This is a genomic window from Ancylomarina subtilis, from assembly GCF_004217115.1.
GTDB lineage: Bacteria > Bacteroidota > Bacteroidia > Bacteroidales > Marinifilaceae > Ancylomarina > Ancylomarina subtilis.
In genome coordinates, this window is record NZ_SHKN01000001.1 from 1768554 (window position 1) to 1826224 (window position 57671).

Genomic DNA, 57671 nt, shown 5'->3' on the forward strand with positions numbered 1-57671 from the left:
AGCTTTCTCTGTTAGAGCTTTACCAATGATCAAAGGAATACGACCACCAGCACGGTACTCGTCAGACAAAGTATCAGGAGCCAATGAGTAAGTACAAATGACTTCACCATCGCGAGTAATTTCACCTTTAACATTGTTGATGATAATCTCATCACCTGTGTTTAGTTTAGAAACATCAGTTGTGATTGGTAATCCACCTGAATCCTGAGTTGTATTATAGAAAATTGGAGCAATAGCACCACCAATTACTACACCAGCAGTACGCTTGTTAGGTACAGCAGGAATATCTTCACCAATGTGCCATAACAATGAGTTAGCAGCTGATTTACGAGAAGAACCCGTACCTACAACATCACCTACAAAAGCAACCTTGTGACCTTCTTTTCTCCATCCAGCAATCGTTTCGATACCATCTTCGAAACGGCCAGCACCCATAGCTAAAGCGTGCAATGGAATATCAGGACGAGTAAACGCCTGAGATGCAGGAGAAAAATCATCCGTATTGATTTCACCTTCTACCTTATAAACTTTAAGCTTGATTTCTTCTGGCAATTCAGCACGCTTAGTAAACCACTCTGCGTTTGCCCAAGATTCAAGTACACTTTTAGCAGCAGCATTGTTTTTTGAAAGTTCTGCAACTGTTTCAAAAGCATCATAAACAAGGATAATGCCTTTAAGAGCTTCTGCAGCCTCATCAGCTAAAGCTTCGTCTTTTAAAGCCTCAACCAATACGGTTACATTGTAGCCTCCCATCATAGTTCCCAAAATCTTAATAGCTTCAGATTTTGTAATGATTGGAGAACTCACTTCACCTCTTAAAAGCTGTCCTAAAAAGTCAGCTTTTACTTTTGTTGAATCATCAACTCCAGGAGCGATTCTTTCTTTGAATAAATGCAATAGAAAATCCTCTTTCCCTTCGATAGGATTTTGCAATAACTCGCAAAGTTCTGCAGTTTGTTCTGCATTCAATGGCAAAGCCGGGATACCTTTGGTAGCACGGGCTGCTTCGTGTTTTAAATATGCGTCAATCATGAGTTTGTTGATACGATTATGTTCTTTAAGTAACTTACGTATTTAGAATAAAGAAATATCCCTTTATTCGAAACAAACATAGAGCTTTTATCATTTACACGATTCAGAAAATTATGTGTTTTATATCATATTTTACACATGGAAAAACGAGGATAAATCCTACCCTAAATCAAAGAGAATACTATATTTAGGCCCTCTCAAAAAAAACACAATTTAGTAGTCTGTCTGTTAAAAAATGGAATCCGTAAAAGGCTAATAAAACAATAAAAAGACCCAACAATACAAAGCATTCTTATTAATTGAGACATATTCAAAATGTCATTGGGATTTTAAACCAGACCTAATCCGTTTAAAAAGACAATCGCTATTGCACCAGGAGCAATAAATTTAACAATGAATAGAAAAACGGTAATCAATCCCCGACTAAGTTTCGATCCTTTTGCCAATTCTTCTTCAATCTTTTTACGTCCCCAATACCAACCAATAAATAGGGAAATAAATAAACCTCCCAATGGCAATAACATATTAGCAGAAATCCAGTCAAGCAAATCAAATAAGTTCAAACCAAACAACGTCTCTGCTTTAAATAAGCCCATAGATAGAGAACAAAAAACACCCACAATTGAAATTAATAACGTCGCCAAAAGTGTAGCCAACTTCCTTTTAATCTTCAGCTCTTCCCTAAAATACGCAACCACCACTTCGAGTATCGAAATGGACGAGGTAAGGGCTGCAACAGTTAATAAAAGGAAAAATAAGATTGAAAAAAAGATACCGCCAGGCATTTGCTGAAACACATTGGGTAGTGTTATAAAAACAAGTCCCGGTCCACTACTGGGTTCAATTCCAAAAGCAAATACAGCCGGAAAAATAGCAACTCCCGCTAAAATAGCAATCAGCGTATCGGCAATGGTTACTTGCAAAGCCGTTTTTGCCAAATTATTCTCATCGCCAATATAAGAACCATAAGTAATCAGAGTTCCCATTCCCAAACTCAATGAAAAAAAAGCATGTCCTAATGCACTCAATATACCATCTGAACTCAGTTTGGAGAAATCAGGATGAAACAAAAATGACAAACCTTCCTTGGCTCCTTCAAGAGTAACAGCCCTGATATCTAACACAATGATAATAACGACCAGTAAAGGCATTAGAATTTTTGCGTACTTCTCAATCCCATCTTTAACGCCAATAATAACAATGGCCATGGTCATCAGCATAAATAACAACTGATAAAAAATAGGTAATATGGGAGCTTCAATAAATTGAGTAAACATACTTCCCAGTTCATCGGGACTTTTGTCAGCAAAACTATTTGTAATCGATTTCACAATATAATCGATACTCCAACCAGCAACTACACCGTAAAACGAAAGAATCATTATCGCAGCTACGACACCTAGTAAACCCGCATATTTCCATCCCGATTTCGGAGCCAGGTTTTTAAAAGCCCCAAAGACATTTGATCGGGACTTTCGACCAATCATAAATTCAGATAACATAATTGGCAGACCAATGAGTGCAATAAAACCCAAATAGACAAAAAGAAAAGCCGCCCCTCCATAAACACCGGTGATATAGGGAAACTTCCATATATTCCCAAGCCCAACAGCCGAACCAGCGGCAGCCGCTATTACACCTATTTTACTTGAAAATACATCTCTCACTTGGGGAATTTTATCTGGCTTCATAGGGGATTTTTGGGTTTTATTAATTGGGGATTAACAAATCGGTTAGTAAATAATAATCAGTCTATAAAGAAACTAAATTCACAAAAACTCACAAGTTATTTAATCATGATTATTATCAGGGAACAAAAAAACCCAGACAAAGTCTGGGTTTTTAAAATCTATATCGTGACAATTATTAGTTACGGCCAACAGCATTAAGATCGTTGAAAGCAACAACTAAACGGTCTTTCATCGAAATCTCGCCTTCACGTAACCATTTACGTGGATCGTAATATTTCTTGTTTGGTTTTTCTTCACCATCAGGGTTTCCAATCTGTCCTTGCAAGTAGTCACGATTAGCCGCTTCGTACTTACGAACGCCATCCCAACATGCCCACTGCGTATCTGTATCGATATTCATTTTAACAACACCATAAGAGATTGCTTCACGAATTTCCTCCAAAGAAGAACCTGATCCACCATGGAATACAAAATCAACCGTGTTTTCTGCAACACCATATTTTTCAGAAATAAATGACTGAGAATTAAGAAGAATCTTAGGTGTTAAAACAACATTACCTGGCTTATAAACACCGTGAACGTTACCAAAAGACGCTGCAATAGTGAAACGAGGCGATACTTTCAATAAAGTTTCATAAGCTAAAGCAACATCAGCAGGTTGAGTATACAATAAAGAGTTATCCATATCTGTATTATCTACACCATCTTCTTCTCCACCTGTACAACCAAGCTCAATTTCTATAGTCATATCAATTTTACTCATACGCTCTAGATATTTAGCACAAGTACCAATATTTTCTTCCAGAGGCTCCTCTGACAAGTCTAACATATGAGAACTGAATAATGGCTTTCCAGTTTGTGCATAGAATTCCTCACCAGCATCTAAAAGACCGTCAATCCAAGGTAACAATTTCTTAGCCGCATGATCAGTATGTAGAATTACAGGAATACCATAATGCTCAGCTACAGCATGAACATATTTAGCTCCGGCAACTGCCCCAATAATAGCAGCATCCTGTCCATTAGCTCCGATTCCTTTTCCTGAGAAAAATGAAGCGCCACCATTTGAGAATTGAATAATAATAGGAGAGTTAGCTTCGCGAGCAGCTTCTAAAGCAGCATTAATCGAATTTGTATTTACAACATTAACTGCAGGCAATGCGAATCCTTCTTGTTTGGCAACCTGAAATACCTTTTGTACATCATCACCTGTGATTACACCTGGCTTAACTACTTCTAATACTTTTTTCATATGTGATAGTTTTTGATAAGATTAACTCAATAAATATTGAATAGAATTTACTCAAATTTCAGTATTGAAACAAGAATATATTCTTGTAATCTAATTTTATTAAAATGGTTCGGATTACATAAAATCAGGTGATATCAATTAGAGATATACCCAATTTGAGTACGAAGTTAAAAAGAAATAATAGAACTTACCTCCTTTTTTTTCTAAGAAAATTCCGCAAACGAATGCAATTTAAAATGGATAGCCAATACCGATATTATAGGTTAGCTGAGAGAAGTTAAACGATCGATTTCCGATGATCCAACGTTGATCAGCAGGCAATGACGGATCTCTTAATTTTAGACCTAAATCTAATCTAAAAAGAATAAAATTCAGATCAACACGAGCTCCAACTCCTGTTCCAACAGCTATTTCTTTATAAAAACGATTCATTTCAAATTCAGCACCTTCACGACCATCTTTTGATGATACGGCCCAGATATTACCCGCATCTAAAAACAAAGCCCCTTCCAAAGCCCAAATCAATTTAAAACGGTATTCCAGATTTCCTTCCAATTTTAGGTCGGCCGTATTATTGGGATATGCAGCCTGATCATTTGAAAAAGATCCCGGTCCCAATGACCTAACTTGCCAAGCTCGGATACCATTAGCTCCACCTGAAAAATAACTCTTTTCGAAAGGCAATACTTCAAGATTTCCATAAGCATATCCCAGGCCTAAAAACAAACGTCCTACAATTGTATTCACCTTATTTAAATGCCAATTGTATCGGTAATCAACATCCATCTTTATGTATTGAGCATAACGAATCCCTAATAAATCGTAGTAGGTTCCTTCCAACTCTCCGGCATCATTATAATCCTCATTCTTTTTTGAACCGAAAAGCTGATCGAGTGTTTTAAGCGTATTACCAGCTGTCTCAAAACTAAAGCGCAAGTAATTATAATTACTCGGTTTATTCAGATTCTGATTGTTATAAGTCAATGTGTAACGCGTAGTTGAGATAACGTGTTCAGTAAACGAATTGGCGATGTACAGATTATTGATATTTTTCAGAAAGTCATCACTTAAGTTTTTAACATCAACAAAACTTAATTCAAGCAAACTAAGACTATGAGACAAATAACGAGATGATTTCCAATTATAACCAAAACTTACATCAGCCTGTGTTCTTGTATAATCAGGACGTTTTTGATAATCGTAAGCCATTGACAATCTCGTTTTAGGATTGTATCTTCTTTTAAATCGATTAGCATTCAGAAAAGGCAACAGAAATTTTGGTGTACTCAAACTGACCTCTCCACCATATTCTCTGGAAAAGAAATTCCCACTATTGTTTGATTTCACCGTTTCAGTCGCATTCGACAAACTAATATCCAGAATCTCAGCACCACGCAATAAATTTCTATGTTGATAATGCAACTTCGCTGCAAATCCGATATTACCCGAAGTATTGGTTCCTTCAACTTCAACGGTATAAGCTTGTTTTTTGTGCGGAGTCAATTGAATAATACAATTCAAACTGCCTTCAGTTTGGTTTTCTGCTTCAGCATCAACCTCAAATCGAATATTAACAAACTTGTATTGACTTAAAGCCTGTAACTTCGTATATGATTCTTCAACATTGGATAAATTATAAAGACTTCCTGGTTGAAAGCTTAAAGAATTCAAAATAACATCTGGTTTAATATTTAGTTTTTTATTGTATATAAACTGGCAATTGTCATAGGTTAAAGTATCCAATTTATTTATATACAACGAATCGTTCATCAAAACTGATTTAGGGTTGTAATCTGTGTTAACCACAATCGTTCTGATGCGATATTTGCGTTCAACATTTAAAGACAGAGGTTTCTTTATTCCCACAAAAACGTCCATGTGGTGGTCTTTACCCACACTATCCATCATAAAATGGACATATTCCTTAGAGAAATTATAATAACCCTTATTCTTAATCACTTTTGATATCCGATCACGCTCTTTTCCCAAATTATCCGAATCAACATTTTGTCCGGGTTTTATATTCCTGTTTACAGAATCAGCAACTAAATATCTTCTAATTAAGGATGTATCACTAATTTCTTTACGCTTTTGATATGGAGACAAAAAATTTCGAGGCAAATCAGCTTCCTCATCATAAACATTGCTGTACTTATACGGTGTACCCGCTATGATATTAAACTTAAGCTTGGCTTTTTTTCTGCGAAAAATAACCGTATCCTCAATTATCGCATTGTAATAACCTTTCTTTTTCAAGTAAATTTCTAACTGAGTTTTTCCTCTCTGAGTTTGATAATCTTCATAAATAACAGGCTCTTCCCCAATGCGGCGTAACCATTTGTTAATGCCTTTCTTTGTATTTTTTCCTGAAAGGTTATACAGTCCCAAATGAAACTTCCAAACACCCAGAATCTTAATATTGGGCTTTTGCTTAATATTCTGATTGAGTTCAGTTGAGGAAATATTTTTATCATCTACTTTAACACTTACTTTACTTAAGAGATATTCCTTATCTCCCACATACTTAGTGGTTGAACAAGAAACCGCTCCCAGAAGTATAACCAGAGTAAAGATTAAGGATAGAAAAAAATAACTATTTTTGTATTTCAGATTAGGTTTCAAGTAGTGTATTGTGTTATGAGTTATGAATTTTACAAAGATACTTATCTTCAAGAACTTTTTAGCCTGATTCGTATTCTCAAAGATAAAAATTCAATTCAATTATTGTGCTTTCAAAAAACCAGATTAAACTCATTAGTAGTTTACAGAAAAAAAAATTTAGAGACCAACATCAGCTTTTTGTAGCTGAAGGGTATAAACTGATCTCTGATTTATTAGAATCAAAACTTGAGTCCCAATACATCATCCACAACAAACAAGCAGATACTGCTGGTTTTCTGAAACTCAACAAGCAAATAGAACTCATCGAGTGTGAAGCTTCAGAATTAAAAAAAATCAGCAATCTGAAAACACCTTCAGATGTGTTGGGAATTTTTAAAATTCCTGATTCCAGCTATAACAAAAAGGCAATCAATCAATCCTTGTCGATACTTCTTGACGATGTACAGGATCCTGGAAATTTAGGAACGATCGTTCGAATAGCAGATTGGTTCGGAATTAAACACATATTCTGCTCCCCAAACACCGTTGATCTTTATAACCCCAAAGTGATACAAGCAACCATGGGGGCACTTTCACGCGTTAAGGTGATTTATACCGATCTGCAACAAATGATTAATGAATATGCGGCACCTGATTTTCCAGTTTATGGTACTTTTCTTGAGGGTGAAACAATTTATAAAAGCAAACTCAGTACTCAGGGGTTTATTATTATGGGCAACGAAGGCAAAGGGATTTCTGAAGATCTAAAAGCCCTTGTGAGTCACAAATTATTCATCCCTAACTTTCCGGCAGACCAAGCAACTTCCGAATCGTTAAATGTTTCTGTGGCCTGCTCTATTGTATGTTCTGAATTCAGAAGGCATCAGTTTTAAAGCACAAAGTATAAAACAAAAAATGCAGCTTTTTCAGGGCTGCATTTTTTTATTCAATAGATTAAAAACTAATTAATCCCTCCAAAAAGATGGTGAAAATAAAATCAAAACAGTAAACAGCTCCAATCGTCCTAAAAGCATCAGGAAAGAAAGAAACCATTTGGCAAGATCAGGCATTTTCGAAAAATTCTCCATCGGTCCAATCTCAGAAAAACCAGGACCAATATTCCCAAGTGTCGTTGCTACAGCACTTAAAGCCGAAAATATATCAGAACTCCAAAATGACATCAAAACAGTTGATGCCAGGAAAATGATGATGTAGAATACAAAAAAGGCCAAAATATTTGTCACAGTACGCTGATCAACAACTCTTTGATTATAACGAATTGGGATAACAGCATTGGGGTGAATCAAACGCTTTAATTCATAAAAACTGTTTTTAAAAAGTAGCAATACCCTAACAACTTTAACACCTCCACCAGTTGAGCCCGCCGAACCACCAACAAACATCAACACAAATATTAACATGCCTAAAAAGGGCATCCATAACAAATAGTCCGCAGTCGCATATCCTGTGGTTGTGATAATAGAAACAACCGTGAAAAGTGCATCGCGAAAAGCCTGTTCAACGCCCATTGAAGAGGTTAAATAAATGCCTCCCCCAATTACAATCGTAAACAAAACAATCACAAAGGAATAAAATCGAAATTCTTCATCCTTAAAAATCTTAGACATTCTCCCTGTAAGCATACCGTAGGACAAAGTGAAATTTGTACCTGCGATAAACATGAAAGCAATGATGACATATTGTAAATAAATGGAATCGAAATAACCAATACTGGCTTGCTTGGTAGAATAACCTCCTGTTGCCATTGTTGTTAAAGAATGGTTTATCGCATCAAAAAAAGGCATCCCACCCAACATTAACAAAAGGCATTCTGCGAGAGTAAAAGAAGCATACAAGCCCCAAAGGTTACGTGCTGTTTCCTTAATTCTGGGTGTTAGTTTATCGGGGGCAGGACCTGGAACTTCGGCAATAAAAAGTTCTCTCCCACCTATCCCTAAGGTTGGAAGAATAGCCAGGAACATGACAATAATCCCCATACCTCCAAGCCATTGAGTTAACGAACGCCAGAATAAAATACCATGTGGCAATTCTTCGATATTGTTCAAAATTGATGATCCAGTCGTAGTAAATCCAGACATGGTTTCAAAAAAAGCATCCGTAACCGAAGAAATCGATCCGCTAAACAGAAAGGGCAAACAACCAAAAATTGAGAATACGATCCAAACAAGGCTAACAATAATGTAACCTTCACGTTTTCCCATCTCCTTTTTAACCCCTTTCGAAGTTAAATAACTACCCCCTCCTACTGCAAATGTAATCAGGCCTGAATATAAAAAGGCCTGCGTATCTGACTCCTTATAGAAAAGAGAAACCAATAAGGATAGAAAAAGAAAAACACTTTCTCCTACCAACAGTTTTCCAAGGATGTTGAATATTATTTTTTTTCTAATCACAGTTCAAGCTTGTATTCAATTTTAACAATCAAACTATTTAAAAATCTTTTCAACTTTTTTGATCGCTGAAGGTAAGGTAAATACAACAACTTGATCACCTTCCTGAATTTGAGTATCTCCCATTGCAATAATACCTTGATCGCCTCTGATAATACCACCAATATTAGCATCCTCAGGAAAGTCAATATCTTTCAGTTTACCCATTGTGATTTTAGAATTAGCCTGTGCAACCAATTCAATCACCTCAGCATCTGAAACAGTTAACCATTTGCAGTGCTGCACATCAGCATCCATAGTAAATCGGTAGATATAACTTGCTGCAAGTAACTTTTTATTAATCATGGCACCCACACCAATACTATCTGCTAAATCGATGTAATCGATATTTTCAACCTCAGCAATTGTACGTTTCACACCCATTTTACTTGCCAGCAAACAAGCCAGAATATTCGTCTCTGAGTTTCCTGTTACGGCAACAAAAGCATCCATTTTTTGAATTCCCTCTTCACGTAAAAGATCCAAATCGCGTCCGTCTCCATTAATCACCAGGGTTTTATCCAGTGCATCAGCAAGTTTTATACTCTTATTTTTATCAATCTCAAGTAATTTAAGATCCAGGTTTTGTTCCAATTCACTTGCCGTTTTAAAACCAATACGACTACCACCTAAAATCATGGCTTTCTTGATTTTGTATTTTTGCTTTCCGGCAAGTGTCATCACCCTATCAATACTCTCTGCTTTACTGATAACAAAAACCAAGTCGCCTCGCATAAATCGATTATGGCCTCGTGGAATAATAGTTTGGCCCTCACGTTTAATCGCAACGGCTCTAAAATCGTCATCACCTGTTATTTGAGAAACCTCGGCCATGGTTTTATCCATAATCACCGACTTGCTGCTGATTTTTATACCATAAAGTAACAGTTTACCCCCTGAAAATTCATACATCTGACGTGTTCCGGAACGTGATAAATAATTAATCACTTCTTTGGCCGCCAAACGTTCAGGATATACGAACTCATCGATTCCTAAACTCTTTAAAAAATCTTTATTTTCCGGGATAAGATACTCTTGGTTATTAATACGAGCAATAGTACGCTTCGCACCCAATTTCTTGGCAAGCAAACTCGAAGTTATATTGGTCTCTTCAGATTGAGTTACAGCTATAAACAAGTCAGCCTTCTTCACATTGGCTTCTTTCAGATCATTAATCGAAGAACTTGATCCGACAATGGTTAAAAGATCCAAATGAGAATCGATTAATTTCAATTTTTCCTCATCACTATCAATCAAAATGATTTCATGATCCTGATGACTAAGCATTTTTGCCAAGTGAGTTCCTACTGCACCTGCTCCTGCAATTACAATCTTCATAATGGTATTTAATTTGAACTTCCTAATCTATACTATTCAATAAATAGACTAACCAAAAACGAGTCGGCAAAATAAAACAATATCCTTTAAATATACTGCATATATGCTAAAAATAATACTAATCTAAATTGAGTACAGAATTCGCAATACCTATTTCAAAATCAACACCCTATAAAAACACGATTCAGAAGCCAAACCCTTTTCATGCTTATTTCTTAATCGTAACTGAATTCAGCCATATAAGCTCCCAACTTTTGGGTATCCCAAATATCAGCTTTCAAACCATTGGTGCTTACTCTATAATTGGATCCATCACGAATAATCACACCACTCACAGGGGCTAGTAAGTGCTCCTCTCTTTTATAGGCATTATTGCGTAGAATAATATAATCAAGGGGTAAATCAGAAACAGACGCACCTAAAGCAGACGTTCCAAGCACTGCAATAAACTGATCATCAATCACACGCCAATCATTTTCTTTTAATGTATCGTATTGATAATGCTTCACACCTCTAGCCATAGCATATGGATAGATCAAACGCGTCTTCATTTTTTCGTTAAGAATTGTATCACTCAGAACAAAAAGCTGCTGTCGATCTCTAAGACAAACAACAGTATGCTTATGGGCATTAAATACAACCATTTCTGTTGAGGGGTTTAGAAATAGAGCTGATAATGATGTTAGTTTTAAAGCGATCAGGCAAACCAGACTAAAATGAACAACTCTTCTTCTGTTCCACCAAATACAAACAGTCAGTCCAATAATAAAGGCATATATAAGGATGACTTGAAAAGGTGAAAATGTAATTTTCTCAAGGAGAGAACCAGGCAAAGCCTGAATCTGATAAATCAACCAATGAATCCACTCAACAAAATGCTGCAAAAGAAAGGATAATGCTTTAGATAAAACATTGACCTCTGAAAATATCAATAAGAAAACGGAGCCATAAATTAAAAGTCCGGCAAAAGGAATGATTACAAAATTGGACAGAAAAAAATAAGTAGGAAACTGATGAAAGTAGAAAACCGCTAAAGGGAAAGTGCCAATCTGCGCTGCCACTGACACGGTAAACAATTTCCACGACCAACGTGGAATAAAAGAGTGAAACTGAAATAAATCCTCAAATTTCGGCTGAAAGAAAACGATACTTACAACTGCCAAATAAGAAAACTGGAACCCCACCTGAAACAAAACATAGGGGTCTATGATCAGTAAAAGAAAAGCAGATACGGATAATGAATTGTAAATGGTTCCCTTTCGATTGATGGCTAATCCCAGGGCAAGTATAGAGAACATACAAGCAGCACGCATTACCGAAGGCGACAAACCTGTCAGTAAAGCATACAACCACAAACTCATAATCAATATGACAGCCCGTAGAATACGCCCTATTTTTGAGCCCTTCATAAAACTAAAGAGAAATTGCATAATGCCAAAGATGATCCCTACATGCAAGCCCGAAACTGCCAGGACATGCGTAGCGCCGGCTGAAGTCCAAACCTGTTTCACATCATCTGAAACTTCCTCTCTGGCCCCCAAAGTTAGTGCGGCTAAAATTTCATAGGCCTCATCCTTTAAACCTGTTCTTTTATAAATGCGCAATAACTTTTCTCTCCAGCCCAAGGCCAGACCTTTCAAACTGACACCTTCATCTCTTTCTGTTATACACCACTGATTACCCGACGCATAAGACGAATACAAAATAGACTGGTGTTTTAAATAAGTAGCATAATCAAACTCGTTAGGATTACCACTATTTCTCACACGATTAAGTTTGGACGAAACCAAAATTTGATCACCAAACTTCAACGATCTTGACAAAGAATCTTTAGCCAAATACAGGAGTACCAGAACTCTTTCCCTTTCCCAAACACCCCTTTTATTTACAGCATCCAATTCAATAACACAGGCCAATGAATTTGCTTTTTCATCGGGGCTACGCTTCAATTTTCCTTTAAAAGATGAGATGGAGTCAGTGTTATATAATTGCATTGCAGAGTTGATCTGGTTAACTCGAAACTGACCAAAACTAAAAATCAGTAAAAAGATAAAAAGACCAAAGACATAGAAATAAGCATAAGATTTACGAAAAACGGGTATCAATTGGAATAAACACAAACCAACAAAAGCAAAGGCTATAAAAATGAATATTAGATAATCTGGCAGTAAAAAAAACTCTGCCAAAACAGTGCCCAAGGTAAGTGGTAGCAATAAGCGCAAAAAAGGCACCTGATGTAGAAACTCCCTGAAAGACATAAGATACTTTTAGGTTTGTAACATTACAAATTACTGAAACATTCTGTATGAATCAAAAAAAAATCCTATGACTCAAATGAGTCATAGGATTTTACAATCAGTTCATCAACACCTAATGCTTAAACACTTAAGATGAAGACTTTATTTTTTATCGGCCTTATTTTGCCAAATTGAATCGATATTTTGCACTAAACTTCCCTTTTGAAATACCTGTCAGCTTCGATTTTAAAAGACGCTTACGTAAAGGAGAACAATGATCGGTAAACATGATACCATCCAGGTGATCGTACTCGTGTTGAATAACGCGAGCCGCAAAACCGGAATATTCTTCTTCGTGAAACTCCCAGTTTTCATCGTAATACTCAATCTTTATGCTTTCAGGGCGCACAACATCTTCGTTCAATCCTGGAATACTCAGACAACCTTCTGACATGCTCCACTCCTCGCCTGTGCGCTCGGTAATCTTTGCATTGATAAACATCTTTTTGAAACCTTCCAACTCTGGCTCCTCATCAGCAAAAGTTGAACAATCGATAACAAACATACGAATTGAACGCCCAACCTGAGGTGCAGCCAAACCAACACCATCTGCAAAATACATGGTTTGCCACATATCTGCCATAAATTTCTCCAAATCCGGATAATCCTTATCAATATCCTTTGCTACTTTTCTTAATACCGGATGCCCGTAAATTGTAATGGGTAAAATCATTCTTTATTGCTTAAGATTGATTGAGATCAATCAATTTGTAATTTAATTAAAACATATTCCTTCTGGCTTCCATATACGACTGAAGTATGATGGTCGCACTAATCTTATCGATAACTGCCTTATTCTGACGTTGTTTCTTGGTCATCCCTCCATCTATCATCGTCTGAAAAGCCAGCTTGGATGTAAAACGTTCATCCACCATTTCGATAGGCATATCCGGAAATCGCTTCTTCAACTGCCCCAGAAAAGGTTTCAAATATTTCATCGATTCGCTATCCTCGTTATTCAATTGTTTGGGGTGACCTACAACAATACACTCAACCTCTTCAGTTTCCATATACTTTTGAAGATAATCCAAAACATCTTTAGCATGGACTGTATCCAAACCGTTTGCAATGATTTGCATTGGATCGCTAACAGCTAACCCCACTCTTTTTCTACCGTAATCAATTGCTAAAAGTCTTGCCAAAGCTTGTTATTTTTAAATTTTAATGTGCAAAGATAGAAAAACTTAATGGAAGCATAAACTCAAAGGCTTTATAATCGCATTCTTAGGAACTATTTATTACTAAATTATCGCCCTCAATCGATGCTGAATAATGACATTTGTGAAGATTTAATTCCTAACAAAGGCTTCTAAGTAAAAATATTTGAACCTCTAAAATCACTTCCTTTAAGAAGCCATTTCAATCCCATTTCTTGCCTTCTCACTTTCTTTCTTTTTTTCACTATATTAGATAGCAGTATTTTAATAAATTTCAAAACGCTTCTTATTTAATAAGACGAGGCTTCTCGAAAAGGGCCAAATACTATCGATAGTCCTGTTCATATTTCTAAATGTATCCAAACATGAAGAACAAAATCATCCTTCTCATTCTGTTGTTTTCATCAATTGCCAGTTTAGGACAGCAACAGAAAGATTACCACATCGCAATTTTGGGCGATAAACAAATCCCGGAAACCATTCTACTACTCAAACAACTTAAAGAGGAAATCAAATCAGTTGTAGGGCAATCTGCCAATATTGTATTTAAAGATTCTTTCGTCTTGTTGAATGATTTGAACCTTGAAAAAGCAAAAAATAATTACCAAAATATGCTCGAATCTAAGGATGTGGATCTGATTCTTTCTTTTGGTTCGGTAAACAACTTTGTAATTGCAAAAAACAAGACCTTTCCCAAGCCTGTCATTTTATTTGGTGCAATTAACGATGATTTTATCACCTTCCCCGAAGGACAGGTGACTTCGAACACGCCTAACCTGACCTATATACTAACACCACAATCCTACAAAAGAGATCTCCTGCAATTCAAAGAAATATTCCCTTATCAGAAAATTGGGATTGTTCTGGATAAATACCTCACTGACATTTACCCGGTAAAAAATACACTGGATGAGGTCTTCAAGGATATTGACTCTGACTATATTTTGATTCCCATCAATCAGGTTTCCGATCTTGATGGACAATTGGAATCCCTGGATGCCATCTATTTGTCTGGTGGCATTTTCTTCACTAAGAATGAACAGATTGCTTTGGTTCAAAAATTTAATGACAAGAAGCTACCAACATTCACCTCTATAGATAAATACTTTTCTGATTGTGGCATTTTACTGACATCACAACCGGTAAACAATCTAGATCAATTTTTCAGACGTATTGCCTTGAATATTGAAGCGGCTGTGAATGGGGATAATCTGTCCCACCTGCCTATTTATTTGGATATTGACTCAAAACTATCCTTGAATATCGAAACGGCATTTCAAATCAATTTTCCACTAAAATACAGTTTTCTATTACAGACAAATATCGTGGGGAATGCCAAACGCCTTTCGTCTCAAAAGAGATACAGTCTGCCCGATGTCATGCATCAGGTATTGGAACAAAATCTCAACTTAAAAGCTGAACAGAAAAATATTGAATTGTCAGCAGAGGAAGTTAAACTTTCTAAAAGCGAATACCTCCCAAATCTCTCGGCTTCAGCTAGCGGAACACATATCGATCCCGATTTGGCAGAAGTTTCGAATGGATCGAACCCGGAATACAGCACATCCGGTAATATTAAACTCGAACAGGTTATTTTTTCAGAACAGGCAAGTGCCAATATCAAGATTCAGAAAGAGCTTGAAAAAGCAACAAAAGAATCCTATAATTCCAGCGAAAAAAATGCGATTCTGGATGCCGGGATAGCCTACTACAGCGCACTTATTGCCAAGGCAAACTTCTTAATAAACGATGAAAACTTAAGAGTAACCCGTAAGAACTATGAAATCGCTCAACAAAAATATGATGCCGGACAAACCGGGAAATCTGATGTATTAAGATGGAAAAGTGAATTGGCTCGAGCAACACAGAGTATTGTAAACGGGTACACCTCACTGAATCAGTCCTTCAATGAATTGAATCAAATCCTTAACAATCCCATTGGCTTAAAAATTGATGTGTTCAATACGGAAGAAAATGAGCTAGGTCGAACAAAAAGAGAACACTGGAAATTTTTCAACCTCTTAGACGATCCTTTCCTAAGGGAAAAATTCACTCATTTTGTGGAAGAACTCGCAATTGAGAATGCGCATGAATTAAAAGCATTGCAATACAACATTAGCGCAACAAAACGATTGGAAACCTTATATCAGCGAAGCAAATTTTTACCAACAGTGGGTTTTCAAGGGCAATACAATCACACCTTCACCCGAGATGGTAAAGGTTCGACATATCCAATTGGATTTTCAGGAGCTCCTGATGGCTATTACAATCTGGGTGTACAGGTGACTCTTCCCATCTTTCAGAAAAACCAGAGAAATATAAACCGCCAAAAATCATTTATTCAACGGGAACAATTGAATTTTCAGAAAGATGAAGCAATCGTTTCGATCAAGAAAAATGTGAACGATATGATTTTATCCATACTAAGTCAGTATTCCAGCATCGAACTTTCGCAAGTCTCAACCGAGGCCGCCAAAGAAAGTCTTGAATTGATGCAGGTTTCCTACTCCAACGGAGCCATAGGTATTACCTCTTTAATTGATTCCCAACAGGCCTATTTTCAGGCTCAGCAGCAACAAGCCAATGCGACCTATAATTTTCAGTTAAGCATTTTGCAACTTGAGAGAATCATGTCGTACTTCTTTATTCTCCATTCCGAAGAAGAAAATCAGGCTTTTATCAATCGTGTTAAAGAAAAAATTGTTCGATAAAACTTTAAACATATAAGCATATGAAACCAATATATCACATCTTAATCCTTTCAGTTTTACTATTGGAAACAGCCTGTTCCAACAAAAAAGAGCCCGTACAAAAAGAGAAATTACGCCCGGTGAAATATGCCGAGGTGAGCTATTCAGGTATCGGTCAGGTTAGATCATTTAATGGAACGGCCAGGTCTGACAAGGAAATTAACCTAAGTTTCAGAACCAGTGGTATCCTAACCACATTGAATATTGCTGCCGGACAAAAAGTTCATAAAGGCGATTTATTGGCTCAAATCGATAATTCTGAAGCTCGTTTGTCTTTAGAACAATCTCTTTCAGCCTTAAACAGTGCCAAAGCCAATCTAAACACAAGCACCTCTACTTTAGAGAGAACCAAAACTCTTTTTGAAAAGGGAAGTGCATCGCTTAGCGATTACGAGAATGCAAAATCCTCATTTGCCTCAGCCGAAGCCAACTACGAATCAGCTAAACGAACCGTTGAAATACAGAAAAAACAGGTGGGTTACGGTATCATTTACGCCCCAGCTGACGGTGTGATTGCTTCAAAGAATGTGGAGAATAACGAAAATGTCGGGGCAGGTAGCCTTATTGCAGTTTTAAACGCTGGCAGCTTCATGGAAATCAGCCTGGGTTTGCCGGAAAATGTGATCAACCGCGTGCATAAGGGTATGAAAATCACTGCTAAGTTTCCTGCGCTTCAAGGCAAAGTATTTAATGGTATTGTCAACGAAATAGCGCCTTCTATTGAGAGCGGAACCGCAACATATCCCGTACGTATCAAGCTTTCGGGGGAAACATCCGAAATAAAATCGGGAATGGCTGCTAACATCACCTTCACCTTTCCAAAGTCCGATAATCAAGAAGTTTTAATCGTGCCAATTTCTGCTGTAGGTGAAGACAGCAAAGGTAAGTTTGTATATCTCATCGAAAAAGAAAACAATGCGGTGGGTATCATTAAAAAACAACATTTTACACTTGGAGATCTGTCTCCTGCCGGCTTCGAAGTGAAAAGCGGACTCAAATCCGGACAAATTGTTGCCACTGCAGGATTGCAAACCCTGCTCGATGGACAAAAAGTTAGTCTTAAATAATATCAACACATTAAATCAGCACATATGAATCTGACAAAATTCGCCATTGAAAAAAGCCGAATTACTTTCACACTGCTTGCTGTAGTGGTGATCATGGGATTAGCTTTATACAAATCATTACCCAGAGACAGTATGCCTCCCTATACGGTTAGAGTTGCAACAATTGTCTCCTCCTTTCCTGGAGCAAGCCCCGAACGCGTCGAACTTTTAGTCACCGATAAAATCGAAAAAAAAACACAGGAGATACCTGAAGTTAAAGAGATAAACAGCACCTCAAGAACGGGACTATCCGTTGTTACAGTCACACTAAAAGACGAAGTCGGACCCGAACAGCTTCAAAACATTTGGGATAAACTCAGACGTAAACTCGATGGCATACGCGACTTGCCTAAAGGTGTTAAGCCTGATTTGAACGACGATGATATTGGTGTTGTTTATGGCATTATTGTAGGCCTGATTAGCGATGGCTATTCCTATACCGAAATGAAGGATTTTGCTGACGATCTTCGCGATGATCTGATTAAACTGGATGATGCTGCCAAAGTTGAGTTTGGTGGTGCCCAAGCAGAACGGGTGTTTATCGAATTTGATGAATCCCAACTAAAAGAATATGGTTTAACTTCAACCTCTCTTCAAAATGTGATTGCCTCCACCAATATACTTGATTCTGGTGGTGAAGTTAATCTTGAAGATGAGAAAATCATACTGGAACCAACCGGGAACTACAACTCGCTTGAGGACATCCGAAACACCCTGATTCCAGTTGGCGATGGTAAACAAGTGGTGCAGCTTCGCGATATTACGAGCATCCGAAAAGCCTATATCGAGCCTGCTAATTCCATTGTACATGTGAATGGAAAGCCTGCTATTTCATTAGCAATTTCGCTGATTGATGGTGCCAACATTATCAAACTTGGCGAAGAAGTGGACAAAGTTATAAACAAATGGAATCAGGAACTCCCTATTGGATTAAAGGTTCAGAGACTCTCTTCACTAGATACCTTTGTCAACAAGAGCATTGGGAATTTTATTGGTAATCTGATTCAATCCATTGTGATTGTTTTGGTTGTGATGCTGATATTTCTTGGATTAAGAACCGGACTGATTGTTGCCAGTTTAATTCCTCTTGTCACCATTATGACATTGATGCTAATGGGCCTTATCAACATGGGACTAAACCAGGTAACCCTTGCAGCACTGATTATGGCTCTGGGAATGATGGTAGACAATGCCATTGTGGTTTCCGAATCCATCATGGTGAAAATGGAAAAGGGAATTGCCGTTAAGGAGGCAGCCATTTCTTCCTGTTCTGAACTCCTGATCCCCCTTTTAATATCAACACTAACAACCTCGGTTGCTTTTCTATCCTTCTTCCTGGCCGACTCGGTTATGGGCGACATTATGGGACCTATTTTCGTGGTAATTACGTTGGCTTTACTTTCCTCATGGATCGTATCCCTAACTATTATTACGATGCTGTGCTACCTTTTCTTAAAGGTTAAACCCAAGGGAGAAAGAAAGCCCGGTTTAATGGATCGCATGTTTGATACCTTAAAATTGTATTACAAATCACTTATCTTGCTGGCTCTGGATTTCAAACGCAGCGTCATTATAGGCATATTTGCCCTATTTTTTCTGTCACTCTTCGGTTTTGGACTGGTTCCTTTCGACTTCTTTCCTGATAGCGATCGTAATATGATCACCATCAATATCAATTTACCTTTAGGTACAAAAATCGAAAAAACTGAAACCGTCGTTAAAAAAATAGAAAGCTTTATTGCCGATAGTCTATTGGTGAACGAATCCCGATCAGAGGGCATTGCCGATTGGTCATCCTTCATCGGTCAGGGACCTAAATCATACGATTTAGGATATTCGCAGGATGAAGCGAACTCGAGTTACGCCCATATCCTCGTCAACACCAGCACATTTCAAGTCAACAATGAGATGATTACCCGGCTGGACGACTACTGTTTTTCCCACTTTCCCAATGCCGATATTAAGGTTGGTCCATTGGCTGCAGGCGGTGGCGGAACTCCCATCGAGATTAAAATTTCAGGAAAAGATCCCGATATCCTCTCGGTATTATCGGAGCAAATCAAATCAAGACTCTCTGTCATAAAGGGAACAAAAAATGTGAAAGATGACTGGGGGCCCAAAACAAAAAAATTCATCATCGATATCAATCAAAACAATGCACAAATGGCAGGCATAACCAATCAGGATATTGCCACCTCACTTAAAACAGTATTGGATGGATTCAAAACCGGGGAATATCGCGAAAATGATAAAAACATTCCGATTCTACTGAGAGGATTTTCGAATCAGGAACAGACTTATGAGTCAATCGAAACCATGAATGTTTTCGCACAAAAATCAGGACGAAGTGTGCCACTTTCGCAGCTTGCTTCTATTGTGCCTCAATGGCAATATGCCAAAATCAAGCGCTTAAATCTGATTCGAAGCATCAACGTTTCAAGTGAGCTTAATGAATACGGGAATGCTTCAGATATAATGGCAGAGCTTAATCCATGGCTCGACGAACAAACACAAAATTGGCCGGAAGGTTATGTCTACGAATTGGGTGGTGACAGCAAGAGAACCTCTGAAAATATGGGGGCTGTGATTGATTATTTGCCACTATCCGCCTTCATTATTCTGCTTCTCTTGGTTATTCAGTTCAATTCGTTCCGAAAAACACTGATGGTTGTCAGTACCATTCCATTGGGTGTGATTGGTGTGGTTATTGGATTGATTGTGCTTCGCTCCTACTTTGGATTTATGGCCTTCCTGGGGGTGATTTCTCTGGCAGGTATTGTCATCAACAATGCCATCGTACTCATCGACAGAATTGAAATTGAGATAAATGAATTAAAACGAACGCCTCAGGATGCAGTAATAGCAGCCTGTTTGCAACGCTTTCGTCCTATTCTATTGACCACTTTCACAACTTCGCTGGGTTTAATTCCTTTGTATTTAGGCGGTGGACTCATGTGGGAACCTATGGCAGCATCAATCATGATTGGACTTCTGTTCGGAACCATCATTACCTTGGTATTTATTCCATCATTCTATAGCATCCTTTATAAGGTGAGCTATAAAGATTACGTTTTCAAAAATGATTTATTAGAGGACTAGCTTGATAAAACAGGTGTTGAAACAATTGATTTTGTCTCAACACTAATAACACATACAAATGAAAAATCTTGCATTTAAAATATAGCCTTGTTCAAACAAGCCTGCCCGCAGGTTCTGTTTCCAACACAGGTCATGATACGACTTATCAAATAAAAAAAAGAGTTGAAAGTGTTTTTTTTAGGGATTTAACAATTCATTAAGCTACTAGCTCCTCCTATGTCTTAAATTTGCATATATAAAATCTATTGCTTTTTATAAAACCATCAAATATTCATAAGTATGAAACGATTATTACATACAGGAACAAACGACAACTACTTAGACTTCTTAAGCCTTATATTGAGAGTAAGCATTGCAGCCTTCATGCTAACACATGGCTTGGGAAAGCTTAACCTCCTATTTTCGGGCAATGAGATTCAATTTGCCGACCCATTCGGATTGGGCGCCACTTTCTCTTTGGCACTTACTGTTTTTGCAGAGGTTCTATGTTCCATTCTAATTGGATTGGGTCTGTTAACGCGTTTGGCTTCTATTCCTCTCATCATTACCATGCTAGTGGCTGTTTTTATGATTCACGCTGATGATCCTTTTGCAAAAAAGGAATTTGCCCTACTTTACCTGCTTATTTACTTGGTTGTATTTGTTGTAGGTAGCCGTAAATTTTCACTTGACTATCTCCTTCAGAAGAAAAAATAAAGTCGGTCCGACCAAAAGATGATAAAGGCAGTTTACCTCTTGGGGTAAATTGCCTTTTCTGCCTTAATATTGGCGCAAGAATTTTTTAATGAGAAAACCCAAACTCGTTGAGTTTGGGTTCATTTTGTTATTTACCCATTACATCAGTTGGAGGAATTCATTCTGCAAGCGTAATATGGACATTGTACTTGGTAAAATTGATTAATCAGACGGTAGAATTCATTCTGTGAGTGTAAAATGGACTTTGCGAAGGGTAGAATGAGAATATTTATTAGTAAAATCGATTATGTAAGTGTTAAAATGCCCTCCCCCGCAATCAAAAGGGAATTTTACAAAGTAGTAACTATAAGCCCCTTTAGGGGTTTGGGGCAAATCCCTCGTGCACTTTTACCCTTCGGAGTAGGCTACACTGTTTTTTAATGAAAAAACCCAAGCTTTAAGGCTTGGGTTTCTATTTTGTTTCCATTTCTGCTTCTCAGAGTACGAGCTACATGCTCGCACTAGCGGAGTAGCTTATTTACTTCTTGACTTCTATCAAATGAATATCGAAGATTAAAACAGAGCCACCTGGAATGCCTCTTGTATCATAGGGTCCATAGCCTAAGTGAGAAGGAACCAAAAGCATTCCTTTTCCGCCTTCTTTAAAATAGGTGATACCTTCTGTCCATCCTTTTATAACTCTATTTAATGGGAAAGAGATGCCTCTTTCACTACTCTCGTCGAAAACTTCACCATCTAAATAATGCCCTCTATAGGCTACCTGAACAGTGGATGCACTTGTGGGTTGAACACCCTCGCCTGCCTCATCAATCACATAATACAAACCAGACTCACACTTTATTGCTTCCAGCTTATTGGTCTTTATATAATCGGTAATTTGTTTCTCATTTATAGTCGAGAAATCTTTCTCAGGCCCACTTGAGCAAGAAAATAAAAAGGCACATACAATGGCTAATAAACTATATTTCATTTTTATCAATTTTTAGTGAAAAACAAATATAGTAAAATGTGGGCATGTTGGCTATTACAAAAAACAAATCGCAAATTACGGAATAAAAGGCTATACACATGGTGTTTGGCGACTTCCAAAGAATCACCATACTACATCTATAGTAACTATTACTACTTTTATAGTAATAATTACTACAAACATAGTAGAGTTTAAAAAAAACGATTATATTTGTTGTATAAATTAATATTCAAAAACTCTATGAACGTAAAATCATTGACAAAAGCGGAAGAACAAATCATGCAAATAATCTGGAAATTGCGCGAAGCTATTGTTAAGGATATACTTGCAGAATTTGAAGGATCAAAACCTGCCTATACGACCATTGCAACCGTTTTAACTGTATTAGAAAAAAAAGGTTTTGTTTCGCATCGTAAAATTGGAAATTCTAAACTATTTACAGCTACAATCAGCAAATCTGAGTATACCAAATTCCAGGTCACCTCTCTATTGGGAAACTACTTTGGCGGATCGTTCCCTAAATTGGCTAGCTTTTTTGCTAAAGAAAACGATATGGACATTTCCGATTTGGAAAAAGTTCTGAAAGAAGCCGAGAAGGAAATGAAGAAAGATCAAGAAAAAAATTAAAACGATGGAAGTATTATTAGAAATATTAATTCGCGCTTCAATCGGTATAGCTCTATTCTATGCGCTTTACTGGCTACTTTTAAGACAATCTACTCATTTTAAAGCTAACCGTCTTTTTCTACTGATAAGCCTAATGGTTGCAGTCCTATTAGCATTGGTTCCCATTCAATATCAAGTATTAGTACAAACTCCTTCATCGCCTGCTTTAAGTGACTATAGCGGCGTTTTTAATCGTGATATTGCGAACACACCAAATGATGTTCAAAATTCAAATGGTATTAGCTTATTGGGTGTTTTACTTATAATATATAGCATTGGAGCTGCAATAGTATTGCTACGCTTACTGATACAATGCAGAAAACCGATGCTGATTATTACCCAATCAAAACCTAAAAAAATTTACGATTGTTTGATTTACGAAAACAAGGAATTCAATTCACCATTTTCGTTTTTCAATCGCATATTAATCAATCCTGAATATTTTAAACAGGACGAAATATATGACATCTTAACTCATGAAAAAGTGCACATTCAGGAGCGTCATTGGATCGATCTGTTCATTATAGAGCTGTTAACAGTATTTTTCTGGTTCAATCCATTTATATGGTTCTTTGAACGAGCAATTAAACAAAACCATGAATACCTGGCCGACAAAGGTGTATTATCCCTGGGCCATTCACCTGTCAGGTATCAGGCATTATTAATTAACCGGCTAATGGGGACACAAGTAATTGGTTTGGCCAATCACTTTAATTCGTCCCTCGGCCTAAACCGATTTAAGATGATGACAAAAGAAAAGACATCGAAACGTAAATTGTTTCGAATGATATGGGGAGTACCTGTATTGGCACTTCTATTAATGGCTTTTGCTCAGCCGGATTACAAAATGCAAACACAAGAAAAGACCAAAACAGTTAAAATTCCAGAAAATAAAGAATTGGAACATACGCTTCCTGATGGAACTGTAGTAACGATTATGGGTGGAACCACTTTCACCTACCCTGTTAAGTTTACTGAAGATAAAAGAGAGGTAACTCTTGATGGGGAAGCTTATTTTAATGTAAGTGATTCTAAAGTTCCTTTTGTTGTTAAAAACAAAAAAGGCGAAATAATTGGATCTAATAATTCGGGTAGCGAAATGTTAAAACCAATCAATAGCACAGATTATACCAAATCAGAAAAAAGTACGCCTATTAAAGTAAAAGGTACAGTAAAAGATGACAAAGGAAATCCTATGCCTGGTGCTTCTATTGTACTTAGAGGTACTACAACAGGAACTGTTGCTGATAAAGATGGTACTTTTAAGTTAGAAGTGCTTGAAGATAAAGAGTGGTCACTTGTTGTTTCATATGTAGGTTATAAAACTATCGAGAACCAAGTCGAATTTTTTCAAGATAAAACAGATCTTGATTTTAAGATTGTATTACAACGAGAAGTCATATCAATCGATTCAAAAGAGATGGAGAATGCCGGAGATGTTCCTCCTCCTCCACCACCAGCTCCTGAATTTGACGAAAATTCAGACAAACCCGTTTTTTTTATTGTTGAATCTATGCCAGAATATAAGCAAGGTCGTTACGGATTAGCTCAGTATGTAAAAAAGCAGAAACGTAAACTTAAGGCTAAATTTGGCAAAAAGTTAGAAGGAAAAGCAACTGTTGGTTTTACTGTTGATACCAAAGGAAATGTTACAAACATTCAGCTATTGGATAAAACATCAGAAACGACTGCAAGAGCTGCGAAAATTATAGCTAAGGAAATGGAACAATGGAAACCAGGCTCGCAAAGAGGGAAAAAGGTTTCGGTTGATTTTGCAATAAAATTAGAGTTCTAAGAAGATTTTGATACAAGATTAACAAATAAGTGCTGTTACAACTTTTAAAAAGATGTAACAGCACTTTTTTATTTAAGATAAGGTCAGAACTTTTATTAAATTAGCCTTCAAGTCAAACCATTATACACGACTAAAAGCTATTACTGACATGAAAAAGACCCTACTGATATTAAGCTTGCTGGCAATCTTTAATTCCACGTTCGCACAAAGCAATTTGGAGACTTTCCCTGTACTAAAAGGATCCTATATGGGACAAAAACTGCCTGGACTAAGCCCTGAACTTTTTGCGCCTAATATTATATCCAATGGCCTGGCCAACCGAGATGTCGCCATATCCCCCGATGGAAAGGAGATGTATTTCACTATGCACACAGCCAGGTTTCAGTATGCCATAATCGTTTGTTCCAAATTGGTAAATGGCAGTTGGACAAAACCTGAAATTGTACCCTTCGCAACCGATTCACGTTATAAATATTTGGAACCCGCATTGAGCTACGATGGTCAGAAATTGTTTTTCGTATCGGACCGACCAAAGGATGGAAGCAAAGAACCAGTTGCTGAAGATATCTGGGTCGTTGACAGAAAAAACGACACATGGGGAGAACCTTATAATCTGGGCGCACCTGTCAATTTCGAAGGCGGGGATTTTTTCCCATCACTCACAAAAGATGGGACGCTTTATTTCACCAGAAACGAACTGGAAGGCCGAATCAGCAATATATACCGATAACACCTTGTGGATGGCAAATACAGCACTCCTGAGAAATTACCTCAGCAAATTAATTGCGGCACGAATCGTTTTAATGCCTATGTGTCACCCGACGAAAGCTTTGTGGTTGTGCCTGCTGTGGGTGTTGAAAAAGATTACAGAGGTGTACACTACTATATTGTTTTTAGAAACGAAGATGATACCTGGCAAGAACCTCTTGCATTGAGCTCTGAGATTAATACGCCAAAGGGAACCGGCTGGTCTTTCTATATCTCTCCTGACAAAAAGTATATCTTCTATATGGCAACAAAACCATTAGCTAAGCAAAACCATCCAAAATCTTTAAGCGTGGAGTTTCTAAATAAATTCTCCGAAATGCCTCAGAATGGCAATTCAGACATTTATTGGGTGGATGCTAAAATTCTTGAAAATTTAAGGCCAAAAACTAAAAAATAGTCAACTCAAATCTATCTTCAGATAAACATCTTAATCAGTTGAATAACAAAAACATCTCTTGTACAAACACAAAAGGTGTTTTTTTATGAATAAGATAGAAGACACTTTTTTTTGAAAAAAAGGAAATAAATAATGTAACTATCTTTATTCTCCCTTACTAAATAGATGAGAACAAAAACTTATACATTGAAAAAAGAAGAGCATTTTAATCAGATACTATCGGAAAATAGTGAGCGGATACAAAGGATCTGCCGCTACTACAATTCGAATACCGAGGATCAGAAAGATATGTACCAGGAGGTGTTGGTGAATATTTGGAAGAGTCTGGATAATTTCCGGGGCGATTCGGCTATCAGTACCTGGGTTTACCGGGTTGCCGTAAATACCTCGCTAAGTTTTACAGGCAAAAGCTACAAGCAAATGAAGCTGATTGTCAATACCGATACACAAAACCTCTCCTCCATTATCGACGATGAGGGTCTGGCTGAAAAACAAAAGGAGGAAAGCCAATTCAATCTGCTACAAAGCGAACTGAATATGCTCTCGGTCATCGATAAGGCTTTAATATCGCTTATGCTAGAAGGCCTCAGCATGAAAGAAATTGCCGATGTGATTGGTATTAGTGAACCCAACGTAAAAGTTAAAATCCACAGAATTAAAGCACAACTCAAAACCAAACTGACAGGAGGTAATCATGAACTTTAGAAGAAATAAAAACGTCAATCTCGATCAGTTAGTGGGCAAACTCCAAAAAGAAGATGCCAAATATGCAAGACTGAGCAGAGGTCTTCAAATTGTGTATTGGATTTTCATTCCACTCTACACCTTTTTAGCTATCAATCATTACAGGGAATCTGGCGAAATTAATGACCTAATTGGTGGACTATGTTATGTGATCTCATTTTTCATATTCGCTATCTTTTTCGGGATATACCATAAGGAATACAAGTATGCCGATTATTCACTCCCTACCCTTAAGATGCTGAAAAATGCAGCTTACAGATATCAACCTGTTCAGGTAAAAAGCATTTGGCCCTTTATTGCTGTTTTGTTTATGGATGCAGGCTTGTGCTTAAATAAATCCATTGGCTTCTCCTTTATAAAAGTTCAAATCTATTTTCTGGGTGCCATGTTTATTGCTGTTATGATTGGCTTAACTATTTGGTATTTTAAATATAAACCACTTCGGGATAACGCTCTAAGCCTGATTGCTGAAATTGAAGGGGAATAAAAACAGTCTAGATCATCTTACCACAAAAAGAATAGCTCAGTATATCAAACAAATGAATTTCGTATTATGAAATTGAGAAAAAAAGATAAAAGGATGAAGAATGGATTACGCATCGCTTTGTTGTCATGCATATTCATTGGAAACTTCATCCTGTCGATGAGTCGGATTTTCGATGACAAATTAACGGATTTTCAACTGGGCTTCTGCGAAGGCTTATCGGTCAGTCTGGTTGTGATCGGAACTCTATTTATAGTCTGGTGCACCATCAAAAAGCATAATCCCTTTAAGCCCATTAAGCTAACTAATTAATAATAACACTTACAATCATACCACCATGAATACAAAAATCATCATTGGACTTTTATGCCTGAGTCTAGGTCTCACTTTAAAGCAATTCATATCAATTCCTGATTTTATTCAAGGCTTTCTCTTTGGACTATCAATTGCTTTAATGTTACTAGGCTTAATGTCCGATTCAAAGTGTAAAAAGTTGAAAGCATGGAAAACTTACAACCCCAAACACCAATGAGTCGTAGCAACATTACCTCTGTATAAATAAGACTTAGCCGTAAGATTTGTTTTCTCAGGATTTGTTTTCTTTAGTGATGAGGCTTGCTTCTCGTAGCAATTGTTCGCTTACCTCAGCAATATTATAAAGCAATACAAGTTTTTGTCGCTCAACCCCTTTTTCACAGGACGTGAGTAGAATCGACAATTCATTCAGGAAGTCATGCAAGCCAATTGAAGGGTCGCAAGGTTCGTTTTCCTTTAATGCTCTGACAGCTCGATCCAATACGCTCTCAATTCTCAAATACATTTCCCTTTGCTCTTTGCTAATATAATCAGTCGTATTCTTATGAGCCCCCAAAGCCGAAAGATATGATAAGAGGGCATGGTTGAGATAGGTTAAGGAAAAAGCATGTTTCTGGAATTTCTGTTGTTTTTTAGGTTCCAGTTTCATACTCTTCCAGGCCAAAACCAGAGCATTGTCAGCCTGATGAGCCCGATGTCTTGCAATTCGGTAATTCAAATCGTCGACTTGATGCTCCCGATGTTCCTTCAGAATGGAACTGAAATAAACCTTGTTTTTTTCCAGAGCTTTTGTCAACAAGTTTGGTAGATGTTTGTGTTGCCAATCGGGCCATAAAACACGAACAACGGCTATTGCCAGAACAGAACCAATAATGGTATCCATAATTCGAGGCCCCATAACAATAAGCCCTTTACCCGCTATCAGATTAAATGCTGCGATAACGAATATGGTAACAAAGACAACCGAAACTGCATAGTTCTTGCGAAGCCAAACAAAAAAAGCATAGGCAGCCGTTAGCATAAGTAGGGTTTGTCCCGCCTTTGTTGGCAAAATCTGAACAATTAATACACCAGCCACCACGCCACTGAGAGTCCCAAGTATTCTTTGAAATAAACGTCTGCGGGTTTCACTGTAACTGGGTTGGCACACAAATAAACTGGTCAGCAATATCCAATCCCCTTTCTCAATATTTAACCATCTCAAAAGAATATAACCTATCAGGAAGCAGGTGCTTAATCGAATGGCATAACGCAAACGAGGATGCTCCCAATTGAGTTGCTCTGTAAAGCGCTCCCATAGCGAACGGGAATCACGGTCAACACGGGGAAGCAAACCCGTTTCGACATTATAATTCAGATTCTGTAAAGAAATATGCGACTGCGTTAGATTTTTCAGTAAGAGAGACAAATTATTGGTCTCATGATTCGATAATTGTTTTTTAATTTGATCATCTAGGGCTGCTATCGTCCATTTTAATGAAACCGGATGCTGATAAGCCGTTCCTGTTAGTAAGCTTTTCGAGAGCTGATGGCAAGCCTGCGACAATTGTAACAGAAGTTGCCCCAATCCCTCAATCATCTCATGATTATCAGAGTCCTTACTCAATAAATCGTATCGTTCGTGACTCGAAGCTGCTCTTTCGTGAAGGCTTTGCAACAACAAAAATTGATGTAAATACGGACGAAGGGCATTGGGATATTGCAAAGCGTCAGCATAAGAATTCAACACATTTTTGCAGCTCTCCAAAGAATTAATCACCTGTATGTTTTGCATGGACAAGCGATTGATCAGCTTCTCCTGAACTTTGGCTTCACTAGGGAAAAGTCTTGACTTTTCTTTCATATAAAGCGATAGGTTTTCAAATCCCAGCGCCAATTGTTCTTCCAATAATCGCCAAGGGTTGGAAACCAGCAGCAATAAAGAAAGAATCCCGTAACAAAGAGCACCCGCAGGTAACAAAAGAGGTTGCCAATACCATTGAGGACTGATATCAGATCCCAGCATGGTGTATATAGCGACCAATAAAGCCCCGAAAGTAACGCCCCGGTAGCGTTCGCCCAAACCTCCAAGAATGATAAAGGTCAATGTTGAGCCCACCAATCCCACCCCAAACAGAATAGGATAAGGACGTAATAACTCTACGGATGCACTTGATATAGCAAAACTAATCAGACATAATATTAAAGCTTTTATTCTCCCCTTAGGATGATCATCGGTTTCAGAAAGAGCTCCGGCTAATGCTCCCAAGCCAAGAGTTACACCAATAAACGAAAGATTTAAAGCGACAAAGGGAATAACCAAAACAGCCATGGCAATAGCTGCCTTTAGGGCAAACAAACGATTAGGATAACGCCAAAAAGTTGTTACCCAAAACTCCTGCCATCTTTTGACTTTCAACCTCCCTATTTTGTCTGTACGCATCTTCTATTTATTAAGTCTTGATTAATCAACAAAGATAGTAGAACTATTTAAATGCACAGAAAGCCTCAGACGTAAAATATAAACACTTGGATCCGAAAATTTAAAGTTCTCAGAGGAAAATGAAACTAAAATCAAAGCCATTTAATAGATAATATAAATCCAATCTCCCTTTTCCCTAAATCAAAACCTCTTTTTTAAAATCGTAAATTAATACAACTCAATGTCAAACTCTTAGAGTAAATTGATTAATTTTAATTGAATAGAAATTCATCAAAGCGACCTTTAAAATTTGTTCTTAATTGAAAAAAGATGATAAAAGATATAGAGAATATCGAATTGCAATTTTTAACCCTAAATGATTATCAGGAATTGAAGCGCGCTATGATTGAGGCATATCCAAACATGCCAAATTCATATTGGTCCGAAAATCATATCAAGTCTTTAATAAAAAAATTTCCGGAAGGACAGGTTGTTATAAAAGTCAATAATCAATTAGCAGGTTGTGCATTATCGATAATTGTGGACTACGCCAAATATGATGAAGACCATACTTACAGCAAAATAACAGGGAATTACACCTTTAACACGCACACTTCAGAAGGGGATGTTTTGTATGGGATTGAAATCTTTATAAAGTCAGAATATCGTGGCCTAAGACTTGGCAGAAGACTCTACGATTACAGAAAGGAATTGTGCGAACGTCTCAACTTGAGGGGTATTGCTTTTGGAGGCAGAATACCAAACTATCACAAGTATTCGGATAAGATTTCTCCCAAAGAATATATTGAACAGGTGAAACGAAAGGAAATAAACGACCCTGTTCTGAACTTTCAGATTTCAAACGATTTTCATCCCTCAAAAGTTTTGAAAAGTTATCTCGAAGGGGATGAAGCATCGAATGAGTTTGCTGTCCTTCTTGAATGGGATAATATTTATTACCAAAAGCATTCAAAAAAGGCTGCCACTTTGAAAAAAAACATCCGTTTGGGATTAATTCAGTGGCAGATGCGTCCGTACAACAATTTTGAAGAGTTAATGCAACAGGCCGAATATTTTGTAGATGCAGTTTCGGGCTACCGTGCTGACTTTGCACTTTTCCCTGAATTTTTCAATGCCCCCTTGATGGCAGAAAACAATCATCTTCCTGAATCGGAAGCAATCAGAGAACTAGCAAAGCATACGGCAGATATCGTTCAGAAATTCTCAGAATTAGCTATTACATACAATATCAATATCATAACGGGAAGTATGCCGGAGATGAAAGATGGTTTTCTATATAACTGTGGCTATTTATGCAAAAGAGATGGCACGACTGAAAGTTATGAAAAGCTACACGTCACACCAGACGAAGCAAAAATATGGGGCATGCAAGGCGGTAATCAGTTAAAAACATTCGATACGGATTGCGGAAAAATCGGGATTCTGATATGTTATGATGTTGAATTCCCCGAATTAAGCAGACTTTTAGCTGATGATGGCATGGATATTCTATTTGTCCCTTTTCTGTCAGACACACAAAATGGCTATTCCAGAGTTCGACATTGTGCACAATCAAGAGCCATTGAAAATGAATGCTATGTTGCCATAGCAGGCAGCGTAGGGAATTTGCCTAACGTTCATAATATGGATATTCAATTTGCCCAATCGATGGTTTTTACACCTTGTGACTTTTCTTTCCCTGCCAATGGCATTAAAGCTGAAGCTGTTACCAATACCGAAATGATTTTGATTGCTGATGTTGATATCGACTTATTAAGGGAACTCAATCAATTTGGTAGCGTTAATAATCTAAGAGATAGACGAAAAGACATTTTCAACTTAAAAAAAATGCCCAAATCATAATGATCTGGGCATTTCTCATTGCTCGCTTGAGCGTGTTCTGGTGGAGCTGCAGGGGATCGAACCCTGGTCCAAACATGCGATCAATAAGCTTTCTACATGCTTATTCCGTTCTTAATTTTCGAATCTAGTTTGGGAAAGGACACCCGAGACTAAACCTTATCTTTTAAATTTCACCAACTCCCCAAAGCTTGAAGCCAGCTAACCCTGAATTGATAGCATCCCATATACTTACCGGAACAAGGTGTAACCATAAGCGGGATGTCTCGTCTTCGCTCCTAGAGCGATGATGAAGCTTAACCTACTGTAATTCGGTTAGGCAGCAAGAGCGTAGTTATTTTCGCCAATTAAAAAGTGTGAGACCTGATATTAACGAGCCAGATACACAATGCTCGACATGCTTACATACCAATTCTTCATGCTGTCAAAAGCCACGTCAGCCCCAGAATTTGTACAAAGCTAGAAAATTCAACTGGATTAAGCTTATTTTTTCTTCGAAAACTTATCAATTATCACTAAATTGGTGATCCTGAATGAAAATCATCCCCAAAATTTGATTTTCTAACCTAAAAATTAAGCCATATACACAACACATGATTAGACCCACACGCATTGGGGTACTTCGGGAAACCAAGACCCCACCAGACAGACGAGTTGCTATTACGCCTCAGCAAGGCCTGAACATTTTAAAATCACATCCCAACATAAGCATCTTTATTCAACCCAGTGATATCCGCTGCTATACCGATGCAGAATACCGAAAAGCCGGTTTCTTTTTAACAGAAGACTTACGCGAATGTGATATCCTTATTGGGGTTAAAGAAGTCAGTATTCCGACCCTTATCCCCAACAAAAGATACCTCTTCTTCTCTCATACCGCCAAAGAACAAGCTCATAACAGGAAACTCCTTCAGGAGATTTTAAAACGCAATATCACGCTCATCGATTACGAATATCTTTGCGACCCCAATGGCAAGCGAGTTGTCGCCTTTGGTTACTGGGCTGGTGTAGTCGGTGCTTACAAAGCATTACGTGCACGAGGTATGCGGACCGATTCCTTTGACTTACCTCCTGCCCGAACGTGCGAAAATATGGATGAGATGTATGCTCACCTGAGAAAAGTACAATTGCGCCCCATTAAAATATTGGTTACTGGTGGAGGACGTGTGGCCAAAGGAGCTATGCAAACAATACAGGTATTGAATATTCGTGAAGTTACCCCACATGAATTTCTTAATCAGGATTTTAATGAACCTGTGGTTTGCCGTTTGGATCCGGAACACTACGTTGAGAGAATAGACGGGGAAGCGTTTGATTTAAAGCACTTTTACGCGCACCCTCAAATGTATAAATCCAGTTTTAAACCATTTACTAAGGTAACAGACCTGCTTATAACCTGCCATTATTGGGATCCGGAATCGCCAAAGTTTATGACTCCTGAAGATTATAAAGAGGAGGATTTCCGAATTTCTGTAATCGCCGATGTCAGTTGTGATTTAAACGGACCTATTCCCTCTACGATAAGGACTTCAACCATTGCCAATTCATTTTATGGCTACGATCGGTTTACAGGAGAAGAGGCAATCCCATTTGTCGACAAAAGAAATGTAACGGTGATGGCTGTGGATAATCTGCCAGGAGAATTGCCTCGGGAATCATCGGATGATTTTTGTCAGGCTCTTTCCGAACACGTCTTTCCTGCTCTTTTAGGAGACACCGACGATGACATCATCGAAAAAGCCTGTATTACAAAGGATGGACAGCTCACGCCAACCTTTAGCTACTTGCAAGATTACGTTTACAAATCAGAATAAAAAAGAGAACGCCCGATCCTATCCAGATCGGGCGTTCTTTTATTTTTTGTTTCAAATACAACCTATAATTGCTTTAAATCAGCAATTGTTTGTGTTGGATTCTCCGAATTGAAAACAAAACTACCAGCAACCAAAGCATCAGCTCCGGCTTCAACCAATTTTTTACCCGTCTCCAGATTCACACCGCCATCAATTTCAATGATAAGCTCTGTCTTTTTTTCAGCGACTAAGGCTTTCAGTTTCTCAATTTTTGAATAGGTATTCTCAATAAAACTTTGTCCTCCAAAACCAGGATTCACACTCATCAAAAGAACCAAATCGATATCCTGAATGATATCTTCAAGAACAGAAACAGGCGTGTGCGGATTAAGAGAAACCCCTGCTTTCATACCGTGAGAATGAATATTCTGAACCGTGCGGTGTAAGTGGGTGCAAGCTTCGTAATGAACCGTTAAAAGATCAGAACCAGCCTTTTTGAAAGCCTCGATATAACGATCTGGATCAACAATCATCAAATGAACATCAAGAGGTTTGGTTGCAATCTTGCTGATTTGCTCAACCACTGGAAGTCCATAGGAAATATTTGGAACGAAAACGCCGTCCATAATATCAAGATGAAACCAATCGGCTTCACTCTTGTTTACCATTTCAACATCGGCTTTCAAATTCATGAAATCGGCCGCTAATAATGAGGGAGATATTAATGTTTGCATCTGTTTAAGGGGCTTTTAATTGTTTTGCTGCAAAGATATAAGAAATCGCTCAACTTATCTTTCTAAATTACTTTTTGCCTGAAAATTTGATCAACAAAAAAAGCGTACATGCATTGTTGAAAACAGTACGCTTCGTAAAAATCTTTATTTAACTTCTAACTAATCTAACCCAGATAGGTTTTGAGAATCTTCGATCGGAAAGTCGATTTCATTTTCCTAATGGCCTTTTCTTTGATCTGACGTACACGTTCGCGAGTCAGATCAAACTCCTTACCAATTTCTTCAAGCGAGCAAGGAGGATTCCCCTTTAAACCAAAATACATCCGGATAATTGTGGCTTCTCTATTGGATAAAGTTGACAAAGAACGTTCAATCTCAATAATCAGGGAATCTCTCAATAAAGTCTTATCAGGTCCCACTTCATCGGTACTTAAAAGAATATCATACAAGGTATTATCTTCTTCCGAATTGATTGGTGCATCCATCGAAATCTGGCGCCCCGAAGCCTTAATCGCTTCCTTCACATCTTTGGGACTCATATCCAAAACATTAGCAATCTCATCAGGAGAAGGTTCTCGCTGATATTCCTGCTCAAGCTGAGCCAGAGTTTTGCTAATTTTATTTATCGAACCAATCTTATTGAGGGGTAATCGAACAATACGAGACTGTTCTGCCAGTGCTTGCAATAAGGATTGACGAATCCACCATACGGCATAAGAAATAAACTTAAATCCACGGGTTTCATCAAATCTCTGGGCTGCCTTTATTAAACCTAAATTGCCTTCATTAATTAAATCAGACAAACTCAGCCCCTGATTTTGATATTGCTTCGAAACAGAAACTACAAACCTCAAATTCGCTTTAATTAATCGATTGAGAGCAGTTTTACTTCCTTTTTTAATTTGTCTAGCAAGGGCGACTTCCTCTTCTGCAGTAACAAGATCAACTTTGCCAATTTCTTGCAAGTATCTGTCTAAAGATGGTGTTTCTCTATTTGTAACTTGCTTCGTGATTTTTAACTGTCTCATATTCGGTTAGGGGATTTAGGGCTTCGGTTAAAAACTATCTCATAATTTCAACTAGCTATCTTAAAGAAATAGATTTTATTGTGAAAATCAAAATCACAAACCTATAATTTTCACCTTATTAGCTAATTTAGAATAAAAAAAAGATAACGACTTCAACAAATATCCACAAACCCTTATCCATAGCACAAACAACTATAAATCACTTGCTTAAAAAAGAAACAACTGAGTAAGAAAAAAAGCAAACTTGACGAATTAAGTAATGCTTTATAAATTAATACGATGCACAAAAGTCAATAATCAGATTATGGCACACTTTTTTTTGTGTTTTAACAAGTTATTGTGTAATATTGCAAATGAATTCCAGTAGGTCTCCTCATTCTGAGATCGAAAAATCAAATTCCCAAGAAGATAATATTTCTATCAAATAATAAAATCCAAAATATTTAATAATATTATTTATGTACGACATTCTTGAATTAAACAAGAAGCTTGTGCCTGAATTGAAAGAGATTGCAAAAGAGCTTAATATTAAAAAAATTGAGTCCTTTAAAAAGCAAGATTTAATCTATAAGATTCTTGATCAACAAGCCATTGTAGCTTCAGAAATGAAAAGTTCTGATAAAAAAGCTATACGTAAACGCAACCCCAAAAAAGACGACGACCAGGTTATAAAAGAAGAGCCTAGAAAGTCAATATTGCGTAAAAAAAGAAAACCAACTGAGGATATTGTTGCTGAAAAAGTAGCTGAAACATCTGCCCCAGTTGAGGCATCTGCACCAATTGCAAGTGAAACCAAAGAGGTACGAGAAGTTCGTAAACCTAATCCTCGCAGAAGACGCGAAGATGCTCGTCCTACTGACAAAACACAAAGAGAACCTCTTCAAAAGAGCGAAGCTGTTGTAAAAGAGCAAGTCAAAACTGAACCTAAAGTTCAGGATAGAATCCAAGAAGAAGCACCTGCTCCTAAAGCAGATGTAACAAAGGAGACTGCTCGTCAGGAGAAACCAGCTCAGGAAAGAGCTCCTCAGGAAAAATCGAATCAAGACAGAGCCCCTCAAGGTAAAAAACGTTTTGAGCGTCGTGAAAAAGAAAGACCTTTTGAGTTTGATGGCATCATCAGCAACTCGGGTGTACTTGAAATTATGCAAGATGGTTACGGATTTCTTCGTTCATCTGATTTCAACTATTTGAACTCTCCAGACGATATTTATGTCTCACAATCACAAATTAAACTTTTTGGTTTAAAAACAGGTGATACAGTTCAAGGGACTATTCGACCTCCAAAAGAAGGTGAAAAATATTTCCCTCTGATTAAAGTTGAAAAAATCAATGGCCGTTTGCCTGAAGTCATCCGTGACCGTGTACCATTCGACCATTTGACTCCACTTTTCCCAGATGAAAAATTCAACTTAACCGGAAATGGAAAAAGCAGTCTTTCAACTCGTGTTGTTGACATGTTTGCTCCTATCGGTAAAGGTCAACGTGGACTGATTGTTGCACAACCCAAAACAGGTAAGACTGTTTTGCTAAAGGAAATTGCCAACGCAATTGCAGCTAATAATCCGGAAGCTTATATGATTATTCTTTTAATCGATGAGCGTCCTGAGGAGGTTACTGATATGGCAAGATCTGTAAATGCAGAAGTTATTTCATCTACTTTTGATGAACCAGCAGAACGTCACGTTCGTGTTGCCAATATCGTGCTTGAAAAAGCAAAACGTATGGTTGAGTGTGGTCACGATGTTGTGATCCTTCTTGACTCTATTACACGTTTGGCACGTGCTTACAATACCGTTTCACCTGCATCAGGTAAGGTGCTTTCAGGTGGTGTTGATGCAAACGCACTTCACAAGCCTAAGCGTTTCTTTGGTGCTGCCCGTAATATCGAAAATGGTGGTTCTCTTACCATTTTAGCAACGGCATTAACCGAAACCGGTTCGAAGATGGATGAAGTTATCTTCGAAGAATTTAAGGGTACTGGTAATATGGAACTTCAGTTAGATCGTAAATTATCTAACAAACGTATATACCCTGCTGTGGATCTTACAGCTTCGAGTACACGTCGTGAAGATCTTTTACTTGATGAAGGTCAGTTGAACCGTATTTGGGTACTTCGAAACTTCTTAACTGATATGAACTCTATTGAGGCGATGCAGTTCATTAGCGACAGAATGCGCAAAACTCGTTCAAATGAAGAATTCCTAATTTCAATGAACGATAAATAATTATGAATGCATCAAGACGATCTGTCAAAAATAAGATTTCATCATAAATTTTATTCTAAAACAAAGGGATTCTTGAGTTTCATTATTGAATTATAAAGCGTTAAGCTTATTACATAAAAAAAGAACTGTGCTAACTAGCATGGTTCTTTTTTTATTTTTATCAAGTATAAATTCCAATTCAAACCTATAATTGTAATCTCAAGATTGCAACTATGGGTTTTTATTTTTTAGATTTGTAGAGTAAATCTAAAAAAAATGAATACGCTAGTACAAACTCATTGTAGTTTACTCAAAAATAAAAGAAGCACCATTAAACGTGAACTAGGCAAAGAGATTGACTGGAGTCAGCGTTTAATAGCTATTAAAGGCTCTAGAGGCGTGGGGAAAACCACGTTCCTATTGGACTATATACGAGAAAATAATCGCGAGAATGATAAATCTTGCTTATATATCAACCTTAACAACTTATTTTTCACCGAACGAGGCTTGGTTTCCTTCGTAGATGAATTCTACAAAAAAGGTGGTAAAACCCTATTACTCGATCAGATACACAAATATCCGGATTGGGCTAAAGACCTGAGAGTCTGTCACGACAATTACCCAGACCTACAGATCATTTTTACAGCCTCATCAATACTTCGTGTCAAAACCAACGAACATTTGCAGTCTTGTGTCAACATCTACTATCTACAAGGCTTGTCCTTTCGTGAATTTCTAAACCATGAAGCAGGTTGTGAATTTAAACGTTACAGTCTGGACGAAATTGTGAAGAATCACGAATCAATTGTTGAAACGATCTTAACAAAGGTTCGCCCCCTTGCATTTTTTAACGACTATCTGAAATTTGGGTACTACCCTTGTTACCTTGAAGAAAAAAGTTTCATCGATAATTTACTTAAAATTATCAACCTGATGTTGGAATTCGATATCACATATTTAAATCAAATCGAATTAAAATATTTAACCAAACTGAAAAAGCTTCTTTATATCATCGCTTGTAACGCGCCTTTTCAGCCTAATGTCAGCAAACTTGCTAATGATGTTGAAACATCAAGAGCAACCATTATGAATTACCTTGGGTATTTGAAAAATGCTCGCCTAATCAATTTATTAAACTCATCGGAAGATGATAAAGAAAAGCTGAAGAAACCGAATAAAGTCTATCTGCATAATACAAACTTGCTTTTTGCAATCTCACCCGATAGCGTTTCAGAAAATAGCTTGCGTGAAACTTTTTTCTACAACCAAGTAGGTGTTGGGAGCATTTTAACAAGTACTGACAGAGGCCACTTTTTAGTGGATGAAAAATTCAATTTTGAAATAAAAGGTAATTCGGAAACAAGCGAACCTAAATATAAAACAGGAGATTATTTCGTCGCCGCTGATATGATTGAGCGTGGCGAAGGAAACACGATCCCCCTATGGCTGTTTGGGTTCTTATACTAGCACAATCAACTTGAATACAAATTTATCAAACTGATATTTATTCAAATAAATATATAACATCTACCATAAATAAAATTTAATTGGAGGAGTAAAATGGCAAAAGAGAAAAAATTCATTACCTGTGATGGTAATGCCGCTGCTGCACATATTGCGTATATGTTTAGCGAGGTGTCGTGTATCTACCCTATCACACCATCTTCGCCTATGGCTGAAAATGTTGACGAGTGGGCTGCACAAGGACGTAAAAATCTATTTGGCGAAACCGTACAATTAGTAGAAATGCAATCAGAAGCCGGTGCTGCAGGTGCGGTTCACGGTGCATTGCAAGCCGGTGCTTTAACAACAACTTATACAGCATCTCAGGGATTATTATTGATGATTCCTAATATGTATAAAATTGCTGGTGAGTTATTACCATGTGTATTCCACGTTAGTGCTCGTGCTCTTGCTGCTCAAGCATTATCAATCTTTGGTGATCACTCTGATGTTTATTCCGCTCGTCAGACTGGATTCGCTATGTTGGCTTCCGGTTCAGTACAAGAGGTAATGGACTTATCTGCTGTATCTCATCTTACAGCAATCAAATCAAGAGTTCCATTCATGAACTTCTTCGATGGTTTCCGTACATCTCACGAAATCCAGAAGATTGAGGCAATCGATATGGAAGACATGAGAGGTCTTGTTGACTATGACGCTTTACAAGCATTCCGTGATCGTGCGTTAAATCCTGAAACTCCCGTTACCAGAGGTACTGCTCAGAATCCTGATGTATACTTCCAGGCTCGTGAGGCTGCAAACCCATTCTACAATGCGGTTCCAGACATGGTAGCAGACTACATGAAAGAAATGACTAAAATCACTGGTCGTGAGTACAAGCCATTCATGTATTACGGTGCTGAAGATGCTGAAAACATCATCATCGCTATGGGTTCTGTTAACGAAACAATTAAGGAAGTTGTTGATTTCAAAAATGCAAATGGTGAGAAAGTTGGTTTGGTATGCGTTCACTTATACCGTCCATTCTCTGCTAAACACTTCAAAGCAGTTATTCCTGCATCTGTTAAGCGTATTTGTGTTCTTGATCGTACTAAGGAAACGGGTGCAAACGGTGATCCATTATACCTTGACGTAAGAGACGTATTCTATGGTGAAGAAAACGCTCCTCTTATCGTTGGTGGTCGTTACGGTTTAGGTTCTAAAGATGTAACTCCATCACAGATCATTTCGGTTTACAACAACCTTGCAATGAACGAGCCAAAGAATCAATTTACTTTAGGTATTGTTGATGATGTTACATTCACTTCTCTTCCATTATTAGAAGAAGTTAAGGTGAATTCTGAATCTCTTTACGAAGCGAAATTCTATGGTTTAGGTTCTGATGGTACTGTAGGTGCAAACAAGAACTCAATCAAAATTATTGGTGGTTCAACCGATAAATATTGTCAAGCTTACTTTGCTTACGATTCTAAAAAATCAGGTGGTTTTACAGCTTCTCATCTTCGTTTCGGTGATGAACCAATCCGTTCGACTTACTTGGTAACAACTCCTGACTTCGTTGCATGTCACGTTCCTGCTTACGTTTATTTATATGACGTATTAAAAGGTTTGAAAAAAGGTGGTTCTTTCCTATTGAACTCAATCTATGATGTTGAAGAGACTATTAAGCACCTTCCTGATCATATGAAAAAGTACATGGCTGACAATGAGATTAAATTCTACATTATCAATGGTACTAAATTAGGTGAAGAACTTGGTCTTGGTAACCGTACCAATGCGATTATGCAGGCTGCTTTCTTTAAGATCACTGGTGTAATTCCTTTCGAGCAAGCTGCTGAAGAAATGAAGAAAGCCATTGTTAAATCTTACGGAAACAAAGGAGAAAAAGTGGTTAATATGAACTTTGCTGCTGTTGATGCAGGTGGACAAAATGTTGTTGAAGTTCCTGTTTCTGCTGACTGGAAAAATCTTTCAGACGCAGTTGAGGCTGCTTCAACCAATAACCGTCCTAAGTTTGTTGCTGAAGTTTGTGATCCTATGAATGCTCAAAAAGGTGACGATCTTCCTGTTTCTGCTTTCTCTGGTCGTGAAGATGGTACTTTCCCTAACGGAACAACTAAATTTGAAAAGCGTGGTATCGCAATTAATGTTCCTGAGTGGCAAGACGAAACTTGTATTCAGTGTAACCAGTGTGCTTACGTTTGTCCTCACGCTGCTATTCGTCCTTTCCTATTGACTGACGAAGAATTAGCTGCTGCTCCAGCTGGAACAGCTGTTAAGCCAGCTACAGGTAAAGATCTTAAAGGTCTGCATTTCCGTATTCAGGTTGCTGTTGAAGACTGTACCGGTTGTGGAAACTGTGCTGATGTTTGTCCTGCTCCAAAAGCGAAAGCTCTTGAAATGAAGCATCTTGAAACTCAATTGGATGAGAAAGAAAGATGGCAGTATATGGACCAAACAGTTGGTTACAAGGAATTACTTCCTAAAAACAATGTGAAGAATTCACAATTTGCTCAACCATTATTCGAGTTCTCCGGAGCTTGTGCAGGTTGTGGTGAAACACCATATATCAAATTGATCACTCAATTGTTTGGTGAGAGAATGATGGTATCTAATGCAACAGGTTGTTCTTCAATCTATGGCGGTTCTGCTCCATCTACACCTTACTGTAAAAACGATAAGAGTGGTAAAGGTCCGGCTTGGGCTAACTCTTTATTCGAAGATAATGCTGAATTCGGTTTCGGTATGAACGAAGGTGTTCGCAAGATGCGTAACCGTATCGCTTTGCGTATGGAAGCTGCTATCGACGCTGTAAATGCTGAAACTAAAGTTGCATTTACTGAGTGGTTAGAAAATAAGGACAACGGTGAAGCTTCAGTAGCTGCATCGGATAAAGTTCTTGCTGCACTTGAAAACGAAACTCATGAAGTTGCTAAAGAAATCAAAGATCTTAAGAGCTACTTAGTTAAGAAGTCTCAGTGGATTTTCGGTGGTGACGGATGGGCTTACGATATCGGATACGGGGGATTAGATCACGTTCTTGCTTCTGGTGAAGATGTAAACGTTCTTGTAATGGATACTGAAATTTACTCTAACACAGGTGGACAAGCTTCTAAAGCAACTCCAGTTGGTGCTGTAGCGAAATTTGCTGCTGCGGGTAAAGTAATCAGAAAGAAAGATCTTGGTATGATGGCTGCATCTTACGGTTACGTTTACGTAGCTCAGGTTGCAATGGGTGCAAACCACGCTCAATATATGAAAGCGGTTAAAGAGGCTGAGGCCTTCCCTGGACCATCATTGATCATTGCTTATTCACCATGTATCTCTCACGGTTTGAAAGCTTCTATGGGTAAATCTCAATTAGAAGAGAAAAAAGCTGTTGAAGCAGGATACTGGCACTTATTCCGTCACAATCCACTATTGGAAGCTGAAGGAAAGAACCCATTCACTCTTGACTCTAAAGAGCCGGATTGGTCTAAGTTCCAGGATTTCTTGTTGGGTGAGGTGCGTTATACTTCATTACAGAAATCTTTCCCAGAAAGAGCTAAGGAATTATTCAAAGCTGCTGAGGAAAATGCATTGTGGAGATACAAATCTTACAAGCGTCAAGCTGCTTTAGATTTTACTGAGGAGTAAATCAATTGCACTTATACATAGAAAGGGTTGGTTCTTTAAAGAACCAACCCTTTTTCTATATAAATATTTTGAGTTCATTCTCTAAATCAACTTAAATATATCCCGGATTTGTTTAGCTTTGGTAACTAACCCAAATATTAATTTATGAAATCATTATTTAAAATTTTAGCCGTTCTATTTGTGACTATGCTAATAGCTAGTTCTTGTGCTAGCAAGGCCGATTCGGAACTGATAATAGGAAAATGGCAAAACAGTGGAAGTAGCGATGTAAAAATTGTTGTCGAATTTACAAAGGACATGCAATGGATGTTTTACAAGAATGATAACTTACTTGAAAAAGGCATCTTCGAACTTAAGGAAGGTCTTTTGATTTTAAAAAGTCCCCAAGAAGAACATGGACATGAGAACTGTAATCACGAACACAAACAGCCTGAAAATAATTCAATGGATTACGTTTTCGAAAGTCAAACAGTTTTAAAAATGGGACATGGTGACAAAATGAGCACTTACAAAAGATTGTAAATAATACAATAAAGAGATTAAATAAAATGCCTGATTCTTTCGAATCGGGCATTTCTTTTTGCATATAACCCTTAAAATCTGTTAAGTATTAATTTTATAAAAATTAACAAAACACAAATAAGACCTCACAATCCTCAATTAGCGACAACAAAAACACGACATATTGATTACCATATAATTAACGATATTTTTCATCTATTGAATTATTCACTTGGATTGATTAATTTAGATGGACCCGAAAAATTAAATCCTAAATCATATGGCAAATTTAAATGTAGAATTCATGGGGCTTAAGCTTAGAAACCCCATTATAGTAGGTGCTTGTACCCTATCAGCAACTGTTGAGGGCGCAAAAGAATTGGAACGCGCTGGTGCGGGAGCAATTGTGTACAAATCACTTTTTGAAGAACAGATTCAAATGGAGCGAGCTCAGCTCGATGATGAACTCGATTTGTACACCGAACGAAACGCTGAAATGATATCTCTGTTTCCAGCCTTAGAACACGCGGGTCCCACGGCTCATATTCTAAAATTAATTGATGTCAAAAAGAATATATCCATTCCGGTTATAGCCAGTTTAAACTGTATTTACGATGTCACATGGTTTGACTATGCCAAGCAATTGGAAGATGCTGGTGTTGATGCACTCGAACTAAACTTCTATTCCATGCCAACCGATTTGGATAAAACGGCAGCAGAAATAGAAGAAGAAAAAATAAAGATCGTCAAAACCCTCAAAAAAAGATTAAAAATTCCTTTCTGTATTAAACTGAGTCCCTATTATACCAATACCTTAAACTTTGTCAGTCGACTCGATAAAGCCGGAGCATCCTCATTCGCTCTATTCAATCGCCTGTTTCAACCTGAGGTAAATATTAAAACTGAAAGCCACGTCACCCATTTTAATCTAAGCCAGCGCGGAGATATCAAATTGGGACTTCGTTATGTCGGTTTACTCCACGATAAAATTAAAGCTCAGTTATGCGGAACCAATGGAATCTATTCATTTGAGGATGTGATTCAAATGCTTTTAAGTGGAGCTGATGTGGTTCAAATGGTCAGTGCCATTTACAAAAATACCCCATCATATATAACGGAGATTCTTTCAGATTTAGAAATGTGGATGGATCAAAAAGGTTACAAAACAATCCGTGAATTTCAAGGTAAACTCTCCGATAATAAATTGAAACAGTCCGACGTGTATTATAGGGCTCAATATCTGGATTTTTTATTAAATCCGGAAGAAATAATCAACAAGTATCCAATGCGATAACAGGATCGAAATTGATTTGAAATGGCCGATCAAAAGATCGGTCTTTTTATGCAGGTATTTTATAAAAAACTAGAACTTAAACACCTGCAAACGTTTGAAAAATAAAAGTCTAAATCATTTGAAAAAAGACAGTTAGATTGTCTGTCCTTTACTTCCTTTTTTGAAAAAAGAACACTACTTTTGTGTACAATTTTCAAGGCACGTTTTGTGACAAAGTCTTGTAAATTTAAGATTTTGAAGATTATAAGTTAATATATAATTGTTATTGAATGCTTTCATTTATTGCATAAAATAACATTAAAACTAAAAAGCGATAATTATGAGTACTAAGTACGTTTATACTTTTGGTGACGGTAAAGCCGAAGGTAAAGCAGACATGAAGAATTTGCTTGGAGGTAAGGGAGCTAACCTTGCTGAGATGAACCTAATTGGTGTGCCAGTTCCTGCTGGTTTCACAATCACTACTGACGTTTGTACTGATTACAACAAGCTTGGAAAAGATGCTGTTGTAGCAATGATTAAAGAGCAAGTTGAAGCTGCTGTTGCTGATACTGAAAAAGCTATGAACGCGAAATTTGATGCAAAAGATGGTTTCCCATTGTTGCTATCTGTTCGTTCTGGTGCTCGTGCTTCTATGCCAGGTATGATGAACACAGTTCTTAACCTTGGTATGAATGATGATACAGTGAAAATTGTAGCTGAACAATCAGGAAACGAGAAATTTGCTTACGATTCATATCGTCGTTTCATCCACATGTACGGTGACGTAGTAATGGGTGTTGAGGCAGAGAACGGTGAGCACAATCCATTCGAGGTTGTTCTTGACGAATTGAAAGAAGCTAAAGGTTACAAATTAGATACTGAACTTACTGTTGAGGATCTAAAAGAACTTGTTGAAGGTTACAAAGCCGTAGTACGTAAACACGCTGGTGTTGACTTCCCTACTTGTCCATGGGAGCAGCTTTGGGGTTCTATCTGCGCTGTATTCGATTCATGGAATACTGAGCGTGCTATTCTTTACCGTCGTATGGAGAATATTCCTGACGAATGGGGTACAGCAGTAAACGTTCAGGCTATGGTATATGGTAACATGGGTGAAACTTCAGCTACTGGTGTATGTTTCTCTCGTGATGCTGCTACAGGTGAAAACCTATTTAATGGTGAGTATTTGATTAACGCACAGGGTGAAGACGTTGTTGCTGGTGTTCGTACTCCTCTTGAGATTACAACTATTGGTTCTAAGCGTTGGGCTGAGCGTAACGGTACTTCTGAAGAAGATCGTAAAGCAAACTTCCTTTCATTAGAAGAAGCTATGCCTGAGTTGTATAACGAATTGAATACTATCCAACGTAAGCTTGAGGTTCACTACACTGATATGCAGGATATGGAGTTTACTATTCAACAAGGTAAACTTTGGATGTTGCAAACTCGTAACGGTAAGCGTACTGGTGCAGCTATGGTTAAAATGGCTGTAGATATGCTTGAAGAAGGTTTGATCGATGAAACGACAGCTGTACTTCGTCAGGAACCTAACAAATTGGATGAGTTGCTTCACCCAGTTTTCGAAGAGTCTGCTTTGGCTTCTGCTAAAGTACTTTCTAAAGGTCTTCCTGCATCTCCAGGTGCTGCTACAGGTCAAATCGTATTCTCAGCTGAGGATGCTGAGAAATGGGCTGCTGAAGGTAAAAAAGTAATTCTTGTACGTCGCGAGACTTCTCCAGAAGACTTGAAAGGTATGTACGCTGCTGAAGGTATCCTTACTGAGCGTGGTGGTATGACTTCTCACGCTGCTGTAGTTGCTCGTGGTATGGGTAAATGTTGTATCTCTTCTGCTGCTGGTGTTTTGGTTACTGGTAAATCAATGACTATCAACGGTGTTGAATTCAAAGAAGGTGATTTCATCTCATTAAACGGTACTACTGGTGTTGTTTACGAAGGTAAAGTTGCAACTATCACTCCTTCATTAGATGGTGATTTCGGTAAAGTAATGGACATGGCTGAGAGAAATACTCGTATGTATGTTCGTACAAATGCTGATACACCTGCTGATGCTCAAACTGCTCGTGATTTTGGTGCTAAAGGTATTGGTCTATGTCGTACAGAGCACATGTTCTTCGAAGGCGATCGTATCTGGGCTATCCGTGAGATGATTCTTGCTGAAAACCTTGAAGGTCGTAAAGAAGCTCTAGCTAAATTATTACCTATCCAGCGTGAAGACTTCTCAGGAATTCTTGAAGCTATGGACGGTTTTGGTGTAACTATCCGTCTACTGGATCCACCATTGCACGAATTTACTCCTAACGATGATGCTTCTCAAAAAGAGATGGCTGAAAAATTAGGTGTTGATGTATCTATCGTTAAAGCAAAAGTTGAATCTCTTCACGAGTTTAACCCAATGTTGGGTCACCGTGGTTGTCGTCTAGGTAACACTTACCCAGAGATCACTGAGATGCAAGCTCGCGCTATTATCGAAGCTGCTTGTGACTTGAAAGCTAAAGGTCTTAATCCTAAGCCAGAAATTATGGTTCCATTAATCGGTACTGTAAAAGAGCTTAAGATGCAGGAAACTATTATCAGAGAAACTGCTGCTGCTGTATTCGCTGAGAAAGGTATCGAAGTTGATTTCATGGTAGGTACTATGATTGAGATTCCTCGTGCTGCTGTAACTGCTGACGAAATTGCTGAAGTTGCTGAATTCTTCTCATTCGGAACAAATGACTTGACTCAAATGGGATTCGGTTATTCTCGTGATGATGCTGGTAAATTCTTACCTATCTACATTGAGAAAGGTATCCTTAAGCACGATCCATTCCAGGTTCTTGACCAGGACGGTATCGGACAATTAGTTCGTATGGGTTGTGAAAAAGGTAAGTCTACACGTGAAGATATCAAATTGGGTATCTGTGGTGAGCACGGTGGTGAGCCATCATCAGTTGAGTTCTGTAACTCAGTGGGTATGGATTACGTTTCATGTTCTCCTTTCCGTGTGCCTATCGCACGTTTAGCTGCTGCTCAAGCAAACTTGAAGCAAAACTAAGAGAATTACTTCTCAATATATAGAAAGGCTGTCCTTAGGGGCAGCCTTTCGTTGTTTATAAATCAGACACAGCGTCGTTTATTAGTCAATTCTAAAAATCACTTTATTCAGAAAATGACATTCATATATAAATGATACCTTTGAAGCGAACAATAAACAAATCCTGAGGTCTTAACATGAAAAAATCATTGGCAAAAAAGCTTCTAATCTATTTTGTTTTACTCAACCTACTCTCAATAACTATTGTTGGAATATATGCGTATACTCAAGCAAAAGAAGCTCTCATCTCAAGAACATTTGATCAATTAATCTCTGTACGCATCGAGAAGAAAAAAAGAGTTGAAGATTTCTTTCAACAATGCAAGCATGATATGCAGGTCATCAGTAGCATCGAATTTCCCAAGCTTGACAAGACAAAAAAAACTTATATATCTGACTATAAGTTAACGAACCAAAATATAAGCCACGATTTGTTCAAACATGGTTTTACATCCCTAATTACAAACAAACAAAATTTCGAGAGCATATACATCTACCAGTCAGACAGTTTATTTATTCATTCTGACATACAGACTCCAAGTATTGCTAAACAAGTCGGTAGTCTTTTACCACATCACAAACAGTTATTTCAATCGATATTGAATAAACAGAATGATGCTATTACTGTCCACGAACTATTCACAGCACAAAAGAAATTTCCTTCCGAAATCATCATTTGCAAGGTCATCAGTCAGCCAAATCAGAAAACTGTATTGGCTTTTCAAATCAACTCTGATATTATTAATACCATCATGCTCGATAATAATCCTTTGAATGGATTAGGAAAATCAGGTGAAGCTTATCTTGTTGGAAAAGATAATTTATTGCGAAGCACCAGCCGATTTCAAGAGAATTCGAAACTTCCGATTGAAGCATCTACACAAGGCGTTAAATTAGCATTTCAGGATAGTACAGGAACATCGATATTTAAAGATTATCGCGGTGTTAAAGTTTTAAGCTCATACAGTAAGCTAAATCTTATGGGACTCGAATGGGTCGTTTTAGCTGAGATTGATCATCAGGAAGCAATGGTACCCATTCAGAATTACGGCTATAATATCAGCTATATTCTAATTATTCTAAGTTTATTCCTATTAGGTATCGTGGCTATTATTGCGAATACAATTACGGCTCCAATTCGGAAACTAAGAAATGAAACAGAGAAAATATCTTCGGGTATTTACGAACCTGTTACCGATATTAAGGCGGATGGAGAAATACTGGAACTCGTTGAGGCTTTTAATCATATGACAAAAACAATAAAAAAGCAGCAAGAAAATCTGATGCTGGCTCACGACAAAAGTATCTCATCGATGATTGATGGCCAAGAGGCAGAACGTAGCCGCTTAGCCAAAGAATTACACGACGGACTGGCCCAAACAATTTTGGCTATTAAAATGCGAATCGAAAATACGGCTCCTGAAAATGCAAGCGTTGTTCTAAAAGAATCTGAAGAAATGTTCGCCAGCTTAATGCACGAAATTCGCAGCATGTCGAATGACTTAATGCCTGCCGTTTTACGTGAGTTTGGCTTGGTAAATGCACTCAGAAGTTTATTATCTCAAATCGAAGAAAACAGCGAACTAAAAACATTCCTTGTTGTAGATGATCACCTGCCAAAACTAAATAAAAAAACGAAAACCTACCTATACCGAATAGCTCAAGAAGCTGTAAATAACATCATTAAACACGCACAGGCAACACAAATAAAAATAAGCATCCATATCGAAAATGACTTATATTTATTTGAAATTTGCGATAATGGTATAGGCTTGACGGATGATTTTGAGTACAATAAAAGCAATGGCATATCGAACATTTTAGATCGAATATCCGTATTAGGAGGAAAAGTGTTATTTTGCAACAATTCACCTCATGGGTTAAAAATTCAATGTGAAATCCCATTCAAAAATTGTTCAAATGAGTAAGATAAAAGTTGTTTTAGTTGACGATCACAAACTGTTTCGCGACGGTTTAAAATCTTTACTTCTTAGCAATCAAGATATTGAAGTTGTAGGAGAATTCGGAAATGCCAAAGATCTTATCCATCAGATGGATAAACTGAAAACTGAAATTATTATTACTGATATCAGTATGCCAGGGATGAATGGTATCGAATTGACACAATATGTGGGTAAAGCATTTCCTGAAATTAAAATGATTATCTTATCCATGCACATCAACAAAGATTTTATTTTGAGTGCAATGGAAGCCGGTGCAAAAGCCTACCTCCCCAAAGATATTGCAGGAAAAGAACTGATTGAAGCAATTTATGAAGTCAATCAGGGCCGTGAGTATTTTAATACACTTGTCAGCAATATTATCATGAGGAGCCTGATGAAAAAAAATCAGGACAACAAAGGACAAAATGAATTAACCAACCGGGAAACGGAAGTCTTGATTTTGGTCGCCAATGGTCTCATGAATAAGGAAGTCGCCAATAAATTACACATCAGCGTCCGAACAGTCGACTGCCATAAAAACAATATCATGAGCAAGTTGAAACTCAACACCACTGCTGAGTTAGTTAAATATGCTATCCGAAATCACCTTATAGAAATATAGGTAATCTACCTAGTCTCTCACCTTTTTTCGTAGAATACTTTAGGGGAAATTATCTATTTCACCTGTCTTGTCGCAGCTATATTTTTGCTTGTTGAAACTAACAAACAAACAATTTACTAACTAAGACAAAATTCTATGATTAAGAAATCAGTTAATTGTCTGCTGATAGCTCTCCTGTTTTTTACAAGTAGCTATTCATTTGGTCAGAAAAAGAAACTTGATGTTAATTTTTCTGCCGATGTCATGAGCAGATACGTTTGGCGTGGTACTCAGTTTGGTGGAAACAGTCCAAGCCTACAACCTTCGATGAGCGTTACTTACGAAGGATTCGAATTTGGAGCCTGGGGTGCTTACTCTTTATCTGGCGCAAATTCGGGTCAGGAACTCGATTTGTATGTATCCTATACCCTACCTAACGAGCTATTTAGCTTGACACTTACCGATTATTATTTTCCAAATGAAACCGAAGATTATAAGTATTTTGAATATAACAACAACCGTACTGGTCATGTTATGGAAGGAATGCTAAGCTTTAACGGGACTGAAAAAATTCCTTTCGGGTTGACTTTCGCACTTAATTTTTGGGGCGCTGATGCGGTAAAATTAGGGGATGATCCTTCTAAAGCCGATTTCAATACCAAAACAGGACTTCAATATTCCAGTTATCTGGAATTGACTTACAGCCACAATTTAGATAATAATATCACTCTGGATGCATTTATTGGCGCAAGTCTTAACAATGCCAAAGACGCAAACACAAGTACGGGTTTTATTGGCGAAAGTGGCTATTACGGCTCTAAAGCAGGTGTGGTAAATCTTGGATGCAAACTATCCAAAGAAGTCGCTATTAACGAGAAACTTACTTTCCCGGTTTCAGCTTCACTTATAACCAATCCTGTAGACGAGAAAATTTATTTCGTATTGGGATTATCATTTTAACAATAACTAAAAACAACTAGATATGATTTTTGATACAGGTTCAACAACCTTTATGATTTTATGTACCAGTTTGGTGATGCTAATGACACCAGGACTGGCTTTCTTTTACGGTGGTCTTGCTGGAAAAAGAAATATCCTTGGTGTAATGATGCAAACTTTTGTATCTCTGGGTATCACCACAATTATGTGGGTAGCTATTGGTTACTCTCTTTGTTTTAGCGGTGGCGAAGGTGGTATCATCGGTAACCTCGACCTTGCATTTTTAAATGGAATCGATTTTAATACACCATTTGGCCCGGGAGGAAAATACCCTCTTTATATCTTCATTTCTTATCAAATGATGTTTGCCATTATTACGCCTGCCCTGATTACCGGAGCTTTTGTGAACCGTGTGACGTTTAAGGCTTACCTGATCTTCTTAGTATTATGGCAACTATTTGTTTATTACCCATTTGTACATATGGTATGGGGTAATGGTATCTTGGCTCAATGGGGTGTTATCGACTTTGCTGGTGGTGTTGTTGTACATGCAACTGCTGGTTTTGCAGCCTTAGCATCAGTAATTTATGTTGGGAAACGTCGTGACCGTCAATCACCTCCAAACAGTATTCCATTGGTTGCTATTGGTACTGGGCTTTTATGGTTTGGTTGGTATGGTTTTAATGCAGGTAGCGAATTGGATGTGAATTCAATTACAACTCTAGCATTCCTAAATACTGATGTCGCTGCTTCATTTGCTGCTATTACCTGGTTAATTATTGAATGGAAAAGTGAAGGTAAACCTAAATTTGTAGGCTTATTAACAGGTGCGGTAGCCGGTCTTGCAACGATTACACCTGCAGCTGGTTTTGTTCCATTGTGGGCTGCCATGATTATTGGTATTGCTGCTGGTGCACTTTGTTATTTGGCTGTACATCTTAAAAACAAGCTTGGATGGGATGATGCCCTTGATGTATGGGGAGTTCACGGTATGGGTGGTGTTTTTGGCACCATTTTATTAGGTGTTTTTGCATCTACTGCTGTCAATACTCAAGCTGGTCTTTTAGAAGGTGATTTTGCTTTCTTTGGAAAAGAAATTGCTGCCGTAGTAATTAGTGCGGTTTATGCATTCCTATTTACATACCTGATGTTAACAATCATCAATTACATCACACCTGTAAAAGTAAATGTCGAAGATGAAGATCTAGGTTTAGATGCCTCTCTTCATGGTGAAAAAGCTTATGATGAAGGTGCATTATAAGTTGTTGTTTTAAATTAGTTTTCAGAGTTAGGCTGTCCTTAGGGACAGCCTTTTGCTTTTATATTCAGCCCTAATATATTCTATCCATAACGTTGTTGCTTTTTTCATTCTGAAAAAACATAAGTAAAATTAATATCTCAAAAAACAGAAAAACTAGAGATAAAAATCTAAATTTATATATGAATAACTCAATTAATCTACTGAGTAAAAACACTAGAACCTCATTAATAATAGAATAACATGGCAAAATCTCAAGATTCAAAAAAGAGCGTGAAAAAAGAGCCTCAAAAAACGGCTAAAGAGAAAAAAGCAGAGAAAAGAGAGAAGAAAGCTAAAAAAGCCTAATCCCTTTTTTTTAGAGAGCTAAGTCCTTACATTAAACATTGAAGTAAAAATAGAAATAGAGGTTGTCCATTGGGGCAACCTTCTTTCATTACAAAAAGTTTGATACGTTTGGGTCTTAAATTTATAATCCTTAAAACACTTTTCTTAAAAAAAAACATAAAATGATAATAGACACGATTGAAAACTCCAAACGATATGCAAGTATTAGTGAACGAATAGCTTTAGGACTTGAGTATATAAACAATTCTGATTTTTCGAAAATTGAACTGGGAACCTATCAAATTGAAGGGGATGACGTTTTTGCCATGATACAAGAATATGAGACAAAACCTCTTAAATCTTGCAAGCTTGAAGGTCATACAAAGTACATCGATATTCAATACATTATTTCAGGTGAAGAACACATTGGTTTAGTCTCGAAAGGCACACAAAAGATTTTGACTAAAAACGATGAAGATGATTATGCGTTTTATGAGGGAGAATCCACTCTATTTAAATTTAAGACCGGAACCTTTGGAATCTTTTTCCCAAATGATCTTCATCAGCCTTGTGTCGGGCTTAATCAAAGCTCAACAGTTCGAAAAGTAGTGGTGAAAGTAAGATCTTGATCATCAACTAATGAGCCTTATTTCATCTATTCTAAGTTGTTTATTCCGACTTCAACCTAAGTCGAACTCCCCCAGTTAGAACAATTTTAAAATTGAAAATCCGGTTTTCAGAACTCATTTCTGACAACTGGATTTTATTACAAACTAGTTTTACAACGATTTATTTTAAAACCTTATAATCCGGGATTTCAGGAATAAACTCAAAACTATTCTGTTCGTAATTAATATGACAACAATAATGATTTAATCCATTGGTTACAACAAGGTAAGGCACCTGTAATTTCATATTGTAACGCGCAATTTGATTGAAAGTATCTTGTGAAATTTTCACACTGGATGCTTTACACTCGACAATCATCAATGCAATACCATTATTGTTATACAGAACAATGTCACTCCGTTGTGGCATCCTATTAACATCCACTTTTTTTTCAACAGCAATCAATCCTTTGGGGTAATTCTTCTCTTCCACCAAATAAGAAATGAAATTCTGTCGCACCCACTCTTCTGGTGTTAATACCACAAACTTCCTTCTTATACTATCAAAAATTAGCTTTCTTTGTCCTTCTAATTTGATATTAAAATTATAGGTGGGTAGATTAAGTGTGTCCATATTTTAATTATATTGAAAACAAATATAACAGATTTTATCAGCTCTTGGTCAACAAAGAAAGCAAATCATCTAACATATGAAAACAAAAGAAGAAATTGTAGAAAACTGGTTGCCACGTTATACTGGCCGGGCTCTTCAAGATTTTGATCCCTTTATTCTTTTGACCAACTTCAGTGGTTATCTTGATATATTTGCAAAAAAATATAATGCCACTATTGTGGGTGAAGACAAGGCTATGCCCAATGTTTCGGCTGATGGAATTACCATGATTAACTTCGGAATGGGTAGTCCTAATGCCGCAACCGTAATGGATTTATTAAGTGCCATAAAACCTAAGGGTGTCTTATTTTTAGGGAAATGTGGTGGTCTTAAGAAGAAAAATAAACTGGGTGATTTGATTCTCCCCATTGCTGCCATCCGAAGCGAAGGAACATCAAATGACTACTTGCCTCCTGAAATACCTGCACTGCCTGCATTTGGACTTCAAAGAGCGGTGTCTCAGGTGATTGCTGACAAAAACATTAAATATTGGACCGGAACTGTTTTTACAACCAACAAAAGAGTTTGGGAATTCGACGAACGTTTTAAAAAATATCTTGCAAAGACCCGAGCAATGGCTATCGATATGGAAACTGCAACCATATTCACAGTTGGCTTCTTTAATGAGATTCCTTCAGGAGCTGTCTTATTAGTTTCCGATCAACCCATGATCTCTGCAGGAGTAAAAACCGATCACAGCGATGCTGAAGTCACAAATCGTTTTGTCGATCGACATATACAAACAGGGATTGATGCCCTAAAAGAAGTAATGCACAATAAGGAATCTGTGAAACACCTCAGATTCTAAAAGCCTATACTCAAAGCCAAACTATCTCAACAGATTTATATGACATTCGAAGAAATATACAACCGTATTAAGAAACAAGAATATGCACCCATCTATTTTCTGATGGGAGAAGAGAGTTTTTATATCGATAAAATCACCGATTATATATTGGAGAATGCCCTACCTGAAGCCGAGCGTGATTTTAATCAAAGCATTTTTTACGGAAAGGATGCCGATATTGCAAACGTCATCGATACGGCTCGCCGTTTTCCTATGATGGCAACCCGCCAACTTGTCGTAGTTAAAGAAGCTCAACATTTGAAAAATATTGAATTATTGGATTCGTATATTAAGAATCCTCTTCAATCTACGATTCTTGTAATTAATTACAAATATAAAACACTTGACAAAAGAAAAGCATTCACTAAAAATGTAGCTCAATTTGGCATCCTCTTCGAATCAAAAAAAATATACGAAAACCAACTGCCCGATTGGATAACAAAATATACAAAAAGCCTCAAGCTAAATATCGACACCAAAGCCAGTATTTTACTCTCAGAATTTTTGGGCAACGACTTAAGTAAAATTTCAAATGAGCTTGATAAGCTAAGCATAAATATTCCGCAAGGAAATACAATCACAGCAGACGATATCGAAAAAAACATTGGCATTTCTAAAGATTTCAACAATTTTGAATTGCAAAATGCATTGGGAAAAAAAGACATCGTCAAAGCAAATCAAATCATAAATTACTTCTCAACGAATGAAAAAAGCAATCCAATTTATGTCACAATTGCCTTACTTCACTCATATTTTTCAAAAATTTTAAAATTCCATTTTTTAAAAAATAAAACAAATGATAAAATTGTTGCTTCGGCACTTGGTATTAATCCTTTTTTCGTAAAAGACTATAAATCAGCCGCAAGACTCTATAATCCAAAGAAATTGGTTGCTATTATCAATCTGCTCAGAGAATATGATTTAAAATCAAAAGGGATTGGAAATGTCAGCTCTAAGAATGGCGATCTGCTAAAAGAGTTAATATTCAAAACGCTTCATTAGCAATATTTCAACAAATCTATTATCTTTAATAATACATTTCGTTTACTCATTTCAAGTAAATGAATGATGGATACAATATATTGTTAACTTCTTTTTTCATGTATGAATTTCATACATCCATCAATAAAGAATTTGTATTTAACTATGAAATCAATTTTTACTCTTTCATTCATATTAGTTCTTTTGTTTGGTCCAACGCTTAGTTTTGGCCAAGATGGTGCACCTCCTGTAGCAAAAAACGATTCGGTTTCAATTAACAATAAAACACTTATTGACGAGGTAAATTATATTGAAATTGTATTCCTTGAAAACGACATCTACTCGTCATCGACCCTTGATTTTTCACAAACCAAAATTCTTCGTCAAAACGATCAGGCCGGAAAAGCTTATTTGGTTGAAAATAACACTTTAATGGTATTTTATCCCTATGAAGACAGTTTTGGTGTGGATACCATATTCTATGAAATTTGTAATAATAGAAGTCAATGTAGTCAAGCGTACATATTAGTCGATGTTAAAAACCCTAATAAAGTAGATTTACTAATTCCAACGGCCTTTTCTCCCAATGGAGACAATATCAATGATAAGTTCTACATAAAAGGCATCGAAAACTATCCGGTGAATGAATTCGTTGTATTCTCTAGATGGGGCTCTAAAGTCTTTGATAAAAGTAACTACACAAATGATGATGCATGGGATGGAAGTTACAGTAAGACTGGTGTAAAGTTAGGCCCCGGAGATAAATTACCTCCTGGAACATATTTTTTCAAACTCATTATTAAGGATAAAAAGTACCTTAAAAGTGGTTATATCGTCATCAAAAAGTAGATATACTCATTTCTTTATCGGCTATCGCATTGTAGATAATAACTGTGAGTTTTCAACTAAAATATAAACTAGCTTGTTACTGAATGGGAAATCAAAGTCATATCACCACTCGTTATATTCTGACGATATTGATATGCCTTTGCTCAACACTCCCAAAACTATTTTCTCAGGAAAATATCCTTTTCACCAATTATAATCAGAACAAATTATTTATTAACCCAGCCTTTTCTGGCAATAAACCTTATATGGAGATGGCCATGGGCTATCACAAACAATGGACAGGCGTAGAAGGCGCTCCAAAATCTTCAATATTATCAGCTCATGCCCCATTAAACAACAGTAAAATTGGACTCGGTACCATGGTATACAGCAATAAAATTGGAATCTTAAATGAAACGGGGTTCTTTGCTAGCTATGCCTACAAAATTAGTCTGACTAAAAAACGTGTATTGGCTTTCGGACTACAGGCAGGAATCGTGAATAAAGAGGTGCGATGGTCGGATCTTAGAACTTACGATCCAAATTTTAACGGGGATGATCCCAGCATTCCTAATATGAACGTAAGTAGTGTGGCTCCAAATTTCGGTCTAGGCATATACTACAACACCCCGAAATTTCATTTGGGCTTTTCTGCACCTCGCTTGTTACAAAACACCTACCCTCATGAAAACAGTATGGGTGAAAATATCAATTTTGAATTTAGAGATATCTATTTCTATTTAAATACTGGCCTTCAGTTAGAACTTAATCCTAAAATTCAAGTAGAACCTTCCTTGCTGTTTTTTTCTTCAGCAAACTCTACACTAGATTATAATTTAAATCTTATTTTTTATCATATAAATGGTATTTTTGCCGGGAGTGGTTATCGGGCTGGGAAGTATTGGTCAATCCATATAGGCTATGAGTTTAATTCTAAAATTGGCATTAACTATTCCTATGAAAACAGTCTCGATAAACTGAAACGTGGTGACCATTCAAGCCATGAATTTTTTATAAACTATAAGATTTCTTTGAAGAAAAGTAGCTATACATCACCTAGATTTTTC

At 37.3% G+C, this 57671-nt stretch carries 43 protein-coding genes and 1 other RNA gene (2 of these 44 cut by a window edge); 29 read left to right on the plus strand and 15 right to left on the minus strand.

Annotated elements, in window-relative coordinates; genetic code table 11:
- The 4 genes from EV201_RS07185 to tamL all read right to left on the minus strand — a co-directional run.
- Positions 1 to 1032 carry the beginning of a bifunctional aconitate hydratase 2/2-methylisocitrate dehydratase gene (locus EV201_RS07185; protein WP_130306926.1) on the minus strand. 1521 nt of this gene lie to the left of the window's left edge, so only the first 1032 of its 2553 coding nucleotides appear in the window; its start codon is at positions 1030 to 1032; the stop codon falls past the left edge of the window.
- A gap of 329 nt (positions 1033 to 1361) precedes the next feature.
- Positions 1362 to 2723 (minus strand): sodium-dependent transporter, encoded by a 1362-nt coding sequence (locus tag EV201_RS07190; protein ID WP_130306927.1) that lies wholly within the window; start codon positions 2721 to 2723, stop codon positions 1362 to 1364.
- Positions 2724 to 2898: 175 nt separating this feature from the next.
- Positions 2899 to 3975: a class II fructose-bisphosphate aldolase gene (fbaA, locus tag EV201_RS07195; RefSeq protein WP_130306928.1), complete on the minus strand. Its 1077-nt coding sequence runs from the start codon at positions 3973 to 3975 to the stop codon at positions 2899 to 2901.
- A gap of 231 nt (positions 3976 to 4206) precedes the next feature.
- On the minus strand, positions 4207 to 6597 hold the full coding sequence (tamL, locus tag EV201_RS07200; RefSeq protein WP_130306929.1) for a translocation and assembly module lipoprotein TamL: 2391 nt from the start codon (positions 6595 to 6597) through the stop codon (positions 4207 to 4209).
- 104 nt (positions 6598 to 6701) lie between these two features.
- Here tamL and EV201_RS07205 point away from each other — a divergent pair, with 104 nt between their 5' ends.
- Positions 6702 to 7469: a TrmH family RNA methyltransferase gene (locus tag EV201_RS07205; protein ID WP_207224413.1), complete on the plus strand. Its 768-nt coding sequence runs from the start codon at positions 6702 to 6704 to the stop codon at positions 7467 to 7469.
- A 72-nt stretch (positions 7470 to 7541) separates the two neighbouring features.
- Here EV201_RS07205 and EV201_RS07210 read toward each other — a convergent pair whose 3' ends face one another.
- The 5 genes from EV201_RS07210 to ruvX form a co-directional block, all read right to left on the minus strand.
- Positions 7542 to 8990, minus strand: a complete 1449-nt coding sequence (locus EV201_RS07210) for a TrkH family potassium uptake protein (RefSeq protein WP_130306931.1) — start codon at positions 8988 to 8990, stop codon at positions 7542 to 7544.
- Positions 8991 to 9023: 33 nt separating this feature from the next.
- Positions 9024 to 10364, minus strand: coding sequence for a Trk system potassium transporter TrkA (gene trkA, locus EV201_RS07215; protein ID WP_130306932.1), 1341 nt, complete (start codon positions 10362 to 10364; stop codon positions 9024 to 9026).
- Positions 10365 to 10579: 215 nt separating this feature from the next.
- Complete coding sequence (locus EV201_RS07220) at positions 10580 to 12622, minus strand: ComEC/Rec2 family competence protein (RefSeq protein ID WP_130306933.1); 2043 nt, start codon at positions 12620 to 12622, stop codon at positions 10580 to 10582.
- 157 nt (positions 12623 to 12779) lie between these two features.
- Positions 12780 to 13334, minus strand: a complete 555-nt coding sequence (def, locus tag EV201_RS07225) for a peptide deformylase (protein WP_130306934.1) — start codon at positions 13332 to 13334, stop codon at positions 12780 to 12782.
- Positions 13335 to 13380: 46 nt separating this feature from the next.
- On the minus strand, positions 13381 to 13803 hold the full coding sequence (gene ruvX, locus EV201_RS07230; RefSeq protein WP_129253318.1) for a Holliday junction resolvase RuvX: 423 nt from the start codon (positions 13801 to 13803) through the stop codon (positions 13381 to 13383).
- 380 nt (positions 13804 to 14183) lie between these two features.
- Here ruvX and EV201_RS07235 point away from each other — a divergent pair, with 380 nt between their 5' ends.
- The 4 genes from EV201_RS07235 (at position 14184) to EV201_RS07250 (ending at position 21469) form a co-directional block, all read left to right on the plus strand.
- The gene (locus EV201_RS07235; protein WP_165389614.1) at positions 14184 to 16529 is read left to right on the plus strand and encodes a TolC family protein; all 2346 of its coding nucleotides are present in this window, start codon (positions 14184 to 14186) and stop codon (positions 16527 to 16529) included.
- Between the two features lie 20 nt (positions 16530 to 16549).
- Complete coding sequence (locus tag EV201_RS07240) at positions 16550 to 17635, plus strand: efflux RND transporter periplasmic adaptor subunit (protein ID WP_130306936.1); 1086 nt, start codon at positions 16550 to 16552, stop codon at positions 17633 to 17635.
- Between the two features lie 24 nt (positions 17636 to 17659).
- Positions 17660 to 20773, plus strand: a complete 3114-nt coding sequence (locus EV201_RS07245) for an efflux RND transporter permease subunit (RefSeq protein ID WP_130306937.1) — start codon at positions 17660 to 17662, stop codon at positions 20771 to 20773.
- A gap of 279 nt (positions 20774 to 21052) precedes the next feature.
- Complete coding sequence (locus EV201_RS07250; RefSeq protein WP_130306938.1) at positions 21053 to 21469, plus strand: DoxX family protein; 417 nt, start codon at positions 21053 to 21055, stop codon at positions 21467 to 21469.
- A 517-nt stretch (positions 21470 to 21986) separates the two neighbouring features.
- Here the strand turns inward: EV201_RS07250 and EV201_RS07255 are convergent.
- On the minus strand, positions 21987 to 22439 hold the full coding sequence (locus EV201_RS07255; protein ID WP_130306939.1) for an FKBP-type peptidyl-prolyl cis-trans isomerase: 453 nt from the start codon (positions 22437 to 22439) through the stop codon (positions 21987 to 21989).
- Between the two features lie 240 nt (positions 22440 to 22679).
- On the opposite strand from EV201_RS07255, the gene EV201_RS07260 reads away from it, so the two are divergent.
- The 7 genes from EV201_RS07260 (at position 22680) to EV201_RS07290 (ending at position 27605) form a co-directional block, all read left to right on the plus strand.
- Positions 22680 to 23066 (plus strand): BlaI/MecI/CopY family transcriptional regulator, encoded by a 387-nt coding sequence (locus tag EV201_RS07260; RefSeq protein ID WP_130306940.1) that lies wholly within the window; start codon positions 22680 to 22682, stop codon positions 23064 to 23066.
- Positions 23067 to 23070: 4 nt separating this feature from the next.
- On the plus strand, positions 23071 to 24900 hold the full coding sequence (locus EV201_RS07265) for a carboxypeptidase-like regulatory domain-containing protein (protein ID WP_130306941.1): 1830 nt from the start codon (positions 23071 to 23073) through the stop codon (positions 24898 to 24900).
- Between the two features lie 148 nt (positions 24901 to 25048).
- Complete coding sequence (locus EV201_RS07270; protein WP_130306942.1) at positions 25049 to 25630, plus strand: TolB family protein; 582 nt, start codon at positions 25049 to 25051, stop codon at positions 25628 to 25630.
- Between the two features lie 6 nt (positions 25631 to 25636).
- Positions 25637 to 26065 carry a hypothetical protein gene (locus EV201_RS07275; RefSeq protein WP_130306943.1) on the plus strand — a complete coding sequence of 143 codons (429 nt, stop codon included), beginning with the start codon at positions 25637 to 25639 and terminating at the stop codon, positions 26063 to 26065.
- 165 nt (positions 26066 to 26230) lie between these two features.
- Positions 26231 to 26770 (plus strand): RNA polymerase sigma factor, encoded by a 540-nt coding sequence (locus EV201_RS07280; protein WP_130306944.1) that lies wholly within the window; start codon positions 26231 to 26233, stop codon positions 26768 to 26770.
- Positions 26760 to 27296, plus strand: coding sequence for a hypothetical protein (locus EV201_RS07285; RefSeq protein WP_130306945.1), 537 nt, complete (start codon positions 26760 to 26762; stop codon positions 27294 to 27296). The genes EV201_RS07280 and EV201_RS07285 overlap by 11 nt, the downstream gene beginning before the upstream one ends.
- Positions 27297 to 27389: 93 nt before the next feature.
- On the plus strand, positions 27390 to 27605 hold the full coding sequence (locus tag EV201_RS07290) for a hypothetical protein (protein WP_130306946.1): 216 nt from the start codon (positions 27390 to 27392) through the stop codon (positions 27603 to 27605).
- A gap of 274 nt (positions 27606 to 27879) precedes the next feature.
- Here the strand turns inward: EV201_RS07290 and yccS are convergent, their stop codons facing one another.
- Positions 27880 to 30030 carry a YccS family putative transporter gene (gene yccS / locus EV201_RS07295; protein ID WP_130306947.1) on the minus strand — a complete coding sequence of 717 codons (2151 nt, stop codon included), beginning with the start codon at positions 30028 to 30030 and terminating at the stop codon, positions 27880 to 27882.
- Positions 30031 to 30339: 309 nt separating this feature from the next.
- Here yccS and EV201_RS07300 point away from each other — a divergent pair, with 309 nt between their 5' ends.
- Positions 30340 to 31872 (plus strand): carbon-nitrogen hydrolase family protein, encoded by a 1533-nt coding sequence (locus EV201_RS07300; RefSeq protein WP_130306948.1) that lies wholly within the window; start codon positions 30340 to 30342, stop codon positions 31870 to 31872.
- Positions 31873 to 31910: 38 nt separating this feature from the next.
- Here the strand turns inward: EV201_RS07300 and ssrA are convergent.
- Positions 31911 to 32313: a transfer-messenger RNA gene (ssrA, locus tag EV201_RS07305) on the minus strand.
- Positions 32314 to 32462: 149 nt separating this feature from the next.
- On the opposite strand from ssrA, the gene EV201_RS07310 reads away from it, so the two are divergent.
- Positions 32463 to 33683 carry an NAD(P)-dependent oxidoreductase gene (locus tag EV201_RS07310; RefSeq protein ID WP_130306949.1) on the plus strand — a complete coding sequence of 407 codons (1221 nt, stop codon included), beginning with the start codon at positions 32463 to 32465 and terminating at the stop codon, positions 33681 to 33683.
- A gap of 62 nt (positions 33684 to 33745) precedes the next feature.
- Here EV201_RS07310 and rpe read toward each other — a convergent pair whose 3' ends face one another.
- The gene (gene rpe / locus EV201_RS07315) at positions 33746 to 34396 is read right to left on the minus strand and encodes a ribulose-phosphate 3-epimerase (RefSeq protein WP_130306950.1); all 651 of its coding nucleotides are present in this window, start codon (positions 34394 to 34396) and stop codon (positions 33746 to 33748) included.
- Between the two features lie 164 nt (positions 34397 to 34560).
- On the minus strand, positions 34561 to 35424 hold the full coding sequence (locus EV201_RS07320; protein WP_130306951.1) for a sigma-70 family RNA polymerase sigma factor: 864 nt from the start codon (positions 35422 to 35424) through the stop codon (positions 34561 to 34563).
- A gap of 458 nt (positions 35425 to 35882) precedes the next feature.
- On the opposite strand from EV201_RS07320, the gene rho reads away from it, so the two are divergent.
- The 11 genes from rho to EV201_RS07380 all read left to right on the plus strand — a co-directional run bounded on the left by rho (position 35883) and on the right by EV201_RS07380 (position 53296).
- Positions 35883 to 37649, plus strand: a complete 1767-nt coding sequence (gene rho / locus EV201_RS07325) for a transcription termination factor Rho (RefSeq protein WP_130306952.1) — start codon at positions 35883 to 35885, stop codon at positions 37647 to 37649.
- 255 nt (positions 37650 to 37904) lie between these two features.
- Complete coding sequence (locus EV201_RS07330; RefSeq protein WP_130306953.1) at positions 37905 to 39095, plus strand: ATP-binding protein; 1191 nt, start codon at positions 37905 to 37907, stop codon at positions 39093 to 39095.
- Positions 39096 to 39188: 93 nt separating this feature from the next.
- The gene (gene nifJ, locus EV201_RS07335; RefSeq protein WP_130306954.1) at positions 39189 to 42728 is read left to right on the plus strand and encodes a pyruvate:ferredoxin (flavodoxin) oxidoreductase; all 3540 of its coding nucleotides are present in this window, start codon (positions 39189 to 39191) and stop codon (positions 42726 to 42728) included.
- Between the two features lie 144 nt (positions 42729 to 42872).
- A complete protein-coding gene (locus EV201_RS07340; RefSeq protein ID WP_130306955.1) occupies positions 42873 to 43250 on the plus strand; it encodes a hypothetical protein in 378 nt (125 codons plus the stop codon).
- A 259-nt stretch (positions 43251 to 43509) separates the two neighbouring features.
- Positions 43510 to 44523, plus strand: coding sequence for a dihydroorotate dehydrogenase-like protein (locus tag EV201_RS07345; RefSeq protein WP_130306956.1), 1014 nt, complete (start codon positions 43510 to 43512; stop codon positions 44521 to 44523).
- 319 nt (positions 44524 to 44842) lie between these two features.
- A complete protein-coding gene (ppdK, locus tag EV201_RS07350) occupies positions 44843 to 47560 on the plus strand; it encodes a pyruvate, phosphate dikinase (protein WP_130306957.1) in 2718 nt (905 codons plus the stop codon).
- Between the two features lie 176 nt (positions 47561 to 47736).
- Positions 47737 to 49527 (plus strand): histidine kinase, encoded by a 1791-nt coding sequence (locus tag EV201_RS07355; RefSeq protein WP_130306958.1) that lies wholly within the window; start codon positions 47737 to 47739, stop codon positions 49525 to 49527.
- Positions 49520 to 50164, plus strand: coding sequence for a response regulator transcription factor (locus tag EV201_RS07360; RefSeq protein ID WP_130306959.1), 645 nt, complete (start codon positions 49520 to 49522; stop codon positions 50162 to 50164). The genes EV201_RS07355 and EV201_RS07360 overlap by 8 nt, the downstream gene beginning before the upstream one ends.
- 135 nt (positions 50165 to 50299) lie before the next feature.
- Positions 50300 to 51103 (plus strand): TorF family putative porin, encoded by an 804-nt coding sequence (locus EV201_RS07365; protein ID WP_130306960.1) that lies wholly within the window; start codon positions 50300 to 50302, stop codon positions 51101 to 51103.
- A gap of 22 nt (positions 51104 to 51125) precedes the next feature.
- The gene (locus EV201_RS07370) at positions 51126 to 52343 is read left to right on the plus strand and encodes an ammonium transporter (RefSeq protein WP_130306961.1); all 1218 of its coding nucleotides are present in this window, start codon (positions 51126 to 51128) and stop codon (positions 52341 to 52343) included.
- 506 nt (positions 52344 to 52849) lie between these two features.
- Complete coding sequence (locus EV201_RS07380) at positions 52850 to 53296, plus strand: NanQ anomerase/TabA/YiaL family protein (RefSeq protein ID WP_130306962.1); 447 nt, start codon at positions 52850 to 52852, stop codon at positions 53294 to 53296.
- A gap of 160 nt (positions 53297 to 53456) precedes the next feature.
- Here EV201_RS07380 and EV201_RS07385 read toward each other — a convergent pair whose 3' ends face one another.
- Complete coding sequence (locus tag EV201_RS07385; protein WP_130306963.1) at positions 53457 to 53909, minus strand: type I restriction enzyme HsdR N-terminal domain-containing protein; 453 nt, start codon at positions 53907 to 53909, stop codon at positions 53457 to 53459.
- 76 nt (positions 53910 to 53985) lie between these two features.
- Between EV201_RS07385 and EV201_RS07390 the strand changes: the two genes are divergently transcribed.
- The 4 genes from EV201_RS07390 to EV201_RS07405 form a co-directional block, all read left to right on the plus strand.
- Positions 53986 to 54756 carry an AMP nucleosidase gene (locus EV201_RS07390; protein WP_130306964.1) on the plus strand — a complete coding sequence of 257 codons (771 nt, stop codon included), beginning with the start codon at positions 53986 to 53988 and terminating at the stop codon, positions 54754 to 54756.
- Between the two features lie 39 nt (positions 54757 to 54795).
- The gene (gene holA, locus EV201_RS07395; protein ID WP_130306965.1) at positions 54796 to 55797 is read left to right on the plus strand and encodes a DNA polymerase III subunit delta; all 1002 of its coding nucleotides are present in this window, start codon (positions 54796 to 54798) and stop codon (positions 55795 to 55797) included.
- 144 nt (positions 55798 to 55941) lie between these two features.
- Positions 55942 to 56625: a T9SS type B sorting domain-containing protein gene (locus EV201_RS07400; protein ID WP_165389615.1), complete on the plus strand. Its 684-nt coding sequence runs from the start codon at positions 55942 to 55944 to the stop codon at positions 56623 to 56625.
- Between the two features lie 83 nt (positions 56626 to 56708).
- On the plus strand, positions 56709 to 57671 hold the 5' portion of the coding sequence (locus EV201_RS07405) for a PorP/SprF family type IX secretion system membrane protein (protein WP_130306967.1). 3 nt of this gene lie beyond the right edge of the window; 963 of the gene's 966 nt are visible here — the first part of the coding sequence; the start codon lies at positions 56709 to 56711; its stop codon lies beyond the right edge, outside the window.

What these genes read in the sequence shown, in the direction of transcription:
- EV201_RS07190 (WP_130306927.1), bottom strand. Translation starts at nt 2,723, where the DNA reads ATGAAGCCAGATAAAATTCCCCAAGTGAGAGATGTATTTTCAAGTAAA.
- fbaA (WP_130306928.1), bottom strand. Translation starts at nt 3,975, where the DNA reads ATGAAAAAAGTATTAGAAGTAGTTAAGCCAGGTGTAATCACAGGTGAT.
- trkA (WP_130306932.1), bottom strand. Translation starts at nt 10,364, where the DNA reads ATGAAGATTGTAATTGCAGGAGCAGGTGCAGTAGGAACTCACTTGGCA.
- EV201_RS07220 (WP_130306933.1), bottom strand. Translation starts at nt 12,622, where the DNA reads ATGTCTTTCAGGGAGTTTCTACATCAGGTGCCTTTTTTGCGCTTATTG.
- def (WP_130306934.1), bottom strand. Translation starts at nt 13,334, where the DNA reads ATGATTTTACCCATTACAATTTACGGGCATCCGGTATTAAGAAAAGTA.
- EV201_RS07235 (WP_165389614.1), top strand. Translation starts at nt 14,184, where the DNA reads ATGAAGAACAAAATCATCCTTCTCATTCTGTTGTTTTCATCAATTGCC.
- EV201_RS07240 (WP_130306936.1), top strand. Translation starts at nt 16,550, where the DNA reads ATGAAACCAATATATCACATCTTAATCCTTTCAGTTTTACTATTGGAA.
- EV201_RS07245 (WP_130306937.1), top strand. Translation starts at nt 17,660, where the DNA reads ATGAATCTGACAAAATTCGCCATTGAAAAAAGCCGAATTACTTTCACA.
- EV201_RS07250 (WP_130306938.1), top strand. Translation starts at nt 21,053, where the DNA reads ATGAAACGATTATTACATACAGGAACAAACGACAACTACTTAGACTTC.
- EV201_RS07255 (WP_130306939.1), bottom strand. Translation starts at nt 22,439, where the DNA reads ATGAAATATAGTTTATTAGCCATTGTATGTGCCTTTTTATTTTCTTGC.
- EV201_RS07260 (WP_130306940.1), top strand. Translation starts at nt 22,680, where the DNA reads ATGAACGTAAAATCATTGACAAAAGCGGAAGAACAAATCATGCAAATA.
- EV201_RS07265 (WP_130306941.1), top strand. Translation starts at nt 23,071, where the DNA reads ATGGAAGTATTATTAGAAATATTAATTCGCGCTTCAATCGGTATAGCT.
- EV201_RS07270 (WP_130306942.1), top strand. Translation starts at nt 25,049, where the DNA reads ATGAAAAAGACCCTACTGATATTAAGCTTGCTGGCAATCTTTAATTCC.
- EV201_RS07280 (WP_130306944.1), top strand. Translation starts at nt 26,231, where the DNA reads ATGAGAACAAAAACTTATACATTGAAAAAAGAAGAGCATTTTAATCAG.
- EV201_RS07285 (WP_130306945.1), top strand. Translation starts at nt 26,760, where the DNA reads ATGAACTTTAGAAGAAATAAAAACGTCAATCTCGATCAGTTAGTGGGC.
- EV201_RS07290 (WP_130306946.1), top strand. Translation starts at nt 27,390, where the DNA reads ATGAAGAATGGATTACGCATCGCTTTGTTGTCATGCATATTCATTGGA.
- yccS (WP_130306947.1), bottom strand. Translation starts at nt 30,030, where the DNA reads ATGCGTACAGACAAAATAGGGAGGTTGAAAGTCAAAAGATGGCAGGAG.
- EV201_RS07300 (WP_130306948.1), top strand. Translation starts at nt 30,340, where the DNA reads ATGATAAAAGATATAGAGAATATCGAATTGCAATTTTTAACCCTAAAT.
- EV201_RS07310 (WP_130306949.1), top strand. Translation starts at nt 32,463, where the DNA reads ATGATTAGACCCACACGCATTGGGGTACTTCGGGAAACCAAGACCCCA.
- rpe (WP_130306950.1), bottom strand. Translation starts at nt 34,396, where the DNA reads ATGCAAACATTAATATCTCCCTCATTATTAGCGGCCGATTTCATGAAT.
- EV201_RS07320 (WP_130306951.1), bottom strand. Translation starts at nt 35,424, where the DNA reads ATGAGACAGTTAAAAATCACGAAGCAAGTTACAAATAGAGAAACACCA.
- rho (WP_130306952.1), top strand. Translation starts at nt 35,883, where the DNA reads ATGTACGACATTCTTGAATTAAACAAGAAGCTTGTGCCTGAATTGAAA.
- EV201_RS07330 (WP_130306953.1), top strand. Translation starts at nt 37,905, where the DNA reads ATGAATACGCTAGTACAAACTCATTGTAGTTTACTCAAAAATAAAAGA.
- nifJ (WP_130306954.1), top strand. Translation starts at nt 39,189, where the DNA reads ATGGCAAAAGAGAAAAAATTCATTACCTGTGATGGTAATGCCGCTGCT.
- EV201_RS07340 (WP_130306955.1), top strand. Translation starts at nt 42,873, where the DNA reads ATGAAATCATTATTTAAAATTTTAGCCGTTCTATTTGTGACTATGCTA.
- EV201_RS07345 (WP_130306956.1), top strand. Translation starts at nt 43,510, where the DNA reads ATGGCAAATTTAAATGTAGAATTCATGGGGCTTAAGCTTAGAAACCCC.
- ppdK (WP_130306957.1), top strand. Translation starts at nt 44,843, where the DNA reads ATGAGTACTAAGTACGTTTATACTTTTGGTGACGGTAAAGCCGAAGGT.
- EV201_RS07355 (WP_130306958.1), top strand. Translation starts at nt 47,737, where the DNA reads ATGAAAAAATCATTGGCAAAAAAGCTTCTAATCTATTTTGTTTTACTC.
- EV201_RS07360 (WP_130306959.1), top strand. Translation starts at nt 49,520, where the DNA reads ATGAGTAAGATAAAAGTTGTTTTAGTTGACGATCACAAACTGTTTCGC.
- EV201_RS07365 (WP_130306960.1), top strand. Translation starts at nt 50,300, where the DNA reads ATGATTAAGAAATCAGTTAATTGTCTGCTGATAGCTCTCCTGTTTTTT.
- EV201_RS07370 (WP_130306961.1), top strand. Translation starts at nt 51,126, where the DNA reads ATGATTTTTGATACAGGTTCAACAACCTTTATGATTTTATGTACCAGT.
- EV201_RS07380 (WP_130306962.1), top strand. Translation starts at nt 52,850, where the DNA reads ATGATAATAGACACGATTGAAAACTCCAAACGATATGCAAGTATTAGT.
- EV201_RS07385 (WP_130306963.1), bottom strand. Translation starts at nt 53,909, where the DNA reads ATGGACACACTTAATCTACCCACCTATAATTTTAATATCAAATTAGAA.
- EV201_RS07390 (WP_130306964.1), top strand. Translation starts at nt 53,986, where the DNA reads ATGAAAACAAAAGAAGAAATTGTAGAAAACTGGTTGCCACGTTATACT.
- holA (WP_130306965.1), top strand. Translation starts at nt 54,796, where the DNA reads ATGACATTCGAAGAAATATACAACCGTATTAAGAAACAAGAATATGCA.
- EV201_RS07400 (WP_165389615.1), top strand. Translation starts at nt 55,942, where the DNA reads ATGAAATCAATTTTTACTCTTTCATTCATATTAGTTCTTTTGTTTGGT.